This is a genomic window from Streptomyces sp. NPDC044033, assembly GCF_056434425.1.
Genome location: NZ_JBWKFF010000026.1, coordinates 57672 through 105904 on the forward strand (window position 1 = coordinate 57672; position 48233 = coordinate 105904).

The 48233-nt window shown below is 71.2% G+C and carries 40 protein-coding genes and 1 pseudogene (1 of these 41 only partly in view); 21 read left to right on the forward strand and 20 right to left on the reverse strand.

All coding sequences use genetic code 11. From position 1 onward, the window contains the following. Positions 1–805, reverse strand: the 5' portion of a protein-coding gene (locus tag AC07AB_RS34115) for an MFS transporter (protein WP_478575381.1). The gene continues 512 nt to the left of window position 1, outside the view; 805 of the gene's 1317 nt are visible here — the first part of the coding sequence; its start codon is at positions 803–805; its stop codon lies off the left edge, out of view. Positions 806–1270: 465 nt separating this feature from the next. Between AC07AB_RS34115 and AC07AB_RS34120 the strand changes: the two genes are divergently transcribed. The 6 genes from AC07AB_RS34120 (at position 1271) to AC07AB_RS34145 (ending at position 8724) form a co-directional block, all read left to right on the forward strand. Continuing rightward, a complete protein-coding gene (locus AC07AB_RS34120) occupies positions 1271–2287 on the forward strand; it encodes a LacI family DNA-binding transcriptional regulator (protein ID WP_478575384.1) in 1017 nt (338 codons plus the stop codon). Positions 2288–3063: 776 nt separating this feature from the next. After that, the gene (locus AC07AB_RS34125) at positions 3064–4260 is read left to right on the forward strand and encodes a hypothetical protein (RefSeq protein ID WP_478575386.1); all 1197 of its coding nucleotides are present in this window, start codon (positions 3064–3066) and stop codon (positions 4258–4260) included. Next, the gene (locus AC07AB_RS34130; RefSeq protein WP_478575389.1) at positions 4247–5947 is read left to right on the forward strand and encodes a class I adenylate-forming enzyme family protein; all 1701 of its coding nucleotides are present in this window, start codon (positions 4247–4249) and stop codon (positions 5945–5947) included. The genes AC07AB_RS34125 and AC07AB_RS34130 overlap by 14 nt, the downstream gene beginning before the upstream one ends. Positions 5948–5990: 43 nt before the next feature. Then, entirely contained in the window at positions 5991–7157 is a 1167-nt protein-coding gene (locus AC07AB_RS34135; protein WP_478575392.1) for a CaiB/BaiF CoA transferase family protein, read from the forward strand. Then, a complete protein-coding gene (locus AC07AB_RS34140; RefSeq protein ID WP_478575395.1) occupies positions 7154–7996 on the forward strand; it encodes an enoyl-CoA hydratase/isomerase family protein in 843 nt (280 codons plus the stop codon). Before AC07AB_RS34135 ends, AC07AB_RS34140 begins: the two co-directional genes overlap by 4 nt. Before the next feature lie 284 nt (positions 7997–8280). Next, on the forward strand, positions 8281–8724 hold the full coding sequence (locus AC07AB_RS34145) for an NUDIX hydrolase (protein ID WP_478575398.1): 444 nt from the start codon (positions 8281–8283) through the stop codon (positions 8722–8724). A 372-nt stretch (positions 8725–9096) separates the two neighbouring features. Here AC07AB_RS34145 and AC07AB_RS34150 read toward each other — a convergent pair whose 3' ends face one another. The 6 genes from AC07AB_RS34150 to AC07AB_RS34175 form a co-directional block, all read right to left on the reverse strand. Next, on the reverse strand, positions 9097–9687 hold the full coding sequence (locus AC07AB_RS34150) for an ATP-binding cassette domain-containing protein (protein WP_478575401.1): 591 nt from the start codon (positions 9685–9687) through the stop codon (positions 9097–9099). Positions 9688–10287: 600 nt separating this feature from the next. Then, complete coding sequence (locus AC07AB_RS34155; RefSeq protein WP_478575404.1) at positions 10288–11589, reverse strand: preATP grasp domain-containing protein; 1302 nt, start codon at positions 11587–11589, stop codon at positions 10288–10290. An 87-nt stretch (positions 11590–11676) separates the two neighbouring features. After that, entirely contained in the window at positions 11677–13047 is a 1371-nt protein-coding gene (locus AC07AB_RS34160) for an MFS transporter (protein WP_478575407.1), read from the reverse strand. Continuing rightward, the gene (locus AC07AB_RS34165; RefSeq protein ID WP_478575409.1) at positions 13044–13742 is read right to left on the reverse strand and encodes a TfuA-like protein; all 699 of its coding nucleotides are present in this window, start codon (positions 13740–13742) and stop codon (positions 13044–13046) included. The genes AC07AB_RS34160 and AC07AB_RS34165 overlap by 4 nt, the downstream gene beginning before the upstream one ends. An 18-nt stretch (positions 13743–13760) precedes the next feature. Then, positions 13761–15113, reverse strand: a complete 1353-nt coding sequence (locus tag AC07AB_RS34170; RefSeq protein WP_478575411.1) for a YcaO-like family protein — start codon at positions 15111–15113, stop codon at positions 13761–13763. Positions 15114–15269: 156 nt separating this feature from the next. Next, positions 15270–15563, reverse strand: coding sequence for a thiovarsolin family RiPP (locus tag AC07AB_RS34175; protein ID WP_478575413.1), 294 nt, complete (start codon positions 15561–15563; stop codon positions 15270–15272). A gap of 752 nt (positions 15564–16315) precedes the next feature. Between AC07AB_RS34175 and AC07AB_RS34180 the strand changes: the two genes are divergently transcribed. The 12 genes from AC07AB_RS34180 (at position 16316) to AC07AB_RS34235 (ending at position 32587) form a co-directional block, all read left to right on the forward strand. Further along, positions 16316–17446: a glycine amidinotransferase gene (locus tag AC07AB_RS34180; RefSeq protein WP_478575416.1), complete on the forward strand. Its 1131-nt coding sequence runs from the start codon at positions 16316–16318 to the stop codon at positions 17444–17446. Between the two features lie 617 nt (positions 17447–18063). Next, positions 18064–18768, forward strand: coding sequence for an iron-containing redox enzyme family protein (locus AC07AB_RS34185; RefSeq protein ID WP_478575418.1), 705 nt, complete (start codon positions 18064–18066; stop codon positions 18766–18768). Positions 18769–18831: 63 nt separating this feature from the next. Next, positions 18832–19683: a thioesterase II family protein gene (locus tag AC07AB_RS34190; protein WP_478575421.1), complete on the forward strand. Its 852-nt coding sequence runs from the start codon at positions 18832–18834 to the stop codon at positions 19681–19683. Further along, positions 19661–21055 (forward strand): FAD-dependent oxidoreductase, encoded by a 1395-nt coding sequence (locus AC07AB_RS34195; protein WP_478575423.1) that lies wholly within the window; start codon positions 19661–19663, stop codon positions 21053–21055. The genes AC07AB_RS34190 and AC07AB_RS34195 overlap by 23 nt, the downstream gene beginning before the upstream one ends. 75 nt (positions 21056–21130) lie before the next feature. Further along, the gene (locus tag AC07AB_RS34200) at positions 21131–22900 is read left to right on the forward strand and encodes a non-ribosomal peptide synthetase (RefSeq protein ID WP_478575521.1); all 1770 of its coding nucleotides are present in this window, start codon (positions 21131–21133) and stop codon (positions 22898–22900) included. Between the two features lie 770 nt (positions 22901–23670). Then, positions 23671–24261 (forward strand): hypothetical protein, encoded by a 591-nt coding sequence (locus tag AC07AB_RS34205; RefSeq protein ID WP_478575426.1) that lies wholly within the window; start codon positions 23671–23673, stop codon positions 24259–24261. Between the two features lie 894 nt (positions 24262–25155). Beyond that, positions 25156–26187, forward strand: coding sequence for a polyprenyl synthetase family protein (locus AC07AB_RS34210; RefSeq protein ID WP_478575428.1), 1032 nt, complete (start codon positions 25156–25158; stop codon positions 26185–26187). 44 nt (positions 26188–26231) lie between these two features. Next, positions 26232–27113 (forward strand): SAM-dependent methyltransferase, encoded by an 882-nt coding sequence (locus AC07AB_RS34215; protein WP_478575430.1) that lies wholly within the window; start codon positions 26232–26234, stop codon positions 27111–27113. A gap of 70 nt (positions 27114–27183) precedes the next feature. Further along, a complete protein-coding gene (locus AC07AB_RS34220) occupies positions 27184–27330 on the forward strand; it encodes a hypothetical protein (RefSeq protein WP_478575432.1) in 147 nt (48 codons plus the stop codon). A gap of 282 nt (positions 27331–27612) precedes the next feature. Continuing rightward, entirely contained in the window at positions 27613–28932 is a 1320-nt protein-coding gene (locus AC07AB_RS34225; RefSeq protein ID WP_478575435.1) for a cytochrome P450, read from the forward strand. Then, positions 28929–30548 carry a prenyltransferase/squalene oxidase repeat-containing protein gene (locus AC07AB_RS34230; protein WP_478575438.1) on the forward strand — a complete coding sequence of 540 codons (1620 nt, stop codon included), beginning with the start codon at positions 28929–28931 and terminating at the stop codon, positions 30546–30548. The genes AC07AB_RS34225 and AC07AB_RS34230 overlap by 4 nt, the downstream gene beginning before the upstream one ends. 254 nt (positions 30549–30802) lie before the next feature. Beyond that, positions 30803–32587, forward strand: a complete 1785-nt coding sequence (locus AC07AB_RS34235) for a hypothetical protein (RefSeq protein WP_478575441.1) — start codon at positions 30803–30805, stop codon at positions 32585–32587. A 366-nt stretch (positions 32588–32953) separates the two neighbouring features. Here the strand turns inward: AC07AB_RS34235 and melA are convergent, their stop codons facing one another. The 6 genes from melA to AC07AB_RS34265 all read right to left on the reverse strand — a co-directional run bounded on the left by melA (position 32954) and on the right by AC07AB_RS34265 (position 38626). Next, positions 32954–34267 (reverse strand): alpha-galactosidase, encoded by a 1314-nt coding sequence (melA, locus tag AC07AB_RS34240; protein WP_478575444.1) that lies wholly within the window; start codon positions 34265–34267, stop codon positions 32954–32956. After that, a complete protein-coding gene (locus AC07AB_RS34245) occupies positions 34264–34449 on the reverse strand; it encodes a hypothetical protein (protein WP_478575446.1) in 186 nt (61 codons plus the stop codon). The genes melA and AC07AB_RS34245 overlap by 4 nt, the downstream gene beginning before the upstream one ends. 31 nt (positions 34450–34480) lie before the next feature. Continuing rightward, positions 34481–35368: a carbohydrate ABC transporter permease gene (locus tag AC07AB_RS34250; protein ID WP_478575449.1), complete on the reverse strand. Its 888-nt coding sequence runs from the start codon at positions 35366–35368 to the stop codon at positions 34481–34483. Then, positions 35365–36315 (reverse strand): carbohydrate ABC transporter permease, encoded by a 951-nt coding sequence (locus AC07AB_RS34255; RefSeq protein ID WP_478575452.1) that lies wholly within the window; start codon positions 36313–36315, stop codon positions 35365–35367. Before AC07AB_RS34255 ends, AC07AB_RS34250 begins: the two co-directional genes overlap by 4 nt. Positions 36316–36324: 9 nt before the next feature. Further along, positions 36325–37656 (reverse strand): ABC transporter substrate-binding protein, encoded by a 1332-nt coding sequence (locus tag AC07AB_RS34260; RefSeq protein WP_478575454.1) that lies wholly within the window; start codon positions 37654–37656, stop codon positions 36325–36327. Between the two features lie 151 nt (positions 37657–37807). Beyond that, a complete protein-coding gene (locus AC07AB_RS34265) occupies positions 37808–38626 on the reverse strand; it encodes an endo alpha-1,4 polygalactosaminidase (protein ID WP_478575457.1) in 819 nt (272 codons plus the stop codon). Between the two features lie 273 nt (positions 38627–38899). Between AC07AB_RS34265 and AC07AB_RS34270 the strand changes: the two genes are divergently transcribed. Then, positions 38900–39661: a DeoR/GlpR family DNA-binding transcription regulator gene (locus AC07AB_RS34270; RefSeq protein ID WP_478575460.1), complete on the forward strand. Its 762-nt coding sequence runs from the start codon at positions 38900–38902 to the stop codon at positions 39659–39661. 3 nt (positions 39662–39664) lie between these two features. On the opposite strand, the gene AC07AB_RS34275 is transcribed toward AC07AB_RS34270, so the two are convergent. After that, positions 39665–39853: a hypothetical protein gene (locus AC07AB_RS34275; protein ID WP_478575463.1), complete on the reverse strand. Its 189-nt coding sequence runs from the start codon at positions 39851–39853 to the stop codon at positions 39665–39667. Positions 39854–40046: 193 nt separating this feature from the next. Between AC07AB_RS34275 and AC07AB_RS34280 the strand changes: the two genes are divergently transcribed. Both AC07AB_RS34280 and AC07AB_RS34285 read left to right on the forward strand, forming a co-directional pair. After that, positions 40047–41273 (forward strand): saccharopine dehydrogenase family protein, encoded by a 1227-nt coding sequence (locus AC07AB_RS34280; RefSeq protein ID WP_478575466.1) that lies wholly within the window; start codon positions 40047–40049, stop codon positions 41271–41273. Further along, positions 41274–41411: pseudogene (locus tag AC07AB_RS34285) on the forward strand (ArsR/SmtB family transcription factor); the annotation flags it as partial. 134 nt (positions 41412–41545) lie between these two features. Here the strand turns inward: AC07AB_RS34285 and AC07AB_RS34290 are convergent. From AC07AB_RS34290 to AC07AB_RS34315, 6 genes are all read right to left on the reverse strand, one after another. Beyond that, complete coding sequence (locus tag AC07AB_RS34290; RefSeq protein WP_478575469.1) at positions 41546–42220, reverse strand: HAD family hydrolase; 675 nt, start codon at positions 42218–42220, stop codon at positions 41546–41548. Between the two features lie 213 nt (positions 42221–42433). After that, positions 42434–43651 (reverse strand): MFS transporter, encoded by a 1218-nt coding sequence (locus AC07AB_RS34295; RefSeq protein WP_478575471.1) that lies wholly within the window; start codon positions 43649–43651, stop codon positions 42434–42436. Positions 43652–43696: 45 nt separating this feature from the next. Then, positions 43697–44476 carry a PIG-L deacetylase family protein gene (locus tag AC07AB_RS34300; protein ID WP_478575474.1) on the reverse strand — a complete coding sequence of 260 codons (780 nt, stop codon included), beginning with the start codon at positions 44474–44476 and terminating at the stop codon, positions 43697–43699. Between the two features lie 153 nt (positions 44477–44629). Continuing rightward, on the reverse strand, positions 44630–46048 hold the full coding sequence (locus tag AC07AB_RS34305; RefSeq protein ID WP_478575477.1) for a glycosyltransferase: 1419 nt from the start codon (positions 46046–46048) through the stop codon (positions 44630–44632). A 99-nt stretch (positions 46049–46147) separates the two neighbouring features. After that, positions 46148–47011: a phytanoyl-CoA dioxygenase family protein gene (locus AC07AB_RS34310; RefSeq protein ID WP_478575480.1), complete on the reverse strand. Its 864-nt coding sequence runs from the start codon at positions 47009–47011 to the stop codon at positions 46148–46150. Positions 47012–47506: 495 nt separating this feature from the next. Then, positions 47507–47821: a hypothetical protein gene (locus AC07AB_RS34315; RefSeq protein ID WP_478575482.1), complete on the reverse strand. Its 315-nt coding sequence runs from the start codon at positions 47819–47821 to the stop codon at positions 47507–47509. Positions 47822–48233 lie beyond the last annotated feature (412 nt).

Genomic DNA, 48233 nt, shown 5'->3' on the forward strand with positions numbered 1-48233 from the left:
TCCGTTCGAGTACGCCCTCGAAGAAGGTGGGCAGGAACTGGAGCGTGACGTATCCGCCCGCGGTCCAGGACACGATGGCCGCGGTCCCCGCGATGATCATGCGCCAGTGGCTGCGGAAGACCTCCTTCACCGGGCTGTCGGCGACCTCGCCCTGTTCCCGCATGGCGGTGAAGGCGGGGGTCTCCTCGACGTGCCGTCGGATGTACCAACCGCCGATACCGAGGGGCAGGCCCAGCAGGAAGGGGATGCGCCAGCCCGTCGAGTAGAGGAAGTCGTGGCTCATCCAGCTCGTGAGGGCCGTACCGAGGCCCGCGGAGAGGGCGAGCGCCACGGCGATGCTGGCGGCCTGGGTGGACCCGAACAGGCCGCGCCGCCGGGCCGGGGCGTGCTCGAACAGGAGCGAGGCGGCGCCGCCGAACTCGCCGCCCGCCGAGAACCCTTGGACGAGGCGCAGCACGGTGAGCAGGACCGGCGCGAGAAGCCCGACCGAGGTGAACGAGGGCAGCGCGCCGATCAGCGTTGTCGCACCGGACATGGTGAGAATGACGATGGACAGCACCCATTGCCGTCCCCTTTTGTCACCGAGGTGACCGAAGACGACCGCGCCCACCGGGCGGAGGACGAACGCCGCGCCGAAGATGGCCAGCGTGGCGAGGAGGCCGGTCAGCCCGTCGGTATCGGGGAAGAACGTCTTGGCGAGAACGGGTGAGAAGTACCCGTAGATGGCGAAGTCGTACCATTCCACGAAGTTTCCGATGGCAGCCGCGACGATGGTCTTGGTCTTGCCGGGCCCCTTTGTCTCCATCGGGTCTCCTTTGACGGTCAGACGGGCGCCGCTATCGCGCGGGGTGCGGATGCCGGTCGCTCGACGCTCGGACCAGGTCGTCGCACGATCTGGTATGACGTTTTACCAAGGTCAAGGTAAGCGGGGGATAATACGCCGTCAAGCAGTGTTGCGCCCCGTGCATCGGAGTCGGCCGGGGCGCTTCCTCCCTGTTCGGGCGAGTCGCCGGTGGCGTCGTGGCGGGCAGTGCCGGTCAGATGGCGGCCGGGAGCCCGCCGCCCCGGGGCGCTCCGCGGGACGGGGCCGATGGGGTTCCTGCCGGCTCTCGGTGAGGCAGGGCTCGCGGATTCCGAGGGGCCGGGAACGAGGGGTGAGGCGGAGGCCGGGCCCGGACCGTGCGCCGTCGCGGAGGCCAGGGCGCCTCCCGCGTGGGCGCGGCGGCGATCAAGCTAGTGTGTGCATCAGTCTTGGGGAGGATTGCACGCGATGGCCACTCTCGCCGATGTAGCGAAGCGGGCAGGGGTGTCGGTCGGGGTCGTGTCCCGACTGCTCAACGGCGACGACACTCTCCGCGCACGGGACGAGACGAAGCAGCGGGTCAGGGCCGCGGCGGCCGAACTCGGATACACGCCGAACTACGCGGCGCGCGCACTGCGCAAGTCCAGGGTCGGTGTGATCGGCCTGGCCGTGCACGACGCGAGCAACCCCGTCTACAGCGAGATCGTCGCCGGCGCCCAGGCCGAGGCGGCGAACGCGGGCTACGCCCTCATGCTGTCCGACGTCAACGCGCTGGCGACGGACGACGAGATGTTCAAGCGGTTCGTCTCCGGCGGCGCGATCGACGGCCTGCTCCTCCAGCGGGCCGGCACCGCCGCCGACTCGCTGGTCTCGAAGATCGCGTCCGGCCAGGTGCCGACCGTACTTCTCAACGACCACACGCGGGGCACCATCGGCAGCGTGGCCGTCGACGACTACACGGCGGCGCATCTGGCCGTCTCCCACCTCATCGAACTCGGCCACGAGCACATCGGCCTGCTCCAGGTCGACGGCCCCCGGAGCCGTGCGGCCCGCCGGCGCAAGGGGTGGGTCGACGCGCTCACGGCCGCCGGGCTGGAAGCGCCGAAGTCGCGCGTCTTCCGCGGCGGCCACACCGCCGAGGAGGGGTACCGGGGCATGAGCGAACTGCTCTCGGCGCCCGCGCTCCCCACGGCCGTGTTCGCCGCGAACGTCCTCTCCGCCGTCGGCGCGCTCAGCGCGGCGCACGACATGGGGGTGCGGGTGCCCGACGGCATCTCGCTCGTCGGTCTCCACGACGTCTTCGTCGCGGACTTCCTCCAGCCCCGGCTCACGGTGGTGCGGCTCCCGCTCTTCGAGCTCGGCGCCAGGGCGGTGACGCTTCTCCTGAGCCAGATGGACAACGAGCCGGCCCGCCACGAGAGCATCACGACCCCGGCCCCCGTCATGGTGGTCCGCAAATCCAGCGCCCCACCCGCGAGCCGCTGATTCCGGGTGCGCCGTCCCGGGCGCCGCTGACGCCGAGCCTCGCGCCTCGTCGGCTCTGCACGTGCCACCCCGGACGCCGCTGGCGCCGAGTGCCCCGCCGCACACCTCGCCGACCCTGCGCGTACCGCCCCGGGCCGTCGACGCCGAGCCTCCCGCGTCACCGGCCCTGCGTGCCCTACCCCAGTCGCCGTTGGCAGCGGTCGCCTCGCCTCCGGTGTCGGCGACACCCTCGGCTCACCCATGGGCGACCCGGCCTTTGTCGCCCATGACGTACGGACTCCCGCCACGCGCCCTCACGAACCCGGCCTCGCTCCCCGCGTGAACCGCGGCCTTCCGCTGGCTGCCCGCCGCGGATGTGCCGGGCCGGCCCGTTCGATGAACTGCGGGTTTCCGGCCGTCCGCCCGGCGTGATGTGCGGGCCCGCATGAGGCGTCCGCCCGGGACTCACCTCGCCGCACTGTGCCCCCTGGCCGTGTGCCCCCGTGGCTGCCCCCTGCCCGTTCGACACACACGCCCCACCCGTCACGCGAGCCAGTGCCCTCCGCCGTCCGTCCACCGTGCGCCCGCTCGACACGGTGGACGGACGCACTCCACGGCCGCGTGCCCAACCGGCCCAACCCGCCCGGCCCAGCGGCCCGCGAAGTCGCCGAACGAAACCCGCCTTTGCCCACCTCCGGCGAGAGAGGCTAGTCTGGTAAGACGTTTTACCACCTAGTGTCGCAGCGTACTGCCGAACCCGGTGCGCGGCGCCTGACGAGCCGGACGAGGAGGTCTTGATGCGGAACGCGAGCCGCCTTCAAGGAATTACCTGGGACCACCCACGTGGCATCGACGCCCTCCGTGCCGCCGGTGGCGAGTTCGAGCGCGGGACGGGTATCACGATCGACTGGACCGTCCGCTCGCTCCGGGAGTTCGAGGACACGCCGGTGGCCGAACTGGCGGCTGCGTACGACCTCGTGGCGCTCGACCACCCGTTCATCGGTGACGCGGTGGAGGCGGGCGCCCTGCTGCCGCTGGACACCGTGTTCCTCCCCGCGGAACTGGCCGAACGCGCCGAGGACTCAGCCGGTCCGAGCGACGCCAGCTACCACTGGAAGGGACACCAGTGGGGCGGCGCCGTGGATGCCGCGTGCATGGTCAGCGCCCACCGCGCCGGTGCCGTCGCCCGTGCGGAGATACCGGTCCGGTGGGAGGACGTCAGCGGGTTCGCGCGGCGCCACGGACGGGAGTCGGTGCTGCTGGCGGCCAACCCGACCCATCTCTGGGGCACCGTGCTCTCCCTGTGCGAGGCCGTCACGAACACCGCCGTCGGCCCGCGTGAGAGCTGGCGCCGGGGCGGTGACGGCCGCCCGGCCTGGTGGGGGGAGGCCGGTATCGACCCCGAACTCCTGGAGGAGGGCATCGAGCGGGCAGGCCGCCTGCTGTCGCTCTGCGCGCCCGCATCGCTGGCGAGCGACCCGATCACCGTGCACGAACGCCTCGCCCGCACCGGCGACCCGGCCCTCTACTGCCCGCTGGTGTTCGGCTACATCACCTACGCCCGACCCGGCGCGCGTGACGCGCTCGTGGCGTTCGGCGACGCTCCGCGTATCGGTGATGCCCCCGTCGGCACGCTGACGGGCGGGGTGGGGCTCGCCGTCTCGGCCCGCTCGGCAGCGGGGCGTGACGCCGCCGCCTTCGTGCGGTTCGCGACGTCGGCGGAGACCCAGGCCGGTCACGCGCACAAAGCGGGAGGGCAAGCGGGCCGCCGCTCCGTATGGCAGGACGAACGGGTCGACGCCGAGGTCACGCACTTCTACCGCGACACCCTCGCCACGATGGACCGTTCCTTCCTGCGGCCCCGGCTGCCCGGCTACCCGGACTACCAGCGCGCGGCGGCGCACACGCTGCACAGCGGTGTGGCCGACGGCGTACGGCCGCGGGCGCTCGCGACCGAGCTGACACACCTGTGGCGCAAGCATGTCCGCGTCTGATCCCCGTCCGGGCGGCCCGCGCCCCCGCACCGTCGCCGAGCAGTTCGCGCGGGTCGAAGCCGCGTACGGAGACCGCCCGGCGCTGCGTTCGACGGAGGCGGAGCCGGAGACAGCGATGGGGATGGAGACAGCGACGGGGACGGCGACAGCTACCGGGCGGGACTCCGGCTGGCTGACCTTCGCGGAAGTCGCCGGGCTGGCCCAAGCGGCCGTGTCCCGGCTGGCCGCCCTGGGCGCCGTCCCCGGTGACCGGATCGTGCTCGCGCTGCCGAACAGCGTGATCCTCCGTGTCCTCGACCGGGCCGTGCTCGGGGCCGGGCTCGTGCGGGTGGCGCTCTCCCCGCGGCTGCACGCACGCGAGATCGCCGACATCGCCGCCGACTGCGACGCCCGGGTGGTCTGCTGCCGCGCGGAGGCGGAGGCCGACATCCGCGCGGCTCTCGCCGCGGTCGGGTCGGCGGCACGCGTGACGGTCTGCTCCGACACGGCGGCCCCATCCGGCCAGGCGACCGGGGCCCGGACGAGCTCCACCCGGGCGACCGCGCCCCTCACTCCGGGCTCGTTGGCCTCATCGGTGGCGACCCCGCCACCGACGCACACCGCGTGGCCCCCGCCGGCCCCCTCCGACATCGCGATGCTGATGTACAGCTCGGGGACGACGGGCCGCCCCAAAGGGGTCGTCGTCACCCATGCGACCTGGGTGGCGCAGACCACCCGGGCGCTGCGCGAACTGCCCGCGATCGGCCCCGGGGACGTCGTCCTGGCCGTGGCCCCCATGAGCCACTTCGGCGGGTCGATCGGCCTCGACTGCGCCGTGAGCGGCGCGGCCACGGTGGCGATGCCGCACTTCGATGCGCGTGCGGTCCTGGCGGCCGTCGACGCGTTCGGTGTGACGGTCCTCCCGCTGGCGCCGATCATGCTCGACCGCGTGGCGCGCGCCGCCGAGGGGCCGGTACCGGTCTCCCCGCCACAGGGCATCAGGGCCGTCCCGTACGGAGGTTCACCCATCGGCATCGCATCGCTCGAACGGGCGGAGCGGGTCTTCCCCGGAGTCCTCACCCAGTTCTACGGGCTGGCCGAGGCTCTGGCACCGCTCACGGTGCTGACGCCCGCCGACCATGCCTCAAGGGTGCCCGGCCGGTTGGGGTCGGCGGGGCGGGCCGTCGCCGGTGTCGCGCTGAGACTGGTGGACGGGGAGGTCGTGGTACGCGGTGACACCGTGATGGACGGGTACTGGAACCGACCGGAGCTGACCAAGGCCGCGTTCACCGGCGGGTGGTTCCGTACCGGCGACCTGGGAGACATCGACGCCGACGGCTACGTACGCCTTCTGGGCCGCTCCAGCGAGATGATCGTGACCGGGGGGTTCAACGTCTACCCCGCCGAGGTCGAGCGTGTCGTCTCCACGGTCGACGGCATCCATGAGGTGGCCGTCGTGGGCATGCCCCACCCGGTATGGGGCGAGGGCGTCACCGCGGCGGTCGTACTCGACAGCGGCCCGACCACCGGCACCCCCGGTGAAGAGGTCCTCGCCGGTATCGCACACGCCTGCGCGGCCGCCCTGGCCGGCTACAAGAAGCCCGTCGCCGTGCACGCCGTACCCGAGATCCCGAGGAACGCCGCGGGCAAGACCGACCGGAAGACGCTGCGGCAAAGACTGTCCGGCCACTCCGAACGCTCTGACTGATCCGACCGCTCCGACCGCTCCGACCGAGAGGAACAACAAGACGATGCAAGCGCTTGACGCCATCCGCGTCCTCGACTTCACGCAGATGATGCTGGGCCCGTTCGCCACCCAGGTCCTCGCCGACCTCGGCGCGGACGTGATCAAGGTGGAACGCCCCGAGGGCGAGTGGGAACGCGACCTCGCCATGATGGGCGAGTACGTCGATGGCCAGTCGGCGGCCTTCCTCGCGATGAACCGCAACAAGCGCTCGGTGGCGCTTGACCTCAAGGACCCTCGGGCCAAGGAAGCGCTGCTGAGGCTGGGTGCGACGTGCGACGTCGTCGTCGAGAACTTCCGCCCCGGTGTGATGGACCGGCTCGGCCTCGGCTACGACGACTTCAAGGCCGTGCGGGACGACATCATCTACTGCTCGGGCTCCGGCTGGGGCCAGGACACCGCGTTCGCCAGGGAGGGCAGGCCGGGCCAGGACCTTCTCATCCAGTCGATGTCCGGGCTCGCGGCTTCGACGGGCCGTGCGAGTGATCCGCCGACCCCCGCCGGTACGGCCATCGTGGACCACGCGACCGCGCTCACTCTCTCCAACGGCATCCTGGCCGCGATCATCGCCCGCGGCACGCACGGCATCGGCCAGCGGGTGGAGGTGGATCTGTACTCGACCGCCATCGCGATGCAGTGCCAGGAGATCTCGACCTTCGTCAACCAGGGCACGGAGTACCGGCGGTCCGAGTCCGGCATCGGCCAGGCGTGGCTGTCGGCGCCGTTCGGGGTCTACGAGGCGAGCGACGGGTGGCTGGCCCTGGCGATGGCGCCACTCGAAACGGTCGCCGACGCCGTAGGAGTCGCCGCCCTCGCCGACTTCGACGCCTGGGCCGAACGGGACGATGCCAAACGGGCGTTGGAGGACGTCACCCGGACGGGCACGGTCCAGCACTGGCTCGACGTGCTCCTCCCGAAGGGCATTTGGGCGGCACGGGTGCGCACCACCAAGGAGGCCGTGGACGAGCTGCGGGACGAGGGCTCCGACCTGCTGGTCACCCTCGACGGTCCGGCGGGAACGCCGATCGAGCTGGTCGGCTGCCCCATCTCGCTCAGCGCGACACCGTGGCGGCAGCGCCTCGCGCCACCACGGACCGGTGAGCACACTGCGGCCGTCCTCGGCGAGGTCCTCGACGGGGAGAGCCTGACCGCTCTGGTGGGTGAGAACCGGTGACCGCGCGGCAGGAGCAACCCGCCGTCGTGGCGGGCGAGACCGACCGTCCGCACCGGCATCTGGCGGTCCAGGACCATGCCGTCGACGGCGGCGGCGTCGTGCGCGTCCTGAGGATCGACCGGGAGGAGAAGCTCGGCGCGCTGTCCGGCGCACTCGTCGCAGCGCTCGGAGAGCAGATCGTCCGTGTCCGGCAGGACCGGGAGGTCCGTGCGGTCGTCCTCACCGGCACCGGCCGCGGCTTCATCGCGGGCGCCGACGTGGGCGAGTACTCCGGGGTCGGCACCGACGCGTTCCTGGAGTACCAGCGGATGTCGCGCCAGGTCTTCGACGCCCTCGAACGCCTGCCGCAGCCCAGCGTCGCCGCCGTGAACGGATACGCCTTCGGGGGCGGGTTCGAGGTCGCGCTCTGCTGTGACTTCATTCTCGCCTCCACCCGTGCGAGGTTCGCCCTGCCCGAGGTCACGCTCGGCCTCATCCCGGGAGGCGGCGGCACCCAGCGGCTGGCCAGGGCCACCGGGACCCGCTTCACCAAGGAACTGGTGATGACCGGCCGCAGCGTCCGGCCCGACGAGGCCGTCCGGCGGGGCCTGGTGACCGAGGTCGCCGAGCCGGAGGCGCTGGCGGAGCGGGCCCTCGCCTTCGCCGTGCTCCTCGCGATCCAGGCGCCGCTCGCGGTCCGTGAGGCCAAGCTCGTCATCGACGGCGGGGTGGCCCAGGGGCTGGACGCGGCGCTCTCGGCGGAGCAGGCGGCGCTCGGCCGGCTCTTCGATTCCGCTGACGGGCAGGAGGGCATCAGCGCCTTCCTCGGCAAGCGCGCGCCCCGGTTCACGGGGGCCTGACCGCACGTTCCGGCGGAACGGTGAGAGAGCCGACCCAACGGGAGGAGGAGGGCGGAGGAGGGCGAGGGCGCATCCGGGGCGTACCCAGCGGCCCCGGCCGGCCCTCCCCCTCCCTCCCGGCACTCGCGCACCGCCGCAGGGAACGCGCCGTCGCCGACGCCGGTCTCCGCCGCGAACGCCGCGGTGTGCTCGGCGACTTCGGCGTAGGCGGTGAGCGGCCACCGCAGGATTCGCCGCGTGCTACGTTCCGCAGCGTCCGCCGCACCTCGCCGCCGAGGACCGTCATGCCGCAGCCCGCCGTATTCCCCGTCTCCGTCAAGGGCGTTGCCTGCGACGCGCACGACCGCGTCCTGCTGCTGCGCAACGAGCGCGATGAGTGGGAACTACCCGGCGGCCGTCTGGAGCCGGGCGATCCGCACGCCGGGGTACCCGCCGATGCCAGCCCCGAGCGCGCTCTGGAGCGTGAGGTACGGGAGGAGACGGGCTGGACGGTCGCGGCCGGCCCCCTGATCCCCGGCGGCGTGTGGATCTACGAACCGCTCCCCCACCGCCGCGTGCTGATCGTCACTTACGGCTGCACCGTCCTGACCCCCCGGCAGGCTCCAGTCCTCAGCCACGAGCACCAGCAGATCGGGCTCTTCACCGCCGACCAGGTCACGGACCTGGTCATGCCCGAGGGCTACAAGCGGTCGATCGCCGCCTGGTACGCGCGAGCCCATCCCGTATGACCACGCCCAGTGGATGACCGGGCCCGGTCGACGCCGGGCCTGTGCCTGCGCCATGCGGCGTACGAGGTGGGCGGGGGCTCTGTCGGCGTGGTTCTCGGCGTAGCCGTTGCCGACGCCGCTGGGGTGCGTAGGGGCTGCGGCCCGTACCGGTGGAGCTGGTGGACGGGATACTCACCGGGCCCTACGGAGGGTTCGGCAAGATGGTCAAGCCCCGGCTGCGGCTCGCCTATCAAGATCCGCCCGTGGGAATCCCCGCCTACCCATCACGGTGCCCCGTCTCATCCATCACCATGCCGCAGTTGAGGCCGCCGGCCGAAGCCACCCCGCGTTCAGCGCGCAGCGCATCGCAGCATCGCGCATTCAGTGTGCGTCTCAGGTGTCCGTCGCGCTCTCAGAAGCGGTACCCGGAGAAACGGACGGTTCCTCGAAGGCGTCGCGCTGCAATTCGTACATGCTCCGGAAAAGGCCCGGTTCCTCGGAGGTGCCCGCCGCCACGAGATCGGTGAATGTGCCCGACTCCGCGAGGCGGCCGTCGTCCAGGACGTAAATGAGGTCACTGTGCCGTACTGATTGCAACCGGTGGGTGATCAGCACGATCGTCTGGCCGGTCTTCGCCAGGTTACGGATCTTGGTGAACAGTGCCTGCTCGGATTCGGCGTCCAGGGCCGCGGTGGGCTCGTCCACGATGAGGATCTGCCCTTTTCTGTACTGGGCGCGCGCGATACCGATCTTCTGCCATTGTCCGCCGGAGAGATTGTGGCCGCCCGCGTAGCCGCGGGCCAGCAGGTACGGCAGCCGCCGCATCATCGCCCGCACGCTGATCTCGGCCCAGGCGCCCTCGTGCTTGCTCCAGCCCAGGTCGTACTTCAACGGCCCGCCGAACAGCAGCTGTTCGGAGCTCGACGGAGGCTCGGCCTCGCTGGCTTCGCTGTCCTTGCTGTGGCGTGCGCGGAAAGCGTTCATGCTCCCTCTCCCCCGGGATAGACGTCGGTGCGACGGCGTACGGGCACCACGGTCGGCGGCGCCGGGTGGCGGCGGCAGCAGTGGGAGTGCCGCGCATCGGAGCCTGAGGTCGCTTCGAGTGTGGGACTGGTTGCCGTCCTGTCAGACGCTGCTGTGGTGCGCGGTCCCGCTGCCGCGCCTGGGGCGGTTGGCTATAGCGCCCGCTGGGCAGTTCGAACGCCGTCGCCAGGAAGGCGCCCTGCGGTGTGGACCGAGGCCGGACTGCGGCGTCGGCCGCACCGGGCGGCCCTGGACGGACTCGGGGTCCGAGGCGAGTGGGAGTGGGCCTCGTCGATCGTCGACGCGGCCTCCGCCCGCGTATAGAGGGGGCAGTTGACCGGGCCGAGTCCGGCCGATCGCGGCAAGAAGGGCAGCGAGTCCGGCGAATGACCCGGCCGCCACCGCTGCGGTTCCGAGCGGTCGATCGTCTGGCTGTCCGGCTGTCACCGGCTCGCCATCCGGTACGAGCGAAAGGGCGGCCGTCCCCTCGCGTTCCTCGGCCGTGCGGCCGCCCTGGCCTGCTAGAAGAAGCCCGCAGGACTCACCCCGTGAGACGTCCTCTCAGGCGTCGAACAGCCCGACGACGCACTGTCGCAGTTTCCTGGCCTCGGCGAGGTCCTCCGCGACCACGCAGAAGCAGACGTCTCGGTAGGCCGGGTCGAAGGCCGTGCTGATGACCACCCCGGTGCGCGTGTCCTGGTCGTAGGCGAGACCGGCCTCCGTCAGCGCGGTGACCGCGTGGCCGAACGAGGGGACCGGCCAGGCGACGTGTTCCAGCAGCACACGGCGGTCCGGGTATTCCGGTCCGACGATCCGTCCGCCGATCTCCGCGTAGATGTGGGTGGAGCCGGTGGTGCGGCTGTTGAACTCGGTGAAGTACAGCCGCCCGGCCGGGGTGACGATGGCGTCGGTGCTGACCGTGCCCCGGTAGCCCATCGCGCGCAGGGGTTCGCACAGTGCGCGGCCCCGTGCGAGGAGTTCGGCGGTCAGCTCCGGGCGGACGGTGCACACCGGCATGATCTGGGCGCTGGGGGTCGGTTCGTAGATCATCTCCCCCTGTCCGGCCGGTTCGATCCCCGCGTCGGTGAGCGTGAACTCGGCGAAGAGCGCGGTGGAGTCGGGGAAGTACCGCTCCACCACCAGGCGGTAGCGCCCGCCGCCGGCCAGCTGCTCCCAGTGGTCCCGCAGGTGTCCGGCAACCGCGGTCCGGCCGCTGAGGACGGTCAGCCGTCGCGCTCCCCACGCGGTGATGCCGCCGAACGGGCTGAGGATCTCATTGCCCTTGGTGGCCTGTCGGTACTCGTGTTTGACGATGACGGGATGGCCTTGCTCGAACAGGGCGTACACCGCCCGCGCCGCCGATTCCGCGTCGCCGCAGACCGTGCCGTCGGGGACCGGCGTCCCCGTACCGGCCGCCAGGGCGCGGAAGACGGCCTTGCTGTTGGCCAGAGAGCCTCCGCCCTGGGCGATGAACCCGTGCCCGGCCACCGCGTCCAGCAGACCGAGTCCACGGGCCAGGTCCACCGCGGCCGGGTCGGGGTGCAGCGGGATCACTTCGTCGATCCGCCGGCCCGTCAGCGCGGCGCGCACCCGCTCGCGGAGGGCGGGGTCGGCGAGCGTCGCAGGGGTCAGCGCGGCGGTGCCGGGCGGGGTGACGACGGCGAGGGAGGCGGGGTCGGTGCCGGTGAGGGCCGTCACGTAACGGACGAAGGAGTCGTCGGGGGCCTCCGGGAGGACGAGGACGTCGTGGTCCCGGGCGAAGAAGAGGGCGCGCTTGGCATGCCAGCGCGCGGTGGCCAGCCGTTGTTCACCGGCGTTCTCCAACTCTTCGGTGAAGTCGTTGCCGATGAGCAGGCGGGACATCGTGGCTTCCCTTCTCGGGGCGTCGAATCTCGGAGTGTCGAAGGCGGTTGCGGGGCGGGGAATCGCGAGGGCGTCGGTGGGCGGGGCTCACAGCGGCTGCCCGGACTCCGTCTCGGGGCCGGGCGGCGGACGGCTGTCCGCCGAGGCCGGCACCACGTCGTGGGCGGCGGACGGGGCGGTCGAGCGGGAACAGCAGACGGCGATCAAGAACGCGAGGGCCGCCGCGACGGCGGGCAGGGTGAGGGTGCGGGCCGGGCCCAGGGCCTCGACCATGGATCCGGAGAGCCAGCCGCCCACCGCCGCGCCCAGAGCCATGGCCGCGGTCTCCGCCGCCATGCCTTCGGTGAGCAGGTGCGGGGGCAGTAGCCGTTCCATCAGGACCAGTCCGGAGATGCCGATGGGGGCGACGGTCAGGCCGGCGACGAACATCGCCGCGGTCAGCGCCGGCGCGCCGGCGGACAGGGCGAGGGGGACCAGGCCGACGACCTGGACACCCAGACAGCGGATCCACAGCACGCGCGGGGCGGCGTGCCAGGCGCGGCTTCCGTACCAGAGTCCGCCCGCCATGCTGCCGAGGGCGAGCACCGCGAGCAGGGGGCCGGACAGGGCGCGCGAGCCCAGGCTTTCGGCGCGGGCGACGACGGCGAGGTCGAGGACGCCGACGCCGACGAGGTTGCAGAAGGCCACGGCGGTGATCACGGGCATGCCGGGCACGGTGAGCGCGGTGCCACGGTGTTCGGGGCCCCGCTGGGGCGGGGGCTCGGTGGCGCGTTGCAGTGCCAGCGCCGTCGACCCGCCGACGGTCAGCACCAGGCAGCACAGCAGTCCGGCCCAGGGGCTCAGACGCGTGGCCAGTGCGGTGACGAGGACGGGGCCCGCGATGAAGGTCACCTCGTCCAGCACCGCTTCGAAGGAGAAGGCGGCCTCCAGCGTGGCCGCCTGCGGTGGTGACGGCAGCCGGGCGGTTCCTCCCCCGGAGTTCACCCGGCCGTTCGGGTCCGAGGGCTCTTCGGCTCCCTTTCCGCCCGGCGGTCCGGGCTCGGGGGCGCTTGGGAGGGGCGAAGGGAGTACGTACGCCCATCGTGTACGCGCCATCGTGCCGGTGGACGGCCGGGAGGCGCCCGTGACGGCTCCCGCCAGGCACAGCAGCCACACCGCGGCGGTCGTGGCGGACATGAGCGTCAGCAGGCCGGCGCCGTGCGCGGCGGAGGAGGCGAGCAGGACGTGGCGCTGTCCGAAGCGGTCCACGAATCTGCCCGCCAGCGGTGCGGTCAGCGCGTAACCGAGCATGGTCACGGCGGCGACGACACCAGCCGTCCGGTAGGAACCCGACCGTGCGGAGACCAGCAGGACGACGCCGAGTCCGAGCATGGGCACGGGCAGCCGGCCGATGAAGGCGGCGGCGCTGAAGCGGGCGGCGCCGGGGACCGCGAGGAGGGACCGATAGGCACGGATCAAGAACGGGCCCTTTCGAGGCGGCCCGGCGGCGTGGCCGCGGACGGCTGGGCCGCGGACGCGAGGCGGTCGCGCAGGGCCCGGAGGAGTGCGAGGGCGTCTTCCGCCTTGGTGTCGGGCGCGCGGTCGGCGAAGTAGGCGGCGATCCCGTCCGTCGCGATGCCCTCGGCCGCCAGCGCGCGGAGGACGTTCACCAGCGTCCGCTGGGGAAAGTGCAGCGACTTGGCGAGGACCAGGAACCGTTCGCCGGAGGTGGCGTCGAGTTCGCCCCCGGCGATTCCGGCCCGGACGGCGAACCGGAGGTTGATCAGCGGTTCGGAGGTGGCGCGCAGGGTGTCGGGATCGTAGACGAGGGCCACTTCGTCGTCGGCGTCGACGGCCCCGGAAGCATAGGCGTCGAAGATGCGGCCGATGCCCGTCACCCCGAACGGGGCGCATTCGGCGGCTCGGAGCGCCCCCATGCTGGACGAGCCGTAGACGGGGACGCCCGCGTCCACGGCACGCAGCACTTCTTTGGGGGAGACGGCCAGGCTGTCGAGGAACCGGCCGTCCACGATGCCGATCAGGCAGGGCGGCCGGGGCCGGGCGAGCAGGGCGTCGATGTCGCCACGGACGATGGGCGGCAGGAATTCGGCATCGAGTGTCCGGGCCGCGACGGCGCGGTCGAGGCTCGGGCCGAGGAAGACCACCGGGTCCATGCGGAACGCTCCCAGATGTCAGGCCGAGTGGGTGGCGGAGAGGTCTGGCGGGGTGGCGAGCAGTCCCTCAACGGCCGTCCGCCACGCCTGTGCGGCGCGGGGCCCGATCCGGCAGTAGTCGGTCGCCCAGGATTCGAGGCCGGGTGCGATCACCCGTACGACGCTGACCGGTATCTGCGGGGGCGACAGGTCGACCACGACGACCCGGGGGATGCCCGCTCCGCGCAGTCGGCCGAGCATGAGGTCGATGTCCGCCCGGACGTCGTCGGCGGGAAAGGCGGGGATGTCCGCCATGCCGACGGTGCGGCTCGCCGGCTGCCAGGCCCAGGTGCTCTTGTCCACGGAGGCGGAACGCCGCACGTGCAGCTCGTACTTGGTGACCTTCGCGCCGGGCAGGCTGATGTCCTCGCGCATGGCCTGGATGTCGACGGCCCGGGCCTGGGCGCATTCGCTGAGCGCGCGCACCAGCGCGACCTCGGGGTCGGGGTGGGTTCCGTAGCCGCAGTGCCCCTGCGAGGTGGCGGGTCCGATGTCCTCGCTCGTCGCCGCGAAGAAGGTCGGGATGCCCAGCGGGGAGGTGACGTCGATGGCGCGGACGTCGACGCCGGCCGTGTGGAAGCGGGCGAGCATCTCCTGTGCCGCGGACGGCGCGGTCTCCAGCCGCAGGTGCGGGTGGCGGCCGCGGAGCCGGTCGATGGTGGCGGGCGGGGTCCGCGAACCGCGCTCCTCACCGGCCAGCACCTGCGGGAGGTAGTTGCTGACGAGTTCGGCCAGGGTCATCGAGTCTCGTTCGATCAGCTCGCACAGGGCGTGGCAGATCGCCTCCTCAAGGCTGTTGCCCGAGGCCAGGCCCGTGGTGGTGGCGATGCGGTAGCACGGTTCCTCGTGCAGGCGGGCCTGGTAGACGGCGCCGTCCTGCGGGACCAGGACGGGCTCTTCGCCCAGGAGGTCCCAGCCGCGGAGCCAGGACATGGGGTTGTCGTCGCGGTAGCCCGGGGCGAGTTCGAGGGTGCATTCGGCGGGGTGCACGACGGTCTCACCGGCGGCGACGAGTTCGTCATGGGAGGCGACGAGGTCGGGGCGGACGGGCAGCCAGGCGGAGTACCGCTCGATCGCCTCCATCGCGGCGCTGACCTTCGCGTCGATGGGGGTGGCCCCTTTGCCGCTGTACACCGAGATGCTGTCGTTGGACCTCGGGATGACGGCGCTGTACACGGGGATGCCCAGGTAGTCCAGGCCGGTGATGTCGGCCAGCCGCGTGATGCCGGCCCGGCGCAGATGGGGGCCGATGCGCTCCCAGGTCTCCCGGGTGGTGACCTCGCGGTGGACGCCGGGTCCGGCGGCCTTGGGGGCATGAGCCCGTATTTTCACGCTCTCTCCGTCTCTTCCCTCGTCCCGGCCGCGCCGTGCGGGGACGGTCGCGAGCCCCTGCCCGTCCTCGGGCGGACAGGGGCTCGTCCGTGCGGCAGCCCTTCCGCGGTCGCGGGCGGTGGGGTCCGGCGCTCCGGCCCCCGATGCGCGGACGGTTCAGCGAACGGTCTGTGCTCGCGGTGCCGAGAAGTGCGAATCGCTGGTGCCACGTACGGTCTGCGCCCGCGGCGCCGAGAAGTGGGAGTCGCTCGTGCCACGTACGGTCTGCGCCCGCGGCGCTGAGAAGTGCGCGTCGCTCGTGCCACGTACCGTCTGCGCCCGCGGCGCCGAGAAGTAGGCGTCCGCCGCGCCATGGACGGCGGTGCTGGAGCGTTCCTCCAGGAAGCCTTGCAACTGCTCCGGGTTCATGTGCGCGAGCTCGTCGAGCCTGAGATCCGTTTCTTTCCTCATCAGGGCCCTTTCCTTATTCTTGCCTTCTTGCTTCTTGCGGGTTTGGACGGCCGGTTACGGTCGACAGCGCCGGAATATCGCACTGCCCCGCATGGGAACGTCTTTCCGACTCCACCCCTGCCGAGTTGCACGCAATTTTTCGCGCCACCGTTCGCAGTATTACCCGCCGGGCACATGCGAAGGTCGAACGGCAATGCGAATCACCCGGTTGCTCCGGATGGCGGGAAGAAAGGCATTCCCTCCGGCAGGAGGCCATTTCGTTACGATGACACAGGGGCCAAGTACAGTCAATACTCAGCCAGGGTAGCGGAGTTGCCCCCCAAGAGGCGCTGGCCCCACGGACGCTACATTTCAGCCATGTTGCACGGCTGCCGGTTTCACTCGCGGCCCACCCTCTTTCGAGGGAATCCGAACGCCCGGCGGCCGAAGATCGAAATTGCCGGCAAGAGCGTCGACGACCTTCCGCGAAGGACATTCGGGATCTTCGACCGGGCATTGCCGAACCTCCTATTCCTTCTGTATAAAGGAAAATCCGCCAGCCGCCGGCACGCCGTCGCCCCCTCCATTCATCATTACCAACGTCCGGTAACGAGGTTCGGTGATCTTCGCTACCCGATGCCGCTCCCCCTGCTCGCGCGGGAGCACGCCCGGCACCTCCCGCGCCACTGGCGTCCAGGCGGCCCGCCGGCACCGCACGTCCGATACCCCGGTACCCCGATACCCCGGTCCTTCGAAGCGAGGAGAGCCCATCGATGCGGCTGAACAGCTACGACGAATGGTCGCCACTGCGTGAGGTCGTGGTCGGATCGGCGTCGAACTACACCTCCCATGAGCGCGAGCTCTCGTTCGAGCTGTTCTTCCACGAGAACTTCGCCGAGTCCACCTGGTACTACCCGAGGCTCACCACAGGCGGCGGGCCGTCCGCGCCCGGCCGCTCACTGATCAAACAGCGGTACGTCGACGAGCTGAACGAGGACATCGAGGGCATCGTCAAGACCCTGGAGGACCTGTCGGTCACCGTGCTCCGGCCGATGGAGCTGGACGACCGGACCACCGAAGTACGGACCCCCGCCTGGTCGGCGGCCGTGGTGCCGCCCCTGAACCTGCGGGACAACACGCTCATCGTCGGCGAGGAGATCATCGAGACGCCTCCGATGATCCGGTCCCGCTATTTCGAGACGCAGTTCCTCACCCCGGTCTTCGCCGACTACTTCCGCCAAGGCGCCCGGTGGACGGTGATGCCCCGGCCGCTGATGACCGACGCCTCCTTCGACCCCTCCTACGCCAACCGCTCGGCGACGACCGAGCCGGTCGGCGAAGCCCAGCCGTCCCCGTACGACGTCGGCCACGAAATGATGTTCGACGCCGCGCAGTGCCTGCGGCTGGGCCGCGACATCGTCGCCAACATCTCGACGGCCAATCACGCCCTGGGCGTCGACTGGCTGGAACGCCATCTGCACGGCCGGTTTCGCGTCCACCGGGTGTACGGGATCAGCGACAGCCATATCGACAGCATGGTCCTCGCCCTGCGCCCGGGCACCCTGCTGGTGCGCTCCGCACAGGTCGCCGACCTGCTGCCGGAGCGGCTGCGCGCCTGGGACCTCATCGTCGCCCCGCCACCGCGGTCCGACAGCTTTCCCCGGTACGACGATGACGACCTCATCCTGGCCAGCCCGTTCATCGATCTGAACGTCCTGTCCGTCAGCCCCGACACCGTGCTGGTCAACGAGGCGTGTCCGGAACTCGTCCGGACGCTGGAGCGGCACCGCTTCACCGTCGTGCCCGTACGCCACCGCCACCGGCGGCTGTTCGGCGGCGGCTTCCACTGCTTCACCCTCGACACCGTCCGGGACGGCGGCCCGGAGGACTACCTCCACGGCTGACCGCCGACCGTCGATGGCAGAGCCCCTCGGCCACGGGAAGAGAGCGACGATGGAGCACCGGCGACCGGAGCGACGCGAGGCCGCGCCCCGGCCGCCGGCGCCCCGGGACCTCACGTGCGGCGGCGCTGCCCGCCGTCGGCGGGAGGCGGTACGGCCATGGGCCACCGGGCCCGCGGCCCCTCCCCCGGGCCGTTCCGCCGTGCCCCGGTCCGCCGGGAGCGGCACGGGCACAGCCGCGGGCGACCGTCCGGTCCTTCCCGTCGCCGCCCGCCGTCGCACGGCCGGCTCGTTCTCCCCTTGCCGCGGGATACCGTCCAGCCCAGTCAAAGCCCTGACGAACTGTCATCATGGTTGCCATGCCCGGTGTTTCGGCACCACGAGCCCGGCCGCGACCGGCTCCGCGCCCCGCGTCGTGGTGCGTCCTCTCCGGCGCCGAGGACACCGGCAGCGCCCGATCACGTCCTCGGACCGACGACCGGAGCGGTGATGGCGCCCCGCCACACCCCCGGCTCCGGGCCGAGCCATCTCCTGCCCCACGCCGGCGGCATCGCCGGATGTGGTGGTGTCCGCCCGACCCGACGCATGGAACCGACCGGCACTTCCGCGAGGGGAAGCGAATGACGATGCAGCGACTGGACCGGGCGAAGCTGGAGAACCTCGCCCTCGAACTCACGGAGCGCCAGTTCGGGGCCGTACCAAAGCTCCGCGAATGGCACGAGGGAACGTGGACCGACCGCGAGTTCTACAAGCGGTACATGATCGAGGTCGTCCTGCAGATCCGGCTCAACAACGTGGCCGACGCCTACGCCCTGTACAAGGCGAGCTCCGGCGACTACCGGCTCGCCGCCAAGCTCGCGCGCTACCTCGCCGACGAGATCGGCCACGAGGGCATGTTCGTGAAGGACCTGGCGGGGCTCGGTGTGTCCCTGGAGCAGATCGACACGACCAAGGTCCTCCCGGCGACGGCGAAGACCATGGGCTACCTGCGCCTGGCCACCGACGAGCGCGGGCCCGCCCCGGTCGCCCTGTGGGACTGGTACCTGGAGTGGTGGTCGGACCGCTATATGCAGGCCATCACCGACGCCGCGGCGAAGGAGTTCGGCATCGCCTGCACCAGGGGAGCGCAGGCCCACATCGAACTGGACGACTCCCACGGCCACGACGACATGATGTTCCAGACCACGGCGCAGGCCGTGGATGCCTACGGGTCGGCGGCGGACGCCTACGCGGACCTGGAGATCTACATCGATCTGGGGACCGAGCAGTACCGCCAGCTCTTCGCCGCCGCGGCGACCGCCACGGCGGACGCCCAGGGCACGTGAACACGGTCACGGCACAAGGGGACACAACCGGGCCGGCCGACGACCGGCCCCCCGGGGGCTCCGATGAGTGAAGAGGCACGCGCCGGCCGCCCGCTGCTGACCGACCTGACGGAGGCGGCGGGCCTGACAGCCGCCCCCAGGGCGGCCACTGTGGTGTGCCTGCCGTACGCCGGCGGCGGGGCGTTCGGCTACCTCCCCCTCGCCCGCGCCCTGCACGAGGGCGGCAAACCGCTCCGAGTGCTCGCGGCGGACCTGCCGAGGCGCGACCGCGACGACGGCCGGCCGGCCGTACCGGCGGACCGGCTCACCGCGGACCTGGCCCAGGAGATCGCCACGGCGGTCCCGGACGCTGTGGTGCTGCTGGGACACAGCTCGGGCACCGGGCCGGCCCTCACCGCCGGCATGGCCCTGTGCGCCATGGGCCGTCCCCCCGCCCACTTCGTGGCCGTGGCCGGCCTTCCTCCCGCCCCCGGCGACCGCCCGGCCCACGCGACCGCCGCCCTGACGGACGCGGAGGGCTTCGCCCGGTTCACCGCCGACGCCGACCAGCCCGGGGCGGACCAACTGCCGCCCGAGGACCGCGCCGACATCGCACGGGCCTTCCGCTACGACGTCCTCACCACGCTGGACTGCTTCGCCATCGCCCGGCGCGAGGCCGGACGGAACGGCACCGCCGCCCTCGGCTGCCCGGTCACGGTTCTCCTCGCCGCGGACGACCGGTCTGTCGCGGACCGGCGGGACATCCGGCGGTGGGCCCTGTTCGGTACGGCCCTGCACGTCGCGTGGACCGCCGAGGGCGGCCACTACCTCAACACGAGCCGCCCGCGGTTCCTCGCGAGCGGCATTCCGTACGAGAACCCCGATGCCGTCCCCCCTTCCGAGGAGCCAGGACATGCCCCGTACGACGGACCCTGAATACGACGTGATCGTCGTCGGCGGCGGCCCCGGCGGCTCCACCGTCTCGACACTCACCGCGATGCGGGGGGCCAGGGTGCTGCTGCTGGAAAAGGAACGTTTCCCCCGCTATCAGATCGGGGAATCCCTGCTGCCCGCCACCGTCCACGGCATCGGCAAACTCCTGGGTGTCCTGCCCGAACTGGAGGCGGCGCATTTCACGACCAAGCGCGGCGGCACCTTCCGCTGGGGCAAGAACCCGGAGCCGTGGACCTTCGCCTTCGCCGTCTCGTCGAAGTTCCCCGGCCCCACCTCCACGGCCTACCAGGTCGAACGTATGAGGTTCGATCAGATCCTGCTGGACAACGCCCGTCGCAAGGGCGTCGAAGTCCGTGAGCGGTGCCCGGTCGTGGACGTCCTGGAAACGGACGGGCGGGTGACCGGCGTGCGCTTCGACGGCCCCGACGGCACCCGTCGCGAGGTCCACGCACGGTTCGTCGTCGACGCCTCCGGCAACCGCAGCCGCGTCCACGGCCGCACCGGCGGCCGGCGCGTCTACTCCGAATTCTTCAAGAACATCGCTCTCTTCGGCTACTTCGAGGGAGGCAGCCGCCTCCCTGAACCGAACAGCGGGAACATTCTCTGCGCGGCCTTCGGCTCCGGCTGGTTCTGGTACATCCCCCTCACCGACCGGCTCACCAGCGTCGGCGCCGTACTGCACCATGACGCCCTGGAGCGTGTCCAGGGAGACCGCGAGGCGGCGCTGGCCGGACTGATCGAGGAGTGCCCGCTCATCGCCTCCTACCTGGCCGACGCCCGCCGCGTCACCACCGGGCCCTACGGAGAGATCCGCATCCGCAAGGACTACTCCTACTGCCAGGAGAAGTTCTGGCGGCCGGGCATGGCCCTCGTCGGCGACGCGGCCTGCTTCATCGATCCGGTCTTCTCCTCGGGCGTGCACCTGGCCACCTACAGCGCGCTGCTGGCCGCCCGGTCCATCAACACGGTCCTGAGCGGCGGCGCAGGGAGCCCCGGCGAGACACGGTGCTTCGAGGAATTCGAGGCGCGCTACCGCGAGGAGTTCGGCCGCTTCCATGACTTCCTGATGTCCTTCTACGACATGCGCCAGGACTCGGACTCCTACTTCTGGACCGCCAGGCGGATCACCCGCGCCGCCGGATCCCCCCTGGAGGCGTTCGTCGAACTGGTCGGCGGCGGCGCCTCCGAGGAAGGCGCCCTGTTCGATTCGCCGTTCGTCGACGCGACCCTCGAAGCCGGTGCCAAGGTCCAGGTGCAGGCTGCCCTGGGAGAGAGCTTCGACGACGGCCCCATCCGCGAAAACGGGCTCATCCCCTCCCCCGACGGCATGCACTGGACCGAGCCCCGGCCCTGACCATCCGCCCGCCCGGGGGCCGCGGCTCCCGGGCGCCATCCGCGCTCCCGCAGGAAGGTGCCCCGTCACGTGAAAATGCCACGCCCCTCGACGATCCACGGTCTCTTCGCGGCACAGGCCGCGCTCCACCCCGACGCCGTCGCCGTCGAGGACGGCGAGCGCGCGCTCACCTACGCGGAGCTCGACGCCCGCGCGGACCGGCTCGCCCACCGACTCGTGGGCCTGGGTGTAGGGACGGAGTCCCGCGTCGCCGTCCTTCAAAGGCGTTCGCCCGCCCTCGTCGTCTCACTCCTGGCCACCCTCAAGGCGGGGGCCGCCTACGTCCCCCTGCACACCGGCTATCCGCCGGCCCGCCACGCCCTGGTGACGGCCGACTCCCGGGCCGCCGTCCTGCTCGTCGACAAGAGCTTCCATCCCGTCGGCTTCGACCACGGGGCACGGACGGTCGTCGTCGACGAGAATCCGGCCCCGGACCCGGCGCCGCACGCGGCACCGGCCGGGCGGGGGAACGGCCATGCCCTGGCGTATGTGATGCACACCTCCGGCTCGACGAGCGGGCCCAAATGCGTCGCCGTGTCCCATCAAGCGGTCATCGCCCTTGCCACGGACGCCAGTTGGGGCGACGGCGCACACCGGGCCGTGCTCTTCCACGCGCCCTACGCGTTCGACGTCTCCACCTACGAGGTGTGGGTACCGCTGCTCAACGGCGGCCGGATCGTGGTCGCGCCCGACGAACCCCTCGACGGAGCGCTGCTGAACTCTCTGCTGACCCGGCACGGCGTCACGGCGGTGCACGTCACCGCCGGCCTCTTCGCCGCCCTCGCGAACGACACCCCGGAGGTCTTCGCCCCGGTACGCGAGGTGCTCACCGGCGGGGACGTGGTCCCTCCCCAGGCCGTGAGCCGGGTCCTCGCGGCGTGCCCCGGAGTCCGGATCAGGCACCTGTACGGGCCCACCGAGACCACGCTGTTCGCCACCCACCTGGTCGTGGAGAAGTTCTGGGACAGCGGACGTCCCCTGCCGTTGGGCCGGGCGCGCTCCGGCACCCGGGCATACGTGCTGGACAGCGCGCTCGCTCCGGTGACGGAGGGGGAAACCGGCGAGCTGTACGTCGCCGGCCATGGTGTCGCGCGCGGCTACCTGGACCGCCCCGGGCCGACCGCGGAGCGCTTTCTGCCCGACCCCTACGGTCCGGCGGGCGACCGCATGTACCGGACCGGTGACCTCGCGCGCCTCGGCCCGGGCGGCGCGCTGGAGTTCCTGGGGCGCGGGGACGGACAGGTGAAGATCCGGGGCTTCCGCGTCGAACTGGGCGAGATCGAGGCGGCTCTCGGCCGGCAGCCCGGCATCGGTCGCGCCGCCGTCGCGGCCTTCCCCGACCGGGACGGGGCGGGACAGCTCATCGCCTACGTGGTGCCCGAGCCGGGCTGCGCCCCCTCCGAACCCGCGATCCTCGAACGCCTGGGGACCACCCTTCCCGCATACATGGTGCCCGCGGCGGTGGAGGTGGTGGAGGCCCTGCCCCTCACCCTCAACGGCAAGGTGGACCGCGGTGCTCTGCCCGCCCCCCGGCGAGCGGCCGGCGGCGGCCGGGGCCGCCCGCCGCGCACCGAGCGGGAGAAGGAGCTGTGCGCGTTGTTCGCCACCGTGCTCGGCGTCCCCGGGGTGAGCGTCGACGACAGCTTCCTGGAACTGGGCGGGGACTCCTTGCGCGCCTTCCGGCTCGTCCGGCTCGTCGCGTCGCACTTCGGCATCCGGCCGAGCCTGCGGCAGATACTGCGTACTCCGACGGTGGCAGCGCTCGACGCATGGCTGGAGCAGCAGGCCCAGGAGGCGCGGACTTGAGACTCGCCGCGGTTCCCCCGGCTTCATCGGAAGCGCCGAGGAGCGGATGAAGGCGGCGGCACCGTCGAGAAGCGCCCGCCCGTCGCGAACCGGTCGAGGGCCTCTGCCGCTCCTCGGTCCGGCGGAGACACGAGCTTGATACGGGGCTCCTCGGCGCTGCGGTCGGCGTGCCGCCATGCCGATGGTGAGCACGGGGTGCGCCCTGCGACCCAACGGGCTCTCCGACGCCGCCCCAGCCATGGACACTCCCGCTCCGCCCTCCCACCGCACGCACCAGCGCTACGGTCCGGCGCCCCATATAGCTCCTGTAGTTTCTCGTCCCCTCCCGAAAGGCACATGTCGGATGCCTATCCCTGGGGAAGAGCCATGAAATGCTTGCACCATGAAATCGGCAGGACGCGGCCGACGCATCCTGCGGCCGAAAGATTCCCGCCCGACGGACGAGAGTCCATCCGGCACAGAATTAAGCGGTCGAGCCGAGTGCCCGTCACATGATCTTCGCGGCGCGGCCATAATAGTGAATACGCCTGTGAGTGCGCCCCGCCGCCCGAAGGAATTCGCCGTTCGGCGGCCTCGTCGTCCCGGAGCGAGCGTGCCCGCAGTTCCACTGATTCGTTAGTTGCGGGTATGAACCTTCGCACGAACCTCCGATTGAGGAGTGAGTTCCCGTGGCCGTGAGCTGGGCGAAACGCATCGCAGTCACTGAGCCCGCACCGAAAGTCGTCCGCTATGCCCGGTACCTCGCACCCCATTGGCAGGGGCTGCTACGGATGGACAGCGAGAACGGCATCGGCCTGATTCCGGCCGTCGCTTTCTTCGGCGCGGTCGCGGCAGTTCTGTTCGGCGCGGGCGGCGCGGGCGCGGCCGCGCTGCTCGACGCGGTCCTGGGGCGGCACTATCTGTACCGCTCCTGGCCGGCCCTCGATGCCTCGGCTGCCGCGGCGCTCTCCTTCTCCTACTGGCTCGTGGGCCGCTACGGACTGCGGTTCTACGATGTCGACCCGACGTCCAACGACCTCTGGCGGATGATCACGGTCGCCAACACCGCTTGGCGCTCTCTGCCCCGTGCGCACCGGACCGCGCAGAAACCGCGTCTACGCGCGGCCAACACGGCCGCTCGCATCCTGCTGGCGGACCCCGGGGACGCCCGGACCCACCAGATGCTCAGCGTGCACGCGGACGCCTTGCGGTATCTGGCCATTACCGTTCTCGCGGACGCTCGGCACGGGCAACTCGAACAGGCCGAGGAGTCGTCCTTCGCCTTCATGACGCGCCCCGCGGGCCTGGGCGCCGCCGCCGACACCGAACCTGATGCACCGTCACCGAGCGAGCGTGTCATCAAAATGCGCACACAGCCCTGAGCCCGCGACCGCACGACGGCCGGCACGACAACGCAATCGCATGGCGCGGCCGGGCCCGGGGCGGAGCCGGCGCACACCGCGTATCACCGTGCGTCGGCCGGTAGCGCCAACACCGGCCCGTAGCCCACGAGGTTGAACGGAGTGCCGGCCGAAGAGCCGTTCCGTGCCTTCGCTGCCGGAACCGTGGTGGAGACGGAACTCCCGTCCGTACGCATCCCGAAGACATCCGGCTCCTCCACCGGGACCCACACGGCAGTCCAACCCGGACAACTGCACCGCCACCGCGATCGTTCCAGGACCGCACCATGGGCTGCCGACTGATCCCTGAGCAGTAGAACCGCTCGCGCGCCTTCTGTCGTGCCGCTCTGTCGCCTCGTCCGCTTCGATTGCTCTGGTGCGACGACCCGGCCCCGCAGAGACCGGAGCGCACTCCCTGCCGAACCTGCGCGGTACAGCGAGGCACCGGTGCACACATATGCGTTCAACACGTGCACGCCTCCATAGTCCACCTCCCCTTCTGCGCCGCGGGCTACGGCGTTTACCTGAAAGAGACCGGCCGTACGGGCCTCCTGGCTCGTCGTCGGCGTATACCGCCCGGCGAGGAGGGGAGCGCACGTGCTTGGAGGGCCGGGACTCGCTACGGAGTCCCAGCAGCGTGATGCGAGCGGACGGCATCGACACCCTGCCGCCTGCCCTGCACGGCGTGGGTCCGGCTGTCAACGACCCCGCTCGTGAACTCGGCACCGCGCTGGGGGTCGCCTACTCGGCCGCGTCCTCACCACCGCCCACCGCACATGCCTCACCCGCACTCAGCACGTATTCGCCGCAACGGCACAGCCTGCCCGTGTCTCCTGCCATCGACAGCCGGTGGCCCCGTCAGGAAGGGACGCCACGTTGACCGCGCCAGACACGTCACCGTCGCCCATCGCCCAGTTGGAGCGGGCCCGGGAGCTCATCCTGCCGGGCCTGCGAGAGACCGTCGGGATGATGCACCCCCACCTGGCCCGGGCCTGCGGCTACCACTTCGGCTGGTGGTCGTCCGACGGGCAGCCGTCCGACGGACCGCGGCAGGGGAAGTATCTGCGGGCCGCGATGGCCCTGCTGGCCGCTGAGGCGGCGGGAGGGCGGCCGGAGGACGCCAGGCCCGGGGCCATCGCGGTCGAACTGCTGCACAACCACTCGATCGTGCACGACGACATGATCGACGCGGACGAACTCCGTCGAGGCCGCCCCACAGTGTGGGCCACCTATGGGACGAGCACCGCCGTACTCGCCGGTGATTCCCTGGTCGCGGCGGCGCTCACCCCTCTCGCGGCCATCGGCACCGCGCCCGGCAGGCGTGCGCTCCTGATCCTCACCGACTCCTTCCACCGCGTCTGCGCCGGGCAGGCGGGCGATCTGAGGCTGGAGCAGGGCCGGGCGTGCACGGTCCAGGAGTACCTGCGCATGGCCGAGGACAAGACGAGCGCCCTCCTCGCCGGTGCCGCTTGCATCGGCGCGGTGCTGGCAGGAGCGGACAAGACGATGTCCGACCGGTTGCGGGCCGCCTGCCTGGACCTCGGCCTGGCCTGGCAGGCCGCCAACGATGTGGAGGACATCTGGGGGGACCCCGCTACCACGGGCAAACCCCCGCTGAGCGATCTGCGGCAGGGCAAGACGACGCTCCCCGTCCTGGCCGCACTGCAGTCGGACACCCCGGCCGGACGCGAACTCGCGACGCGCCGCGCCACCACCAACCGCGATGCCGAGGGCCTGGAACACCTCGCGGAGCTCATCACCCAGGCAGGTGGCCGCGCCCTCGCCGAACGCGTCGCGCGGGAAAAGCTCGCCTCGGCGCTGGCACATCTCCAACACCTCTCCGCACCGGCCCCCTACCGTCGCGCGTTCGCCGAACTGTTCCGGTTCGTCGTCACTCGCCGGGCATGACCGGACGCGGTCCCACTCCATTCACCACTACAGGGAGACCCCCCGTGAAGACTGCACCGCATCGTCCGCAGGACGCCGTACGTGATGAGTACGAGCACGAGCTCAACGCCCACTGGGAGGCGAAACAGCACGACGACATCAACCTGATGCTCGGTGAGGAGGACGGGCTGTTCCACCACCACTACGCCGTCGGGGACTTCGACCCCGACGTCCTGACCGGACCGCCCGCAGAGCGGCAGCCCCGCATCCTGCGGGAGATGCACCGCATGGAAAACGCACAAGTCGAGCTGATACTCGACGGCATGGGTCAAGCAGCCAGGGGCGGCCGTGTCCTGGACGCCGGCTCCGGCCGGGGAGGCACCTCGTTCATGCTCCACAGCCGCTTGGGCTGCGCCGTGGACGGCGTGAACTTCTGCGAGCACCACCTGGCCTTCTCCCGGAAGATGGCCGAGCGCAGGGACTGCGCCGACAGCGTCCGCTTCCACTACGCGAACATGGCCGCCACCCCGTTCCCGGACGCGTCGTTCCAGGGGGTGGTCAGCAACGAGACGACCATGTACGTCGATCTCTTCGAGACCTTCCGCGAGTTCGCCCGCATCCTCGAACCCGGGGGCCGCTACGTCCTGGTGACCTGGTGCGGGAACGACGCGGAAGCCGCCCCCGGCACGGCGTCCGAGATCAGCGCCATCGACAGCCACTATGTGTGCCACATCCACCGGCGCAGCACCTACTTCCGCGCCCTGGCGGCCAACGGGCTGGTCCCGTCCGCGGTCCACGACCTCACGGCCGAGGCCATCCCCTACTGGGAACTGCGCTCCCACTCCGACCTGCGCACCGGCGTCGAGGACCCCTTCATCGAGGGGTACCGCTCCAACCGGCTCAACTACCTGGTCATCGTCGCCGAACGGGCCAAGACCAGCGCGTAGTAGGTCCCGGGGCCCGGACTCGCACAGTGCCGACGGCGGGGCGGCAGGCAGCCGGGCGACAGCGATGGCGATGGCGCCGGGATGTCGGGAGGGGCCCGGCATCTCACCGGTACGGGCCTGCCTGGGCGCGTCGGTCAACTGCCGCCTCTTCTACGCCCTCGGCATCACCCGCCTCGGCATCGGACACCCCCACCACACCTGGGAGGCGTGCCGGTGAACCCCATCGACCTGGGGCTGTCCGCCCTATCCCCCAAAACCCCGGTGCGCCGCCCCACCCGGCAAATCCATGTCGGCGATGTCCACGCCAGCGGCGGCGCACCGGTCTCCGCGCAGGCCATGACCACCACCGACAGCGCCCTCGGTTCGCCGAAGTCACCGCGGCCGTCCGCGGCACCGTCCGCAGAGCTGGGGTGCCGGTGTCCGTGCGCAAGCAGAACGTCCAGATCATCCAGAACGTCCACGACAACACGTCATCCGCCCCCTCAAAGACGAGGGTGACGTGCCCGTTGAGGAGGCGGATGTCCACGAAGACGGCTCCGTCATCTCCTCCCACCACCTCACCTATCGGATGGGCATCATGAACTCCTCCACCGGACCGCGGGCAAGCGATAACGCCATCAGCTACCCGCTGCCGCGCCGCAATCCGCTGCTTCCCCCTCCGCAGTTCGACCAGCTGCGACAACACCCGCCCCAGCAGGTGCGGTTCGGCACAGGTCAGGCGTGGTTGCTGACCCGCTACGCCGACATCCGCTCCGCGCTGGCCGATCCCCGGGTCAGCTCCGACAACACCAAGCCGAACTTCCCCGCGCTGATTCCCGTGTCACAAGTGCCCCGGGCCCTGTCGTTCTTCCGCCTGGACGACCCCGAACACCGACGGCTGCGCAGCATGATCACCCCCTACTTCACCGCCCGCGCGAGCCGCGGGTACCGGGCGGACGTCCAGAAGGCCGTCGACGAGCTGGCAGAGGCGATGGACACCATGCCGCAGCCGGTGGATCTGGTGGACGCGTTCACCGACCCGCTGCCCGCGCGGGTGATCGGGCGGCTCTTCGGAGTGCCCGATGAGGACCTGCCGTTCTTTCGCCGGCAATCCCGGCAGATCACTACGGCCGGTGGCCTGACCGACAACGCCGACGACGCGTTGGGCGCGCTCACCGAGTACATCGACCATCTGATCACCCTGAAGCAGTCGCATCCCGGCGACGACTTGATCAGCAAGATCTTCGCCGAGCACGTCGCCGCGGGTGAACTCGCGCGCGAGGACTTCATCGCGATGATCCGACTGCTGCTGCTGGGCGGGCACGCCACCGCCAACCAGGTCGCCCTGTCGGTGATCCTCCTGATCGACAACCCGGAACAGCGGGAGGTGTTCACCGGCGAGCCGGCCAACCTCCAGGGCAGCCTCGACGAACTGCTGCGCTACGCCTCGATCGTGCAGCACGACCTGGTCCGGATCGCCGCCGACGACATACAGCTATCGGGCGTGCAGATCAGCGCCGGTGACGCGGTGATCCTCGCGCTTCCGTCCGCCAACCACGACGAGCAGGTATTCACCGACCCGTCGGCGCTGGACCTCCAGCGGGATGCCCATCGCCATATCGCCTTCGGCAACGGACCGCACAAGTGCCTCGGGGCACCCCTGGCGTTGCTGGAAATGGAGATAGCGCTGTGCACCCTCTTCCGCCGCTACCCGAACCTGAGGCTCGCCGCTCGCGCCGCCGACATCCCCTACCGCCACGAGATGCTCGTCTACGGAGTTCACCATCTGCCCGTCCGCTGGGACACACACGACCGTTCAGAGGAAGCGAGCGGGTCATGACCGTACACGCGGAGAGCACAGCCGGCTGGCGTGAACGGCACCGCCGCCATCTGTCCGAGCTTCCGGTGTGGCCGAACCGGTCAACGCCGGCGAACGACGCGCTGCCGCCCCGCCTCGCGGCTGCGACCCACGCCGCGCTCGACAAGGCCGTCGGCTTCGCTCTCGACCGGCAACGGGCCGACGGGGGATGGGAGATGACGGTCGCACCACGCATCTTCGAAACCGCCGTGGTGCTCGCCTGCCTGCGCGGACGCGGTATCCCGAGGAGGCTCGACCAGGCCCGTACGTGGCTCAAGAGCGCCTCGCCTCAGCCCCACCCGGCGTCGGCGCGCGACCTTGAGGAGTGGCTGCGAGAACTGGCCCTCGCCCCCCGACAGGCACGGTCATTCCCCATTGAGGGGATCGGAGGCAAGGAGAGCCGTCCCACTCTCATGGCCCGGACCCTCGCCGTCGCGCTGGGAGCCACCGGAGCCGATCCGCATGGCTTGTACGACTACGCGGTGCGGGCCATGCGGGCAGCAGCCGAGAAAGGGCGGCTGAAGATATGGCACCAGGTCGGCTTGGCCGCGGCGGAACTCGTAGCGGGTGACGCCCTGGGGCTTCCGGTGTCGCAGACCGCGTTGGAAGGGTTGACAGCGGCCCAGGACGCTGACGGCGGCTTCTGCTCAATGCCCGCGGTGGCGGCGATCGCGCTGCTCGCGCTGGAAGTGTCCCCCCGGTCCGCGGCGCAGGCGAAACGTTGCCGGGACTACCTGTTCGACCAGCAGTATTCCGACGGGACGTGGGGATTCGTGCCCAGCGACGTCCTGGACACGGCGTTCCTGAGCGCGCGCCTCAGGCATCACCCGGGCTTCGACCGGGACGGGCTCGTCCCGGCACTCGGCTTCCTGGCCGACCGCCAGGAGCCGGCCGGTGGCTGGTCGTTCAAGTCGGGGCTGGAATGCGAGAACGTGACTACTTCGCTGGTCCTGCTCGCACTGGCCGACTCCCCGCAGGGGCGTACGGTGTGGCCCGCCGCGGAGAGCTACCTGGCGCGGCAACAGCGTGCTGACGGGCTGTGGACCACCTGGCAGTCGGTGGACGACTATCCCGGACACGACGTCGTCGCGCAGCCGGTCGCCGCCGTCGACACGCACGGCTCCGCCACGATCGACACCACGCGAGCGCGGGAATGGCTGCTGGCAGGTGAGGGCCCGGAGGGCTGGATCCCCGACTGGTACTCCCCGCCCGCCTACGCTGTCCTGGAGGTGGGCACGGCGGTCGGCTGGAACAACCGGGCGGCCCGCTCGGCCGTCGCCCGTCTCCGTGCCGAGCGCAACGCCGACGGCGGGTGGCCCGGGCTGCCCGGCGGCCCGAGCACCGGGCTCGCGACCGGGCTGGCGCTGTCCGCGCTGATCCGCTCCGGCGGGTACCACTCGCCCGAGGAGATCGCGCTCTCGGCCGAGTACCTGATCGAACATCAGGCCGCCACCGGAGAGTGGCCCGCACCACCCGTGGCATACGGGCCCCGGCCGCTGCTGGCGCACTACCCCGCCCATGCCCATGCCTTCGCCTGTGGCGGACTGCGCGACCTGCTGTTCGCCCGTGTCCCCCCGCCGGCCGGCAGCGGCGGCTGAACAGCCGCCCGGGCCGCCGTTGTTCAGCAGAGTCCGCACCGCGGCGCCGCCACCCGGCACACCACCGAAGGCAAGCAAGCCCAAGACAGAGAAGGCAGAGAAGACAGAGAAGGCAGCGGGCGCCGCCCGAAGCGGTCACCGCCCGCGAGCACTACCGGCACCCGCCCCGTGCGGCTCGCCTTGCCGAACCCCTGCACCGACCGCTTGACGATCCATAGGGGCTCCCTGTCGTTCACCGACTACCGGAGGAATCAATGAGCAGCAAACCCGACGTGTGGGACGCCGAGGACTGCGGGCTGGTCAACGGCCCCGTACGTGATCTTCTGGCTGGGCTGCACACCGTTGACGACGGCCCTGCCGCGCCGGATGGCACGACAACGTACAAAGTCGGCGAACCCGACTACGTGCCGTACCGCTCCACGGCGATTCCCTGCCCCCCGGACGGCTACGCGATGGCCGAGCAGACCATGCGGGCCATGAACTCCCCCGAGATCGGCGAGAGCGTCCGGTCGAGTCCGCTGGCCGAGACCGCCCACCGCACCACCGCGGCGCTCGCGGCCACGCTCTGGAGCGGCACCCCGTCGGCCGTGGCCCGCGGCCTCACCGAACTGGCCGAGGTGGCTCCGCACAAGGGAGGCGAGATCCCGGAGATGTGGAGCGAGTACCGCAGGCGCAACCCTGGTGCGACCGATCCGATCATGGCCATGCGGGATCTGTGGGGCAGCCTCTACCGCTGGGAATTCCTGCGCGGCTCCGACGCCCGCGTGCACGACCTGGCCGGGGCGCTCCTCTCCCCCGCCCTGGCAGTCGACTACGGCGGCGCCTCCGACGACCCGGGGGCCGGGGAGCGGAGCGACTACCTGCGGGCCGCCGGCGAGGGTATGGCCTACCTGTCCGGCCCCGCCGCCACCCAGGCGGTCAGGGACCTGGCCGTCATCGGCGGGATGATGACCCTGAAGGACACTCTCACGGAGACCGCGGCCAACACCGGCCCCCGCATCGCCGACCTCGCCCCGGTGACACCCGAGGAGTACGTACGGGCCCGCTCGTGGGACGGTGCTGTGTCCACCCACTACCGCCTGATGTTCGGCACCGCGCACTACCAGCACCTCAGTGACGGGCTCGGCGCGTTCACCTCCGCCACGGCGTGCGACGCCATCCGGCGCCCGCTCGACAGCCTGATGCGTTACAACGACATCACCGACGCGGTGGCCGACCATGTGCACCACGAGGGGTTCAACGAGTTGCTGCTCGCCCTGGTGACGTCCGGCTGCGACGGAGTCGCCGGCTATGGCACAGCGCTCGCCGAGTTCATCGACGCCCTGCTGGACTGCGACTGCGGACAGGCCGGTCACGCCGAAGCCGCCGAAGTGTCGATGGGCACCTGCCTCTGGTACCTCCTGGCCCCCCGCTACAACGTACGTAGCCAGCTCGCCGCGTACTCGGCCGCCGGCGGCGATGTGGGAAGGGCGTTCGCCTTGCCGGGACCCGGCCGGCGAGCGCCCCGCGCATGCACGCTGCAACCCGGCAGCACGATGCACAGCCGGGAGTGGAAGCCGCTGTGGGAGCTCGGCGAGCGCCGCTCGGCGCAGGAGCGGGCCCACCGCATCGCCCGACGCGGCCTGATCGGCGGCATCGACGCGTCCGCCTGCGCGTCCGTCGCCGCGTCGGTGCTCGACGGCTGCGACCGCGCCGAGGACATGGACAGTCTGCGCGGGCTCGGTGCGGGCTGGCAGCGGGTGTTCGACGCCGCGCTCAGGGCGAGCGGGGCAGCCGGAGGCGAGCACGCGACGCGGTACCGGAGCCTCATCGACGACATCTGGCAGCATCTGGTCCTGGGACGCGGCGCCTCGACCAGGGCTGACGCCCGCCTGTTCATGGACGTCGACGAGACGACGCGGGACAGCTACCTGCTCCCCGAGGAAGACGGCCTCCACGTGCGCCGCGCCTTCTTCGGGGTGGCGACCGGGTTGGTGGAGCTCTGCGGCCTCAATCCGTACGACCGTCTCGCCGACGGTCTGACCGCCATATGCCGGTAACCGGCCGGCAGCGGGCGGCCATAACGGTGCACGACCCGGCGGCCGGCCCCGTCCCGGCGTTCCGCTCGGGGTGAGGCCGGACATGGGGAAGAAGCGGGAAAGCGCCTTCTGAGCTGGAACGACGAACCTGGTCAAGGGGTTCGATCAGACCAGGCGGGAGGCGCTTTCCGCGTGCGGCCCGGCCGCGCGCCGGATGCCTGGGCCCGGCGATGAGCGTCATGGGGCGGGGGGCGGCGGGGGACCGCCCCAAGCAGGTCGAATACGCCCCCCCAGAACGACTTTCGGGGGGGGGTCTCTTGTGTCGTAGGGGAATGAGGGTGGGTTCCTGTTCTTGGCGGGAGTGGTGCGGCGGGGCGTCGGGCCGGGTCAGTCGTCGGCCAACGTGACCCGCAGTGACGGCTGGAGGAGGTCGGCGTGGGCGCGGACCATGTCGTCGCAGAGCCGCCAGATCTGGTCCACGGTCAGGGTCGCGGCGGTGGCCGGGTCGGTCATGGCCGCGTGTCGGATGTTCCGCGGCTCGTCGTCGACGGCGGCACGTACGACGAGGTCGTTCATGCTCAGGTACGTGCGGTTGAGGGCGGCGAGCTGCGGCGGCAGGGCACCGGCGCGGGTCGGCTGGATGCCCGTCGCGTCGACCAGGCAGGGCACCTCGACCACGCCGTGGGCCGGGAGGTTGTCGATCAGGCCGCGGTTGGGGACGTTCCCGTAGATGGTGCGCGGGGTGCCGGTGACCATGCTGTGGATGACCTGGGGGGCGTACTCCATGGTGCCCTCGACGGTGAGCGGGGCCCCGGCGGCGAGGGCGTCGCGGGTGTGGTGGTACTCGGCGACGTTCTCGTCGACGATGCCGAGGTAGGCGCCGATCGGGAGGCGCAGCCGGTCGACCTCGCTGTCGTGGTGCAGGTACCAGGGCACGTACTCCGAGGAGTGCTCGCTGGTCTCGGTCGGGTAGTAGCCGAGCCGCCGGTACATGTCGACACGCACCCGGCGCCGCAACTGCGCGTCCTTGGCGATGAGTTCGTCGAGGCGGGGGTAGAGGTCGGTGCCCTTGTGCTCGAAGCGCAGCACCCAGGCCTGGTGGTTGACGCCCGCGGCCCGGTAGGTGATCTCCTCATAGGGGACGCCCACGAGCTTGGCCAGGTCCTGCATGGTCCAGTACACCGAGTGGCACAGGCCGACCACCTTGGTCAGGCCGGTGGCCTCGGTGAGGTACTGGATGTTCATGGCCATGGGGTTGGTGTAGTTGAGCAGCCATGCGTCGGGGCAGAGTTCGGTGATGTCCTCGCCGAGTCGCTTGAGGAAGGGGAAGGTGCGCAGGGCGCGGAAGATGCCGCCGACGCCGAGGGTGTCGCCGATGGTCTGGCGCACCCCGTGGCGGGCGGGGACATCGAAGTCGGTACGGGTGGACTCGCCCATGCCGATCTGCACGATGTTGATGACGAAGTCGGCGCCGGCCAGGGATTCGCGGCGGTCGGCGTGGGCGGTTATCCGGGCGTCGGCGCCCAGTTCGCGCGCGATGTAGTGGGCCGCGGCTTCGGCGGTGGCCAGCCGTTCGGCGTCGATGTCGTGCAGGGCGATGTGCGCGTTCCGCAGCTCGGGGAAGGCGAAGAGGTCGGCGAGCAGCCCCTGGGTGAAGACGACGCTTCCCGCGCCGATGAAGGCGATCTTGGGTTGGGTCATGACGTGTGCGCTCCGATGGGAGAGAGGTGGGCGAGGAGGGCGGCGGCGGAGCCGCCGATGACGAGGGAGCCGAAGTCGGTGAGCTGTTCGCGCCGGCCGAAGGCGAGCGGTTCGGTGAGCGGGCCGAGGATGACATCGGGGTGGGCGTCCCCGATGACGAGCAGGTCGCACGCGGTGGGCATCGCGGTCCTTGGAACGGGTGGGAGCGGGCGGTCAGCCCTTGAGGCCGCTGGAGGCGACCGAGCGGATGAATGCCTTCTGCGCGAAGAGGAACGCGATGAGCACCGGAAGGACCGTCAGGACGTTGCCCGCCATGACCGCGGACCAGTGGGTGTGGTGCTGTCCCTGGAAGGTGGTCAGGCCCAGTTGCAGCGTGTACTGCGTGTCGTGGTTGATGGCGATCAGCGGCCAGGTCAGGTCGTTCCACGTGGTCAGGAAGGTCAGCACCGCGACGGTGGAGAGCGCGGGCCGCGCGAGGGGCAGGACGATGGAGCAGATGACCCGCATCCGGGAGCAGCCGTCGATCCAGGCGGCCTCCTCCAGTTCGCGGGGCAGCGACAGGAAGAACTGCCGCAGCAGGAACACCGCGAACGGCGTGACGAGGGCGGGCACGATCAGCGCGCCGAGTGTGTCGATGAGCCCGAGCTTCTTCATGACCAGGAAGGTGGGGATCATCGTGAGCTGGAACGGGATCGCCATCGTCGCCAGCATCAGGACGAGCAGCAGCCGCGACCCGGCGAAGCGCATCCGGGCGAACGCGTAGCCGCCGAGCACGCCGAACACCAGGTTGGAGGTGACGGCGACCGCGGAGACGATCACCGAGTTCAGCAGCCAGCGCAGGAACTTGCCGTTGCCGAGGACGTAGCTGTAGCCGCCGAAGTCGATCTTCGAGGGCCAGAGCGCCGGCGGGAAGCGGTTGATCTCGGCGTCGCTCATCACCGAGCTGAGCACCAGCCATATCAGCGGTACCGCGAACAGCAGGGCCAGCGGTGCGAGCAGCAGATGCCAGCCGCTGAACGGGAGCCGGAAGCGGCGCCTCCCGGCCGGCACCGCCGCCTGCCGGGAGGTGACCCGTGACGGCTCGGTGGTGGTCGCGGTCATGAGGCGGCTGCTTTCGTACGAGGGGTGCGCTCGCGGCGGACCACGCGCAGCACGATGGCCGCGACCATCAGCACCAGGGCCAGGACGTAGGCGGCGGCAGCTCCGTACCCGGCGGTGAACTCCTTGAAAGCCTGCTCCCAGATGAAGTAGACGATCACGGTGGTCGAGCCGAGGGGCCCGCCCTTGGTGGTCACGTAGACGAGGTCGAAGACCTGGAGGGACTGGATGGTCTGCCACAGAAGCAGGAACACGCTCACCGGCGTGAGCGCGGGCAGCGTCACATGCCGCAGGACCTGGAACCGGCCCGCGCCGTCGAGGCGCGCGGCCTCCACCAGGGACTGCTGGACGTCCTGCAGCGCCGCCAGGTAGATGACGGTGCACAGGCCCGTCCCGCTCCACAGGGTGATGACGACCAGGACGAGCAGCGCCTGCGAGGGGTCGGTGAGGAAGCCCTGCGGCGAGATGCCCAGGTGGTGCAGGAAGGAGTTGGCCGCGCCGAACTGCGGGTCGAGGATGAAGGAGAACAGCACGCCCTGTGCGGTGGCGGAGATGACGAACGGTATGAAGAACAGCGTCCGGTAGAGCCCGACGAAGCGGATGCGCCGGTTGAGTACGAGGGCCAGGGCGAGCCCGAGGGCGATGCTCAAGGGCACGTACAGCACCGTGTAGAAGACGGTGTTCCGCACAGCCTGGTGGAAGTTCGGGTCCTGGCGCAAGGCGTCGTAGTTGTCGAGGCCCACCCAGCGGCTGGGCGTGACGAGGTCATTGGCCTGAAAGGACAGCAGCAGCGACCAGATGACCGGCAGCACGCTCAGGCCGAGGATGACGAGCACGGCGGGCGAGACGAACGCCCACGCCGTGGCCGCCTCCTTGCGGCGCCGACGGCGCAGGGCTCGCGGCTCCGGCCGTTTCTGCGGCAGTGTCAGCGGGGTGGGGAGTCGGGGCATATCAGGTCCTCAACGCGGTATCAGCAGGGCGGCGTTGGACTCCTCGGCGCAGGAGCGCACCGCCTCGGCGGGGCTTTTGCGGCCGAGCAGCACGGCGACGATGGCCTGGCCCAGGGCGCGCGAGACGCGGGGGTAGGCCGGGTGCACGGGGCGTACGCGCGCCGAGGTGACCGCCTCGGTGAACACGGACAGGCCGGGCGTACGGGTGGAGTGCTCGCGCCAGGCCGGGCGGTCCTCGCTGCGGCGGCTCAGCGGCAGGCTGCCCGCCTCCACGTCCCAGCGGCTGTCCTGGGCGGGCTGGGTCAGCCAGGTGACGAAGGTGATCGCGGCTTTCTTGCGGGCCTCGCCGTTGTCGAACAGCGTCCAGGTGTCGGGCCCTGAGATGGTGAGGGGGCGGCGGCTGAAGCTGGGCAGCGGGACGACGTGGTAGTCGACCTTCGCCTGCCTGATGTCCGGCAGCTGCCAGGGGGCCGTCGGCACCATGCCCATCCGACCGGAGAGGAAGACCCGGTACATCTGCTCGCCGCCGGGCTTGGGGTCGATATAGACGCTCTTGTCGTCCACCAGGTCCTTGACGACCTCCAGGGCGCGGGCGCCCACCTTCTCGAAACCGATGCTCCGCCCGTCCTCGGCGATGACGTCGCCGCCCAGGTCCCACACCATCGGCCACAGCCGCCACACGGTGTCCTCGTCGCCGGTGCCGGGCCAGCCGGTGCCGAACCGCCCCTTGGCCGAGTCGGTGAGGCGGCGCGCGGTGTCGGTGAACTCCTTCCAGGTCCAGCCCGCCTTGGGCAGGTCGACCCCGGCATCGGCGAACACCTTCTTGTTGCAGACCACGGCCAGGGCGTCGAGGAGGGCGGGCACCGCGCGGACCTTGCCGTTGACGGTGACGGCCTCCCGGGCCGCCGCGTGGTAGTTGCGCCACGGCGTCGGTCCCTGCCGCACCTGCTCCGTCAGGTCGACCACCTGCGGGCTGCGGGCCACGCTGGCGAGGTCGGAGCCGAAGATGTAGGCGATGTCGGGGTAGGAGCCGGAGGCGAGCGCGGCGGTCACCTTCTGCAGCATGGCGTCGGACAGCACGCCGCCGCCCATGTCCACGCGGATGTCCGGATGGGTGCGCTCGAACTCGGCGGCCAGGCTGTTGATGACCTTGGCGCCGGTGTCGGTCTGGCCGTGCCACATCTGGATCGTGACGCGGCCGTCGGCGCCGACCCCGCTGGCGGTGTCCGCCGCGCAGCCGGACAGGGCGCCACCACCGGCCACCGCGAGCGCTCCGACACCGCCGGCGCGCAGCACACCGCGCCGCGACAGTGGGCCGGGCGCTCGGGGTACTGCTGTCATCACTGCCTCCAGGGGTGGGGCGCCTCGCCTCGGGCCGGCACGCCGCAGGGCGGGGTGGCGGCGGGGAACATATAAGGGCAAGCGGAAGTCTTTTAAGAGGGTTGTGCGTGGCGAGCGCCGGGTTCCGGCCATCCGGAACCCGGCGTCGGGATCAGCAGGTCTTGCGTACGTACGCGTCGTCGCCCAGGGGCGTGACGTCTTCGTCGCGGCGGACGATGCTCAGCTGGTCACCCCAGCCCGAACAGGCCTTGCTCAGGCCCTTGTCCGTGTACTCGATGACATAGACGCGGGAGCCGTACGCGGCGGTGTACTTCCCGCACTCGTTGTACCTCCCGCACTCCTCGGCGACGGCGAAGTCCAGCCCGGTCGCCTCGTGGTCGGCGGCCAGGTCCGGCGTGTTCTTCTGCCCGATGGCCAGGCCCTTGTCGTGGGCGTGCGTGGACAGGAGCGAGATGAGGGCCTTGGCCTGGCTCGCCTGCAGGAGCTTGGGGTAGCGGGTGTAGGTGTCGTAGTTGTCGGGCTCGACGGCCTGGAAGCCCTTGGCGGCGCAGGAGTCGATCCACCCGTTGACCTTGGCGGCGATGCTCTTGCGCTTGGCGGGGGTGCGGATGTCGAGGATGGCCTCGCCCCATTTGCCGTCGTAGACGACGTCACCGGCGGCGTTGTGCAGCAGCAGGTCCGACCCCCATTCGTCCTCCGTCTTCGGCTGGGCCTGGAAGGCGTTGACGTAGCAGATGTTGTACAGGCCGGGGGCGGGGTCGGCCTTGTGGTCGCGGCTGACGATCTTCACGCCGGTGGGCGGTGTGTAGGCGCCGCCTATCTGGTAGTCGAACCCGGCCCGTGGCGTCGGCAGCGTGATGCCGGACTGGGCGGCCGACGCGGAGGCCGGGGCGAGCACACAGGCTGCCGCGGTGGCGGTGAGGACCGCGGCCGACGTCGTACACCTGCGGACCATGCGATTGAAACTCATCTTTGAGCTCCAGCTGTGGAGGGGGCACGTCCCCGCCTCGGAACCCGGAAAGGGCCCTGGCGACTGAGTCCGGACTCATGGCGGAGGGCCAACTACCGGCTGGGCGTACCTCTGCGCCGAGCGCTCGGCATCGGCGTTGCCATGGAGTAAATCGAGCGTATTCAGCCATGTCAATAGATCGGTTTTGACTGAACTACCAGCATTCCGTGCATCAGTACGCGCACTCCGTGCACGATAATGAGCGGAGATGCTCGTCAGAGCTATGCTCACTGCGTGCTCAGAAGCGACCGCCATGCGCGGATACTCGACCATGTCGCCGCGCAGGGCAGCGCTGACGTGACGCAGCTTTCGCGGCTGCTCGGCGTCTCACAGGCCACGGTGCGGCGCGACCTGCGGCACCTGAGCGAGCAACGGCTGCTCGACCGTACGCACGGCGGCGCCCTCTCCAGCGGGTTGAGCATCGAACTGCCGCTCCAGCACCGCGCGGACCAGCGCTCCCCGCAGAAGCAGGCCATCGCGAGAGCGGCCGCCGCCCTCGTGCCCGACGGGGCGGTGGTCGGCCTGACCGGCGGCACCACCACCACGGAGGTGGCCCGTATCCTCGCCGACCGGGGACCGGTCACGATCGTCACCAACGCCGTCAACATCGCGGCGAACCTGGTGCTCCGCCCCACCGTCACCCTGATCGTGATCGGCGGCACCGCCCGCAGCCAGAGCTACGAACTCGTCGGCCCCATCGCCGAGAAGACCCTCGCCGACCACCACACCGACATCGCCTTCCTCGGCGTCGACGGCATCAGCGCCGCCCATGGCTGCACCACGCACGACCAGTTGGAGGCCGCCACCGACCGCGCCTTCGCCTTCCACGGCAGCCGTACCGTCGTGGTCGCCGACCACTCCAAGATCGGCAGAACCACCTTCGCCAAGATCTGCCCGACGGCCGACGTACACACCCTCATCACCGACTCCGAAGCGCCCACGGGGGAACTGTCGGCCATGGGCGACCTCGGGGTGCGGGTCACCGTGGTCGGCTGAGGCTCAGCCGGGACGCCGCGGCGGCCGGGCGGCGTAGATGCCGACGTGCCGCAGGCCGAGGGCCGCGGCGTGCCGGTCCACCAGGTCGGGTATATCCGTGGGGGCGGCGCGCTGGGCATGTTGCAGCAGCGCTTCGAACGTCCCGTAGCTCTCGGAACCCGGGTAGGCGTCCGCAAAGGCTTCCCCGGCCATGGCGATCACCTCCTGTCGCAGTCTCGCACCGCGCCGACACCCCCGCCGAGTGGAAGATCCCTCGTCGGCGCCCCTCCCCCGGACAGCCCGCGGACCGATGCCGATGCCCAGCACCTCACGGATCCTCCCAATCGCTCGATTTCACAACGATCGCATACGATACGATCGTCACGAAATAGAGAGAGGTGGGCTGATGAGGATCCTGGCGCTCGGCGGACCCGGTGCGATGGGGGCTGTGGCGGTGCGGGTGGCGGCCGGGCTGCCCGAGGTGACCGAGATCGTGGTGGCCGACAAACGGCTCGAAGCGGCCCAGGGGCTGGTACGCCGCCTCGCCGAAGTCGGCGGTGTGCCCATGCGGGCGCTACAGGTGGACGTGACCGACGGCACCGCCCTGCGTGCCGCCCTGACCGATGCGGATGTCGTGCTCAACACCGTCGGCCCGTACTACCGCTTCGGCCTGACCGTGCTGCGTGCCGCGATCTCGTCCGGTACCCACTACCTGGACATCTGCGACGACTGGGAACCGACGCTGCGGATGCTCGATCTGGACGGGGAAGCACGGTCCGCCGGGGTCCGCGCGGTGGTGGGCATGGGCGCCAGCCCGGGGGTCAGCAACCTGCTGGCCGCACGTGCCGTTCAGCACCTGGACCACGTCCAGGACCTCTACACCGCCTGGCCCGTCGACGTCTCCGGTACCGACGGGCAGGACGACGAGCAGCTGCTCGACCCCGACGGCCGGCCCAGTGCCGCCACCGTGCACTGGATGGAGCAGATCTCCGGGAAGGCGGCGGTGGTCAGCGAGGGGCGGCTCGTCCATCGACGGCCGCTCCTTCCGGTCACGCTCACCGTCTCCGCCGAACACTCCGGAACGGCCTACACCGTCGGACACCCCGAACCGGTCACCCTGCACCGGAGCTTCCAGCCGGCCGGTGAGGCCGCCAACCTCATGGTCGTCACCCCGGGCACGCTGGCCTACCTGGACGTCCTGCGCCGCGCCATCGACGCCGGCAGGCTCACCAATGAGGCCGCCGCCGCCGACCTGGCCAACCCCTCCGTATCACGTTCGCTGCGGGCCGCGGCGGGCGCCATGACCCTGAAGGGCCCCCGGTCGCTGCCGCCGTTCTTCGCCGCGGCCATGGGCACCAGCGACGGCCGGCCGGTCACCGTCCTGGCCCGGCTCGCCGAGACGCCCGGCATGACGACGCTGATCGACGACATGGCGGAGGCGACCGGCATCCCCCTGGCCCTGGGACTCGCCCAGTTGCTCGACGGCACCGGCGGGCCACCCGGAGTTCACCCACCCGAGACCGCCATCGAGCCCGGACGGTTCTTCCTCGACCTGGCCCGCCATGTGCCCCACCTCCCCGACGGCCACAGTCCGTACGACTGCGTGATCACCGACGTGACCCCGACCCGCTGAAACACCACCTCGCAGTACCTCGCGATGCCGCGGCAGGCAGGGCTGGTGGTCGCCACCCGGCGGGGCAAGTGGACCTACTACCGCCGCGACGAGGCGAACATCGCCCGCCTCCTGGAGGCCCTGCGCGACGTGTTCTAGATCCAGACGCCGTTCAGTTCAGCCCTGCCACAGGCGAAGACGCCCCGTCGTTGACGCATCCACGCGGGCAGCCCAGCGTCGCCGCCGCGCGCCGGAGGGGGCGGATCATCCCCTGAAGACGCGCCCCGTGTCCGTCAGCCCACGGGGTTCGGCTCGCCTGGGCCGGAGGCCGTCGGCGACAGGATCGGCCACGTCACCTGGGTCAGATCGGCCACGATCACATCCGCCCCGGCCAGCGCCGCGGCGGGTTGCGTGGTGGTCAGCCCGACGCAGAAGGCTCCGGCGCTCTTGGCCGCGCTCACCCCGGCGGGGGCGTCCTCGAAGACCACCGCCTGACCTGGTTCCGCCCGGAGCGCCGCGCAGCCCGCGAGGTAGCCCTGCGGGTCGGGCTTTCCGCGGGTCACGTCGTCCGAGGTGATGAGCACGTCGAACGCGCGCAGAACGCCCAGTGCGTCGAGTTCGGCGCGGGCGTAGTCGCGGGGGCCCGAGGTCACCAGGCCCAGCGGGACATGCTGTCGTCTCAGCCGAGCCAGCAGATCCAGGGCTCCGGCGATGGGCTCGGCGGCGGGCAGGCCGGGCTCTTCCGAGTACGAGACCACCTCCGCGTGCAGTTCCTCCAGCGTGTACCCGTGAAAGGAGTGGAGGTGGTCGGCGAGCGCCTCCTTTCCCGGGCGTCCGGCGAACGCGCGCAGGGTGGCGGCGTCGTGGGGCACCTTGTGCCGCCGGAAGAGGCGGGACCAGGCCGCGCTGTTGCGCGGCTCCGTGTTGATCAAGGTGCCGTCCAGGTCGAACAGAGCGACTGTGCGCATGAGCAATATCCTGTCCCGTACAACTCGGTTGAATCATGGGCGAGTTGGCGAGGTCCTGCCGAGTCCGGTGCTCAGCCGCGGTACGCCCGGCCCGACGCCCGTCCGGTCGGCCGTACGGCTCCGCCCTCCGAGGCGGCCGCAGGGGGCTGCTCGGGACATCGGCCGCGAGGCGCGTGGGGGATCGACGGCCGGTGGAATCAGTGGACGGCGGAATCAGCGGCCGGTGGAATCAGCGGCCGGATCATCGCCCGTCCGGCCCGGGGCGAGCAACGGGGCGAGGCAGGCCGCCGCCACGGCCAGCGCGGGGACCACCAGCAGGGCGGTGCGCAGGGAGCCGAGCGACGCCAACGAGCCGATCAGCGGCGGCCCCGCGAGGAAAGCGAGGTAACCGGTCGAGGTGACGGTGGCCACGGCCGTGCCATGTGCGCCGGAGGGGTAGCGCCCGGCCCCGCTGACCACCAGCGGAAAGGAGGCGGCGATACCCAGCCCCACGGCCCCGTAGGCGGCCACCGCCACCAAGGGGTGCGGGGCCATGAGAGCGGCTGCCGCCGCGCATCCGCTCAGCACGGCCCCGTAACGCACCGTCCTGACCGGCCCCAGGCTCGCGGCCGCCCGGTCACCGCCGAGCCGCCCCACCATCATGGCCAGCGCGAAGACGGCGTAGCCCGTCCCGGCCACCCCCGGCCCGGCGTGCAGCGAGCCCGCCAGGTAGACGCTTCCCCAGTCGGTCATCGCCCCCTCGATCATCAGCACGGACAGGCCCAACGCGCTGAGCAGCAGGAGGCGGAGCGGCAACCGCCCCCGGAGCGGCCGACGGTGGGTCGGAGGGCGGGGCGGGCTGCGGCGGGGCTGCCGGTCGGCCGCCGGGCGCAGTGCGCCGCCGACGACGCAGGCGGCTGCGGCAGTCGCGGCGGCGGTGCCCGCGAACTGGACCAGCGGGGTGAGGCCCAACGCGGCGGAGGCCGTGCCGAGCAGCGCGCCCGCCAGTGCGCCCGCGCTGTACAGACCGTGGAAGGAGGACATCCGGGACCGGCCGGAGCCGCGCTCGATCTCCACCGCGTGGGTGTTCATCGCCACGTCGAGCGAGCCCACCGCCGCTCCGAGCACCGTCAGACTCGCGACGAGCCCGGCCAGGCTCCGGGCGAGTGCGGGCAGCACGATGGAAGCGGCGTACCAGACGACGGTGATACGGACGACCGCGTGGCTGCCGAACCGGTTGACCAGGACGCCCGCCACCGCCATGGCCGGCAGCGAGCCCAGCGCCACACCCAGGAGCGCCAGGCCCAGTTCGGCCTCGGTCAGCCCGAGGTCCGCCTTGATCCGCGGGATGCGCGGAGCCCAGCTCGCCAGCACCAGACCGTTGATGAAGAAGACGGCGTAGAGGGCCGTCGCGCCCTTGTGCTGCGAGATGCCCTTGTACGTGCCGCGCATGGACGTCGGTCTCCTCCCGCCGGTCGCCGCCCCACGGCGTCCGGCTCAACTCGCCCCCTCCCCCTGCTCGGGTTCGGTGCTGCGCCTCGGCGTGGATACGAGGCGGTACGGGATCGTGATGCCGGGCGGCGTCAGGTCCGCCGCGGAGGTGGCCGGATGAGCGGGCGCGCAGGTGAACGCCTCCGCGTAGCTCACGTCCGCCTGCCGCCCGCGCCGCGCCGCCTGCCGCCGGGCCAGGTCCACGAAATCGCTGCCCTTGCGGGCGCGTCTGGCGGTGTTCTGGCTGAGGTGTTCCGCGAGCATGGCCGCCTTGCGCTCCATGGTCGTGGTGATGTCGACCCACAGGTCCGGCGCGCCGTGCGTGGCCGACAAGGTGTCCAGGTAGAACAGGGACGGCACGGTGGCGGTAGCGGGGTGCCCGGTGGCCAGGGCGGGTTCGCGGGCCAACAGCCGTGCGGCCGCTGCCAGTCGGCTCGCTGCCTGGTGGTCGGGGTGGTAGTCGTCGGGGTGGTGGGCGAAGACGAGGTCCGGCCGGGCGCGGCGCAGGACGTCCACGGTCCGGGTCCGGGTGGTGCGGGTGTCGTAGAGGAATCCGTCCGGCAGCCCCAGCCAGATGAGGTCCGCACCCAGGACCTCCGCGGCCCGCCGGGCCTCCGCCTCGCGCAGGGCCGCCGTCTCGGCCGGGGTCGGGGCGCCGGAGCCGAGTGTGCCGTCGGTGAAGATCGCGACTGTGATCCGCGCGCCCTGCTCCGCGTAGTGGGCGAGGGTGCCGGCGCACAGCAGCTCGATGTCGTCCGGGTGGGCCCCCAAAGCAAGGACGCGCACTGGCTTCCCCCTTCTCCGTGTACGGCACCACTTGGGTGCCCCGTACGTTCGTCCATGGTGCCGAGTCGACCGGACCGGCGGCGCGCGGCACGGGGCCGGTGGGCCCGGACGCGCCGCCCTGCTGTGCGCACCGCACCGCACCGGCCTCGGCCGTCAGCCGGTGAGGGTCCGGGCCAGGACGCGCGCGAGGTCGCGTACGCCGATGTCGATGAGGAAGTGACGCCGCACGCTCTCCCGCCCGTTGTGGCCGAGTTCCGCCGCGTAGGCCGGCTCCGCGAGCAGGCGGTTGACCGCCGACCCCAGGCCCGCCAGGTCGTGGGGGTCGGTCAGCAGGAGCCCGCTCCGGCCGTGCTCGATCTGCTGCCGCAGACCGCCGACCGGAGAAGCGATCACGGCGCGGCCCTTCCACGCCGCCTCCGCGACCGTCAGCCCGAACCCCTCCGCGAGGCTCTTCTGGACCACGAGGGCCGAACAGCGCTGGATGGCGTTGACGGTCAGCGCGTGCTCGCGCGAGTCCGCGACCGGGAGCCGCAGTACGTGCACCCGTGCCCGTAACCGTCCCAGCTCCGAACGGGCCCGGCGGCACTGCGCGAAGACCTCCTCGGCCTGCGGATCGCCCTCGGTGCCGGGGCCGACGAGCAGCAGGCGGGCCCCGAAGGCGGGGTCCACATGGTCGGCGAAGGCACGGATCACGCCGGGCACGTCCTTGACCGCGTCCCAGCGGCCGACCTGCGTGATCAGCGGGGCGCGCGGCGGGAGGGGGCCGACCGCGTCCAGCACGCGGTCGGCCGGGGCGTTCAGCGGGATGTTCTTCGCGGCCAGGGGGTTGATCGACGGGGCGATGATGTGCGGTCTCGGCTGCGGCAGGCCACGGGGCAGCGCTCCGGGGTACGAGGCGATGCAGCCGTGCGCGTGCGCGAGGTAGCGGTACAGGAACACCCAGGCGGGCGCGGCCTGTTGAGGGTGCAGGGGCGCGCCGATGTGGGCGCGCCACAGTACGGTGAAGCCGGCTTCGCGCAGATGGGGTACGAGTCCGGCCGCCTGGTGGTCGTGCACAACGGCGACACCGCCACGGTCGGCGGCGGCGGTGAACCGCTCGGCCGACTCCCGGCAGACCCGCTCGTACAGCCGTCGGCCGCGGTCGGGCTCCGGCCAGGAGCTGCCGGTACGCACACCGCACAGCTGGTAGTAGAGCGACTTGGTGAACTGCCGGAACGCGGGGGGAGCCGCCAGGGTCACCCAGCGCACGGCGATCCCCGCGCCCCGAAAGTACGGCAGTTCCTCGCGAAGCATCTCCGCTACGCCGCCGCGGGCCGAGGTGTCGCTGATGTGCCAGACCTGGCGCCCGTCGAGCCGGGATCGCAGACCGCGCAGTTCCCGCTCGGCGATGGCGACCCGCTCGGCGCCGATGACCGGCGTTAGCCGGGACAACGGAAGTCTGCGCAGCGCCACTTCGGGCAGATCCCGCAGCCCGCGGCGGTCGTGATGAAAGCGTTGCGCGGGAAGCGGCACACGCGGCTGCGCGGTGGCCGGTGGCCAGATCACGCCGTAGTGCGATCGCGTCTCGGACACTGCCTCCTCGCTTTCGGTGTGGGCGGTGGTGGCACGGAGCTCGCTCGCACGCGTTCGGACCTGCCCTCCCCCAGGGATACGGCGCCGCCCCGGCCCCCGCTACAGCGCCCCCTCGGCGAGGAGTTCGACCGGCTCACGGAGATCGACATGCCCCAGCGCCCCGCCCTGGCGCTCCACGCCGTCGTGGACGGCGTAACCGAGCAGTTCCTGAACGCGTCGCGGGAGCGTTCGGGCGATGCCGGGCGGAGTGGTCAGGAAGTGGTTCTCCTCGGTGCGCAGCCAGCCGAGGGCGTAACTGACCTGCATGCCTCTGCGCCATTGATCCGCCGTGGAGTTGGCGCCGCCGGCGTGCAGCGTGGAGCCGAGGTAGATGACGGCGGACCCGGCGCTCATCTCCACGGGCACCAGTTCGCCTTCCTCCGCGGTACGCGCCCGGTCGGGCCAGCGATGGCTGCCGGGGACGACGAGAGTGGCGCCGTTATCGGCGGTGAAGTCGCGCAGCGCGAGGACCGAGGCGACCTGCAACTCGGGGTGGCCGTCCGGCAGATAGACGTCCCAGCCCTCGTCGTCGCGGTGCGGCCACTGGCGCTCCGCGCCGGGGCCCCGGTCGATGACATGCGCCAGGTTCAGCTGGTAGCGGGCGCAGCCGGGCAGCAGGAAGGCGTCGCACACGGCGAGCAGCACGGGGTGTGTGAGGATCTCGGTGGCGAACACCCGGGAGGCGGCGGCCACCCCGGTGAGGTGGCGGGTCCGCTCGCCGAAGAACTCCGACAGCGTCGGATTGAGGAACGCCTTGCCGTGATCCGGCGCGGCCCGTTCCAGGAGCGGGTCGAGTTCGGCGTTGAGACGGTTGAGCAGATCCGGCGCGAGTACGTCCTCCGCCACGACGACACCGTGCCGCTCGATCCCGTCGATGAGATCCCGCGCCGAGGCGGACGGACGGAATCTCGCCAGGCCGGTCATGGACGTACCTGCCTTTCCGCCGACGCGGCATACGGTGCGTGAAGCAGTGGCCCTGCGGTTGTGGGAGCAGGATTCCCGAGTGCCCGCGGGCGAAAACGGAGAGTTCAGGCCATGGCGGGCAGCGCTGAAGCGCTGCGCGCTCCACGGCGCCAACGTACTGGTGGAGGCGGCGTCGGAGCACCGAGCGACACGGGCGCGGTTGCGGGGTGCACGGACCGCGCGCCTATCGCCCCTCTCGCTTGCGTTCGAGAGGGGCGATAAGCGCGAAGGAGTGCGCGGTCGCCTGCGCGCGGAATGGACAGGTCGGCGCGCACAAGGCTCCGCGCCGACCGTCTCCCGCGTTGCCGCCCCGTCCCACACGGGTGCTGCTCGTGCGGCGCGGCCGGAGGCTGCACGGCGGCGGTGCCGTGCAGCGCCAAGTGGCCAGCCTATCGCATGGTGCTACTACATCGCATGGTGCCGCTACAGGGAACCGCGAAGGTTTCCGCGCTGTCTTTACCGCACGAGCACGATGGAGTTGATCGGCGTGAAGTCACCGCGGTAGCTGCTGCCGCGATACACGGCAGTCCAGCAGTTGGTCCCGTTGTATCCCCTGCAGACCTGGAAGCCGGCTCCTCCCGTCTGGTTGTTGATGACGTCTCGGACGCCGGTCACGTTGGACAGGTTGTGGGCGCCGTAGCTGTAGAAGATGTTCTTGTTCAGGATGCTGCCGTTCGTCTCGCGGATGCAGACCGCGCCGGACGGACAGGGCGTTGCCGCGGTGGCGCTTGGAGCCACGGTGAGTCCGAGGGCCCCCAGGGCGAGAGTCATACCCGAGACCATTGCAGAGAATTTGCGCATTTTTCCCCCTACGTCGCGATGTGTCAGTACGGACGTCTTGGATCTGAAAGTAGCCTGACCGGTGGGGGCTTACCAGGGTTCCGGTACAGGTCGCGCCCTCTGGTTCTGACGGGACTCAAGAGGCGGACGCGCCTTCGTGGATACCACGAATATACGGATTACCGTTCTTCTCCGCCCTCGCCAGCCGCCTCGGCCTCGGGACGGGCGGGCTCGCATGCCGAGGTGTCGCGTACACCTCGGAGCGGCCTGCCCTGGTGTCACCGTGTGCGATCGCCGGTGGGGGGAGGAGCGGCTGGAGGCACCCATGGGGAGGTGGAGCGAGGGGGGTTCAAACGGGTAGCAGCACAACACTAATCATACCAAGAAACAGCCAGCCGAAGCT

Bases quoted from the DNA above. Each gene is read 5' to 3' on its own strand.
- AC07AB_RS34135 (WP_478575392.1), top strand. From the start codon at position 5,991: ATGCAAGCGCTTGACGCCATCCGCGTCCTCGACTTCACGCAGATGATG.
- AC07AB_RS34290 (WP_478575469.1), bottom strand. From the start codon at position 42,220: ATGCGCACAGTCGCTCTGTTCGACCTGGACGGCACCTTGATCAACACG.
- AC07AB_RS34130 (WP_478575389.1), top strand. From the start codon at position 4,247: ATGTCCGCGTCTGATCCCCGTCCGGGCGGCCCGCGCCCCCGCACCGTC.
- AC07AB_RS34120 (WP_478575384.1), top strand. From the start codon at position 1,271: ATGGCCACTCTCGCCGATGTAGCGAAGCGGGCAGGGGTGTCGGTCGGG.
- melA (WP_478575444.1), bottom strand. From the start codon at position 34,267: ATGACCCAACCCAAGATCGCCTTCATCGGCGCGGGAAGCGTCGTCTTC.
- AC07AB_RS34280 (WP_478575466.1), top strand. From the start codon at position 40,047: ATGAGGATCCTGGCGCTCGGCGGACCCGGTGCGATGGGGGCTGTGGCG.
- AC07AB_RS34260 (WP_478575454.1), bottom strand. From the start codon at position 37,656: ATGACAGCAGTACCCCGAGCGCCCGGCCCACTGTCGCGGCGCGGTGTG.
- AC07AB_RS34310 (WP_478575480.1), bottom strand. From the start codon at position 47,011: ATGACCGGCCTGGCGAGATTCCGTCCGTCCGCCTCGGCGCGGGATCTC.
- AC07AB_RS34145 (WP_478575398.1), top strand. From the start codon at position 8,281: ATGCCGCAGCCCGCCGTATTCCCCGTCTCCGTCAAGGGCGTTGCCTGC.
- AC07AB_RS34165 (WP_478575409.1), bottom strand. From the start codon at position 13,742: ATGGACCCGGTGGTCTTCCTCGGCCCGAGCCTCGACCGCGCCGTCGCG.
- AC07AB_RS34175 (WP_478575413.1), bottom strand. From the start codon at position 15,563: ATGAGGAAAGAAACGGATCTCAGGCTCGACGAGCTCGCGCACATGAAC.
- AC07AB_RS34235 (WP_478575441.1), top strand. From the start codon at position 30,803: ATGAGCAGCAAACCCGACGTGTGGGACGCCGAGGACTGCGGGCTGGTC.
- AC07AB_RS34180 (WP_478575416.1), top strand. From the start codon at position 16,316: ATGCGGCTGAACAGCTACGACGAATGGTCGCCACTGCGTGAGGTCGTG.
- AC07AB_RS34190 (WP_478575421.1), top strand. From the start codon at position 18,832: ATGAGTGAAGAGGCACGCGCCGGCCGCCCGCTGCTGACCGACCTGACG.
- AC07AB_RS34255 (WP_478575452.1), bottom strand. From the start codon at position 36,315: ATGCCCCGACTCCCCACCCCGCTGACACTGCCGCAGAAACGGCCGGAG.
- AC07AB_RS34265 (WP_478575457.1), bottom strand. From the start codon at position 38,626: ATGAGTTTCAATCGCATGGTCCGCAGGTGTACGACGTCGGCCGCGGTC.
- AC07AB_RS34195 (WP_478575423.1), top strand. From the start codon at position 19,661: ATGCCCCGTACGACGGACCCTGAATACGACGTGATCGTCGTCGGCGGC.
- AC07AB_RS34295 (WP_478575471.1), bottom strand. From the start codon at position 43,651: ATGCGCGGCACGTACAAGGGCATCTCGCAGCACAAGGGCGCGACGGCC.
- AC07AB_RS34150 (WP_478575401.1), bottom strand. From the start codon at position 9,687: ATGAACGCTTTCCGCGCACGCCACAGCAAGGACAGCGAAGCCAGCGAG.
- AC07AB_RS34185 (WP_478575418.1), top strand. From the start codon at position 18,064: ATGACGATGCAGCGACTGGACCGGGCGAAGCTGGAGAACCTCGCCCTC.
- AC07AB_RS34250 (WP_478575449.1), bottom strand. From the start codon at position 35,368: ATGACCGCGACCACCACCGAGCCGTCACGGGTCACCTCCCGGCAGGCG.
- AC07AB_RS34315 (WP_478575482.1), bottom strand. From the start codon at position 47,821: ATGACTCTCGCCCTGGGGGCCCTCGGACTCACCGTGGCTCCAAGCGCC.
- AC07AB_RS34220 (WP_478575432.1), top strand. From the start codon at position 27,184: ATGGCGCCGGGATGTCGGGAGGGGCCCGGCATCTCACCGGTACGGGCC.
- AC07AB_RS34200 (WP_478575521.1), top strand. From the start codon at position 21,131: ATGCCACGCCCCTCGACGATCCACGGTCTCTTCGCGGCACAGGCCGCG.
- AC07AB_RS34125 (WP_478575386.1), top strand. From the start codon at position 3,064: ATGCGGAACGCGAGCCGCCTTCAAGGAATTACCTGGGACCACCCACGT.
- AC07AB_RS34230 (WP_478575438.1), top strand. From the start codon at position 28,929: ATGACCGTACACGCGGAGAGCACAGCCGGCTGGCGTGAACGGCACCGC.
- AC07AB_RS34205 (WP_478575426.1), top strand. From the start codon at position 23,671: ATGGACAGCGAGAACGGCATCGGCCTGATTCCGGCCGTCGCTTTCTTC.
- AC07AB_RS34155 (WP_478575404.1), bottom strand. From the start codon at position 11,589: ATGTCCCGCCTGCTCATCGGCAACGACTTCACCGAAGAGTTGGAGAAC.
- AC07AB_RS34275 (WP_478575463.1), bottom strand. From the start codon at position 39,853: ATGGCCGGGGAAGCCTTTGCGGACGCCTACCCGGGTTCCGAGAGCTAC.
- AC07AB_RS34245 (WP_478575446.1), bottom strand. From the start codon at position 34,449: ATGCCCACCGCGTGCGACCTGCTCGTCATCGGGGACGCCCACCCCGAT.